Source organism: Gracilibacillus sp. Marseille-QA3620 (assembly GCF_054950035.1).
The window spans coordinates 260122-317792 of record NZ_CM143102.1; the positions used below are offsets into that span (position 1 = coordinate 260122).

At 41.8% G+C, this 57671-nt stretch carries 57 protein-coding genes and 1 riboswitch (1 of these 58 running past the window's edge); of the genes, 47 read left to right on the plus strand and 10 right to left on the minus strand.

Translation table 11 applies throughout. The features are described 5' to 3' along the window. Positions 1-291: 291 nt before the first annotated feature. Together ACY8DX_RS01470 and blaOXA are read left to right on the plus strand one after the other, a co-directional pair. Positions 292-1146: a malate synthase gene (locus ACY8DX_RS01470; protein WP_439802136.1), complete on the plus strand. Its 855-nt coding sequence runs from the start codon at positions 292-294 to the stop codon at positions 1144-1146. Between the two features lie 166 nt (positions 1147-1312). After that, the gene (gene blaOXA, locus ACY8DX_RS01475; protein WP_462406878.1) at positions 1313-2122 is read left to right on the plus strand and encodes a class D beta-lactamase; all 810 of its coding nucleotides are present in this window, start codon (positions 1313-1315) and stop codon (positions 2120-2122) included. 239 nt (positions 2123-2361) lie between these two features. On the opposite strand, the gene ACY8DX_RS01480 is transcribed toward blaOXA, so the two are convergent. After that, on the minus strand, positions 2362-3909 hold the full coding sequence (locus tag ACY8DX_RS01480; RefSeq protein ID WP_462406072.1) for a glycosyltransferase family 2 protein: 1548 nt from the start codon (positions 3907-3909) through the stop codon (positions 2362-2364). A gap of 485 nt (positions 3910-4394) precedes the next feature. Between ACY8DX_RS01480 and ACY8DX_RS01485 the strand changes: the two genes are divergently transcribed. The 12 genes from ACY8DX_RS01485 to ACY8DX_RS01540 all read left to right on the plus strand — a co-directional run bounded on the left by ACY8DX_RS01485 (position 4395) and on the right by ACY8DX_RS01540 (position 14726). Further along, entirely contained in the window at positions 4395-5342 is a 948-nt protein-coding gene (locus ACY8DX_RS01485; RefSeq protein WP_462406073.1) for an AraC family transcriptional regulator, read from the plus strand. Between the two features lie 26 nt (positions 5343-5368). Beyond that, positions 5369-6781, plus strand: coding sequence for an MFS transporter (locus tag ACY8DX_RS01490; RefSeq protein ID WP_462406074.1), 1413 nt, complete (start codon positions 5369-5371; stop codon positions 6779-6781). A 101-nt stretch (positions 6782-6882) separates the two neighbouring features. Beyond that, a complete protein-coding gene (locus ACY8DX_RS01495; protein ID WP_462406075.1) occupies positions 6883-8652 on the plus strand; it encodes a glycoside hydrolase family 3 protein in 1770 nt (589 codons plus the stop codon). Between the two features lie 128 nt (positions 8653-8780). Continuing rightward, positions 8781-9461, plus strand: a complete 681-nt coding sequence (locus ACY8DX_RS01500) for a GntR family transcriptional regulator (protein WP_462406076.1) — start codon at positions 8781-8783, stop codon at positions 9459-9461. A 353-nt stretch (positions 9462-9814) separates the two neighbouring features. After that, entirely contained in the window at positions 9815-10195 is a 381-nt protein-coding gene (locus ACY8DX_RS01505; RefSeq protein WP_049672418.1) for a VOC family protein, read from the plus strand. 111 nt (positions 10196-10306) lie between these two features. Next, a complete protein-coding gene (locus ACY8DX_RS01510) occupies positions 10307-11050 on the plus strand; it encodes a MerR family transcriptional regulator (RefSeq protein WP_462406077.1) in 744 nt (247 codons plus the stop codon). Positions 11051-11122: 72 nt separating this feature from the next. After that, the gene (locus tag ACY8DX_RS01515) at positions 11123-11593 is read left to right on the plus strand and encodes an ATP-binding cassette domain-containing protein (RefSeq protein WP_462406078.1); all 471 of its coding nucleotides are present in this window, start codon (positions 11123-11125) and stop codon (positions 11591-11593) included. Continuing rightward, positions 11581-11868 (plus strand): ATP-binding cassette domain-containing protein, encoded by a 288-nt coding sequence (locus tag ACY8DX_RS01520; RefSeq protein ID WP_462406079.1) that lies wholly within the window; start codon positions 11581-11583, stop codon positions 11866-11868. The genes ACY8DX_RS01515 and ACY8DX_RS01520 overlap by 13 nt, the downstream gene beginning before the upstream one ends. Continuing rightward, positions 11843-12586, plus strand: a complete 744-nt coding sequence (locus tag ACY8DX_RS01525) for an ABC transporter permease (protein ID WP_049672415.1) — start codon at positions 11843-11845, stop codon at positions 12584-12586. Before ACY8DX_RS01520 ends, ACY8DX_RS01525 begins: the two co-directional genes overlap by 26 nt. A gap of 102 nt (positions 12587-12688) precedes the next feature. Beyond that, the gene (locus ACY8DX_RS01530) at positions 12689-13321 is read left to right on the plus strand and encodes a DUF305 domain-containing protein (protein WP_462406080.1); all 633 of its coding nucleotides are present in this window, start codon (positions 12689-12691) and stop codon (positions 13319-13321) included. Between the two features lie 184 nt (positions 13322-13505). Next, positions 13506-13937, plus strand: coding sequence for an NUDIX domain-containing protein (locus tag ACY8DX_RS01535; protein ID WP_462406081.1), 432 nt, complete (start codon positions 13506-13508; stop codon positions 13935-13937). Between the two features lie 246 nt (positions 13938-14183). After that, entirely contained in the window at positions 14184-14726 is a 543-nt protein-coding gene (locus ACY8DX_RS01540) for a cysteine hydrolase family protein (protein WP_156185667.1), read from the plus strand. 171 nt (positions 14727-14897) lie between these two features. Here ACY8DX_RS01540 and ACY8DX_RS01545 read toward each other — a convergent pair whose 3' ends face one another. Continuing rightward, positions 14898-15476 (minus strand): hypothetical protein, encoded by a 579-nt coding sequence (locus tag ACY8DX_RS01545; RefSeq protein WP_049672412.1) that lies wholly within the window; start codon positions 15474-15476, stop codon positions 14898-14900. Between the two features lie 150 nt (positions 15477-15626). Between ACY8DX_RS01545 and ACY8DX_RS01550 the strand changes: the two genes are divergently transcribed. Next, positions 15627-15776 carry a hypothetical protein gene (locus ACY8DX_RS01550; protein WP_462406082.1) on the plus strand — a complete coding sequence of 50 codons (150 nt, stop codon included), beginning with the start codon at positions 15627-15629 and terminating at the stop codon, positions 15774-15776. Positions 15777-16328: 552 nt separating this feature from the next. Here ACY8DX_RS01550 and ACY8DX_RS01555 read toward each other — a convergent pair. Together ACY8DX_RS01555 and ACY8DX_RS01560 are read right to left on the minus strand one after the other, a co-directional pair. Then, the gene (locus ACY8DX_RS01555; RefSeq protein ID WP_462406083.1) at positions 16329-17156 is read right to left on the minus strand and encodes an MIP/aquaporin family protein; all 828 of its coding nucleotides are present in this window, start codon (positions 17154-17156) and stop codon (positions 16329-16331) included. Between the two features lie 37 nt (positions 17157-17193). Beyond that, positions 17194-17913, minus strand: coding sequence for a GntR family transcriptional regulator (locus ACY8DX_RS01560; RefSeq protein ID WP_049672409.1), 720 nt, complete (start codon positions 17911-17913; stop codon positions 17194-17196). 168 nt (positions 17914-18081) lie between these two features. Between ACY8DX_RS01560 and ACY8DX_RS01565 the strand changes: the two genes are divergently transcribed. The 5 genes from ACY8DX_RS01565 (at position 18082) to ACY8DX_RS01585 (ending at position 24016) form a co-directional block, all read left to right on the plus strand. Beyond that, complete coding sequence (locus ACY8DX_RS01565; protein WP_049672408.1) at positions 18082-19968, plus strand: beta-glucoside-specific PTS transporter subunit IIABC; 1887 nt, start codon at positions 18082-18084, stop codon at positions 19966-19968. Between the two features lie 13 nt (positions 19969-19981). Then, positions 19982-21421: a 6-phospho-beta-glucosidase BglA gene (bglA, locus tag ACY8DX_RS01570; protein WP_439803376.1), complete on the plus strand. Its 1440-nt coding sequence runs from the start codon at positions 19982-19984 to the stop codon at positions 21419-21421. A gap of 287 nt (positions 21422-21708) precedes the next feature. Further along, positions 21709-22896 (plus strand): MFS transporter, encoded by a 1188-nt coding sequence (locus tag ACY8DX_RS01575; RefSeq protein WP_462406084.1) that lies wholly within the window; start codon positions 21709-21711, stop codon positions 22894-22896. Positions 22897-22975: 79 nt separating this feature from the next. Then, positions 22976-23818 (plus strand): MerR family transcriptional regulator, encoded by an 843-nt coding sequence (locus tag ACY8DX_RS01580; protein ID WP_049672405.1) that lies wholly within the window; start codon positions 22976-22978, stop codon positions 23816-23818. Between the two features lie 12 nt (positions 23819-23830). After that, positions 23831-24016 carry a hypothetical protein gene (locus tag ACY8DX_RS01585; RefSeq protein ID WP_049672404.1) on the plus strand — a complete coding sequence of 62 codons (186 nt, stop codon included), beginning with the start codon at positions 23831-23833 and terminating at the stop codon, positions 24014-24016. Positions 24017-24055: 39 nt separating this feature from the next. On the opposite strand, the gene ACY8DX_RS01590 is transcribed toward ACY8DX_RS01585, so the two are convergent. Both ACY8DX_RS01590 and ACY8DX_RS01595 read right to left on the minus strand, forming a co-directional pair. Continuing rightward, positions 24056-25510, minus strand: a complete 1455-nt coding sequence (locus tag ACY8DX_RS01590; protein ID WP_049672403.1) for a catalase — start codon at positions 25508-25510, stop codon at positions 24056-24058. 146 nt (positions 25511-25656) lie between these two features. Further along, entirely contained in the window at positions 25657-26529 is an 873-nt protein-coding gene (locus ACY8DX_RS01595) for a TetR/AcrR family transcriptional regulator (RefSeq protein WP_049672402.1), read from the minus strand. Positions 26530-26687: 158 nt separating this feature from the next. On the opposite strand from ACY8DX_RS01595, the gene ACY8DX_RS01600 reads away from it, so the two are divergent. Then, positions 26688-28190 (plus strand): DHA2 family efflux MFS transporter permease subunit, encoded by a 1503-nt coding sequence (locus ACY8DX_RS01600; protein WP_049672401.1) that lies wholly within the window; start codon positions 26688-26690, stop codon positions 28188-28190. 721 nt (positions 28191-28911) lie between these two features. Here the strand turns inward: ACY8DX_RS01600 and ACY8DX_RS01605 are convergent. Genes ACY8DX_RS01605 through ACY8DX_RS01615 form a run of 3 tightly spaced genes read right to left on the minus strand, consistent with a single transcriptional unit; the run spans position 28912 to position 29978 of the window. After that, positions 28912-29199 carry a hypothetical protein gene (locus ACY8DX_RS01605; protein WP_049672400.1) on the minus strand — a complete coding sequence of 96 codons (288 nt, stop codon included), beginning with the start codon at positions 29197-29199 and terminating at the stop codon, positions 28912-28914. A gap of 10 nt (positions 29200-29209) precedes the next feature. Next, positions 29210-29599: an SHOCT-like domain-containing protein gene (locus ACY8DX_RS01610; RefSeq protein WP_049672399.1), complete on the minus strand. Its 390-nt coding sequence runs from the start codon at positions 29597-29599 to the stop codon at positions 29210-29212. 13 nt (positions 29600-29612) lie between these two features. Then, positions 29613-29978: a DUF2089 domain-containing protein gene (locus tag ACY8DX_RS01615; RefSeq protein ID WP_049672398.1), complete on the minus strand. Its 366-nt coding sequence runs from the start codon at positions 29976-29978 to the stop codon at positions 29613-29615. Between the two features lie 297 nt (positions 29979-30275). Between ACY8DX_RS01615 and ACY8DX_RS01620 the strand changes: the two genes are divergently transcribed. From ACY8DX_RS01620 to ACY8DX_RS01640, 5 genes are all read left to right on the plus strand, one after another. Next, positions 30276-30809, plus strand: coding sequence for an NADPH-dependent FMN reductase (locus ACY8DX_RS01620; protein ID WP_049672397.1), 534 nt, complete (start codon positions 30276-30278; stop codon positions 30807-30809). A 137-nt stretch (positions 30810-30946) separates the two neighbouring features. Further along, positions 30947-32335, plus strand: coding sequence for a transporter permease (locus ACY8DX_RS01625; RefSeq protein ID WP_462406085.1), 1389 nt, complete (start codon positions 30947-30949; stop codon positions 32333-32335). 131 nt (positions 32336-32466) lie between these two features. Continuing rightward, positions 32467-33057, plus strand: a complete 591-nt coding sequence (locus ACY8DX_RS01630) for a TetR/AcrR family transcriptional regulator (protein ID WP_049672395.1) — start codon at positions 32467-32469, stop codon at positions 33055-33057. Between the two features lie 91 nt (positions 33058-33148). Further along, complete coding sequence (locus ACY8DX_RS01635) at positions 33149-34270, plus strand: ABC transporter permease (protein ID WP_049672394.1); 1122 nt, start codon at positions 33149-33151, stop codon at positions 34268-34270. Next, positions 34270-34947: an ABC transporter ATP-binding protein gene (locus ACY8DX_RS01640; protein ID WP_049672393.1), complete on the plus strand. Its 678-nt coding sequence runs from the start codon at positions 34270-34272 to the stop codon at positions 34945-34947. Before ACY8DX_RS01635 ends, ACY8DX_RS01640 begins: the two co-directional genes overlap by 1 nt. Positions 34948-35669: 722 nt before the next feature. Here ACY8DX_RS01640 and ACY8DX_RS01645 read toward each other — a convergent pair. Further along, positions 35670-36290, minus strand: a complete 621-nt coding sequence (locus tag ACY8DX_RS01645) for an HAD family hydrolase (RefSeq protein WP_049672392.1) — start codon at positions 36288-36290, stop codon at positions 35670-35672. Positions 36291-36954: 664 nt separating this feature from the next. On the opposite strand from ACY8DX_RS01645, the gene ACY8DX_RS01650 reads away from it, so the two are divergent. From ACY8DX_RS01650 to ACY8DX_RS01750, 21 genes are all read left to right on the plus strand, one after another. Next, positions 36955-37710 carry an SAF domain-containing protein gene (locus tag ACY8DX_RS01650; protein ID WP_049672391.1) on the plus strand — a complete coding sequence of 252 codons (756 nt, stop codon included), beginning with the start codon at positions 36955-36957 and terminating at the stop codon, positions 37708-37710. Between the two features lie 36 nt (positions 37711-37746). Next, positions 37747-38904: an AAA family ATPase gene (locus tag ACY8DX_RS01655; RefSeq protein WP_462406086.1), complete on the plus strand. Its 1158-nt coding sequence runs from the start codon at positions 37747-37749 to the stop codon at positions 38902-38904. A 39-nt stretch (positions 38905-38943) separates the two neighbouring features. Further along, complete coding sequence (locus ACY8DX_RS01660; protein WP_462406879.1) at positions 38944-40323, plus strand: TadA family conjugal transfer-associated ATPase; 1380 nt, start codon at positions 38944-38946, stop codon at positions 40321-40323. Further along, positions 40289-41224, plus strand: a complete 936-nt coding sequence (locus tag ACY8DX_RS01665) for a type II secretion system F family protein (RefSeq protein ID WP_462406087.1) — start codon at positions 40289-40291, stop codon at positions 41222-41224. Before ACY8DX_RS01660 ends, ACY8DX_RS01665 begins: the two co-directional genes overlap by 35 nt. 3 nt (positions 41225-41227) lie before the next feature. Further along, on the plus strand, positions 41228-42163 hold the full coding sequence (locus ACY8DX_RS01670) for a type II secretion system F family protein (protein WP_462406088.1): 936 nt from the start codon (positions 41228-41230) through the stop codon (positions 42161-42163). Positions 42164-42216: 53 nt separating this feature from the next. After that, positions 42217-42432 carry a hypothetical protein gene (locus tag ACY8DX_RS01675; protein ID WP_462406089.1) on the plus strand — a complete coding sequence of 72 codons (216 nt, stop codon included), beginning with the start codon at positions 42217-42219 and terminating at the stop codon, positions 42430-42432. Between the two features lie 22 nt (positions 42433-42454). After that, on the plus strand, positions 42455-43849 hold the full coding sequence (locus tag ACY8DX_RS01680) for a vWA domain-containing protein (RefSeq protein WP_462406090.1): 1395 nt from the start codon (positions 42455-42457) through the stop codon (positions 43847-43849). A gap of 73 nt (positions 43850-43922) precedes the next feature. Then, positions 43923-45317, plus strand: a complete 1395-nt coding sequence (locus ACY8DX_RS01685) for a hypothetical protein (protein ID WP_462406091.1) — start codon at positions 43923-43925, stop codon at positions 45315-45317. 226 nt (positions 45318-45543) lie between these two features. Further along, a complete protein-coding gene (locus ACY8DX_RS01690; RefSeq protein ID WP_462406092.1) occupies positions 45544-46347 on the plus strand; it encodes a hypothetical protein in 804 nt (267 codons plus the stop codon). Between the two features lie 138 nt (positions 46348-46485). Further along, positions 46486-47205, plus strand: coding sequence for a hypothetical protein (locus ACY8DX_RS01695; RefSeq protein ID WP_462406093.1), 720 nt, complete (start codon positions 46486-46488; stop codon positions 47203-47205). Next, complete coding sequence (locus ACY8DX_RS01700) at positions 47205-47600, plus strand: TadE family protein (protein WP_049672382.1); 396 nt, start codon at positions 47205-47207, stop codon at positions 47598-47600. Before ACY8DX_RS01695 ends, ACY8DX_RS01700 begins: the two co-directional genes overlap by 1 nt. Then, on the plus strand, positions 47597-48346 hold the full coding sequence (locus ACY8DX_RS01705) for a Tad domain-containing protein (RefSeq protein WP_462406094.1): 750 nt from the start codon (positions 47597-47599) through the stop codon (positions 48344-48346). Before ACY8DX_RS01700 ends, ACY8DX_RS01705 begins: the two co-directional genes overlap by 4 nt. A 145-nt stretch (positions 48347-48491) precedes the next feature. After that, positions 48492-48701, plus strand: coding sequence for a hypothetical protein (locus tag ACY8DX_RS01710; RefSeq protein ID WP_462406095.1), 210 nt, complete (start codon positions 48492-48494; stop codon positions 48699-48701). A 516-nt stretch (positions 48702-49217) separates the two neighbouring features. Next, a complete protein-coding gene (locus ACY8DX_RS01715; RefSeq protein ID WP_462406096.1) occupies positions 49218-49895 on the plus strand; it encodes a hypothetical protein in 678 nt (225 codons plus the stop codon). Positions 49896-49917: 22 nt separating this feature from the next. Then, entirely contained in the window at positions 49918-50274 is a 357-nt protein-coding gene (locus tag ACY8DX_RS01720; RefSeq protein WP_462406097.1) for a hypothetical protein, read from the plus strand. Continuing rightward, positions 50235-50720 (plus strand): hypothetical protein, encoded by a 486-nt coding sequence (locus tag ACY8DX_RS01725; protein WP_462406098.1) that lies wholly within the window; start codon positions 50235-50237, stop codon positions 50718-50720. Before ACY8DX_RS01720 ends, ACY8DX_RS01725 begins: the two co-directional genes overlap by 40 nt. 191 nt (positions 50721-50911) lie before the next feature. Beyond that, complete coding sequence (locus ACY8DX_RS01730; RefSeq protein WP_462406099.1) at positions 50912-51865, plus strand: AAA family ATPase; 954 nt, start codon at positions 50912-50914, stop codon at positions 51863-51865. A 23-nt stretch (positions 51866-51888) separates the two neighbouring features. Then, positions 51889-53085 (plus strand): DUF58 domain-containing protein, encoded by a 1197-nt coding sequence (locus tag ACY8DX_RS01735; protein WP_462406100.1) that lies wholly within the window; start codon positions 51889-51891, stop codon positions 53083-53085. Beyond that, entirely contained in the window at positions 53061-55289 is a 2229-nt protein-coding gene (locus tag ACY8DX_RS01740) for a DUF4129 domain-containing transglutaminase family protein (RefSeq protein ID WP_462406101.1), read from the plus strand. The genes ACY8DX_RS01735 and ACY8DX_RS01740 overlap by 25 nt, the downstream gene beginning before the upstream one ends. 41 nt (positions 55290-55330) lie before the next feature. Next, positions 55331-55434, plus strand: a riboswitch (purine riboswitch). 241 nt (positions 55435-55675) lie between these two features. After that, positions 55676-57229, plus strand: coding sequence for a glutamine-hydrolyzing GMP synthase (guaA, locus tag ACY8DX_RS01745; protein WP_462406102.1), 1554 nt, complete (start codon positions 55676-55678; stop codon positions 57227-57229). A gap of 392 nt (positions 57230-57621) precedes the next feature. Then, positions 57622-57671, plus strand: the 5' end (the start) of a protein-coding gene (locus ACY8DX_RS01750) for a GNAT family N-acetyltransferase (protein WP_462406103.1). Its footprint extends 220 nt past the window's final position; 50 of the gene's 270 nt are visible here — the first part of the coding sequence; the start codon lies at positions 57622-57624; its stop codon lies off the right edge, out of view.

The window sequence follows — 57671 nt, forward strand, 5'->3', positions numbered from 1 at the left end:
ATTATTTGTTATATAGTATGATTTATTTTATGTTTTTGTAGATAATAAAATTTAATTTTAACTCAAAATAAAATATTATGTCAATAATAAATTTGCTTATTTAGTAAAAAATGTTATAATAGTCTTACAGTTGTTTATTATCCGTATTTCAAATTCCGTTGAACCGTGTGAAGATAGAATTTGGATACGTTTTTTTATATCCTTTTATAAACGGAAGAAAGAAGTCAAACAATTGTGTGAGCTTTAAAATTCTCGGTAACCAAGTTTTTATTCTCAAGGAGGACTTGAATAATGAATCTGATCAATAAGAAAGTTACACACAAGCGTTTTGGCATGGGAAGTATCGTTAAGCATAATGATTCTAGCATTGAAATAAATTTCGAATCAGAAAATAAACTATTTGTTTTCCCTGATGTATTTGGAAAGCACTTAAAAATACATGATAAGAGTGATGCGGAGTCACTCGAGAAAATTATACAAAAGAAAGAAGATGAACGAAGAGAGGAAGAATGGAAAAAGGAAGAGGAAAAAAAGCTGCAGCAAAAAAAACAAGAGCTTCGAATAGAACACGAAAAACTAATGAAAAATCATAAGCTCCATCCTGAATCACAAATGGTTTTTTGGTGTGATAAAGAAGAGAGAAATCTTGCCTTTTCAGAGTGGAGAGTCTTTTCAGGGGTCATAAAAAGTGGCAGTAACAAGGGGAATCCGAACAAGCCGGTCCGCCTGCACCAAAATAGTGCGGTCCTGTTAACGGCAATCGACCCCGGCATGCCTGAAAAAGACAGACGTATTTTAGGCGTCTATATGGTAAATGAAAAATTTATCGGCAAGCTTTGTAAGGATGGGACTATTCCTGCTCATTCCAAATACAGAATCCAGCTTACCGAAGAGGAGTCAGATCAGCTTCGCTTCTGGGAGTATTATGTTAATCAAAAATCTCCGGATAAAATGACATGGAATACAGGGAAATACCGTTATTTCGATAATTTATGGATGGCTCAAATCTTGCTTGATATCATTTCATTGAAAAGGGATCCAAATGAGCGAGAGCTGGCACAACAATTTTTTGACCATTATTGTAAAATGAATCAGATAGCTGAGCAGGAGATACCAAAGCGGAATGGCGTATTAATGCGTGCTTAGAAAACTAAATGAATGGAGAGAAGCTTCTCATGAGTTCAAGTAACTTGTGGGAGGCTTCTTTTTTTTGACCTCGTACAGTTGGCTATTTTACAAAAAAAGGATTGTCTGCTGCTTTATCGAATAGTACATAAAGGACCAAAACTACACTTCGAGAGGTGAATGAATGATGAAAAAGAGAAAGGGTCTGTACGTCATATTGATATTGATTAGTGTTGTTTTTCTGTCATTTGCGAATGGTCAACCGCTTAGTGAAGCAGGTGCAGCTAAAGGGAATTCAAAGGTAAAGGATTTTAAGGTGGAAGAATATTTTAAGGATATTAACGGGACATTCGTATTGCGGGATTTGAGAAATGAGAAGACCTTTGTGTATAACAAGAGCCGAGCTAATGAGCGATTTGCTCCTCAGTCTACCTTCAAGGTGCCAAATTCATTGATTGGGCTCCAGGTTGGAGCGGTAGAGGATGAATATGATATTAAGTATTGGGATGGAATCGAAAGGGAAATTCCGGTCTGGAATCAGGATCATGTGCTTGGGTCTGCCATGAGGAATTCTGTCGTGTGGTATTATCAGGCGATGGCGCGTGATATAGGGATGGATCGAATGGATGAATGGGTGCATAAGATATCTTATGGAAACGAAGATATCAGCGGAGGAATTGATCAGTTCTGGTTAAGCAGCTCGCTTAAGATTTCGCCAGTAGAGCAGGTTGAATTCCTAGAAAGCCTTTATAGAGAGGAACTTCCCTTTGACCAGGATGTCATGAAGACTGTTAAACGCATGATGATTCAGGATGAAGGGGATGACTATATCCTTTACGGGAAAACAGGACAAGGGTCCGGCATAGGCTGGTATGTAGGTTTTATTAAGAACGATAAGAGGGCATACAGCTTTGCGGCAAATATTGATGGCACGAGTGCAGATGCTAAGGGGATTACATTGGAAATCTTAGAGAAGTATGGATTGATGGGTGAGTGAGTGAGCCTGCTAAAGATCATATAACCATGGATGGGCCTTATGTCAGCATGAAATAGCCGGCAATGAAGCTGTGATAGTGAGTGATACTAGAGAGATTGAGAAGAGAGATGAATGGACAGTTACCAGTTATAAATAAAAGGCAGAAATGTTGTTAAATACAATATTTCTGCCTTTTGACATCTCTAGTTACATAATTCAAAAGGGATTAGTGGAACAGCCCTCTTGGGTGTATCATTCAGTTATTTATCCTTTAATGAAAGTCCTAAATTATTTGCGATAGTGATGTAGAATTCTATCGTTTTATTTTTGTAGTTGATTTTTGTTTTGTTAATCTTCTTAATATTTGATAGTCTATAGTCCGCATACTTCAGGAACAAAGTGAAGGAGGAGTTCTGTAACTGTTCGATAACTGGAATATCAACTTCAAAGTAAGCGATTGAGTTAGAGCCAGGAACAAATTTCAATTCACATTCCAGGTCATTATCAATTCGGTTTCTATCCCGGATGAGGACGGAATTGATTTGCTTTATATTTCTGCTAAAGATTTCTATATGTTGGATAAATTTTTTATCCGCATAATAAGAGTCTAGCGCTCTTACATACATAGGAATCTCGAGTAGCTTGTGTTTACCGGTTAAGAATGGTACTTCATAATAGGCGATATCATCTTGAATGATGTATTTATTGTACTTATCTCTTTTCATCCAGGTGAACAGTTTGGTGAATTCCTCTGTCCGTCCGTCAACATATAGCTCCATTGCGAGCTTGTATGTCGGATGCTCGATGTGGTCGAGAAAGTTATAGGATAAGTCTTGTGTTGTTTGATACGCCTGTTCAAGCAGTTCAAAGAACTTTTCCTTTTCCGTGGAATTGACGAATGCCATGCTGTCAAAGGTACGCAGGAAATCATATTCATAAATCCGATTGAGTAGTACTTTCTCTTGATGAACAGGAAGGTGTTGGTCTTTGATGTGTTGAATTACTTTTAAGTCAGAAGCTCTTTTATCAAGAACACTGGTTACTTTTGTGAGAGATTGATTATTGTCGTCCAAACGATTTACATAATAGATCGGTTCCATTGTTGTTGAAACGGATGGACTGTTTAATAGAACATCGAAGAAGAATAACTTATCTTCAGCGAACTTCATTTCAGGAAACCCGATATGGTGGTCATGTAGAAGAGAGGTTCTCATCATTCTAGCATGTGGTCCCATATGATAGAAGAAATATGGGATGTCAAAAGGAGACACGCGTCTTCTTTCTTTATTGGATTGCCATTCTCCAATAATGCTTTCGCCATGTGTACTAACTTTTATCGTTTTGCCGACAGCATAGGTGTCTCCTGTTTCTTCTAGGATGTCACTAAGTGCCTTCAAACCATTTGGATGAAACCAATCATCTGCATCTATGAATGAGATGTATTTTCCAGTTGCAAGTTCAATGCCAATATTCCTCGGAATGCCTGGAGTTCCGGTATTTTGGTTGAGGATAACCAAGGATATATTTGGGTGACTTTTTGTGAAATTCCGAATTATTGAAGCGGTATTATCCGTAGAACCATCATCTACAATGATAAGTTCAATCTTTTCAAAATCGAGGCTTTGATTAATAATAGATTCAATCATTTTGCTTATAGATTTTTCGGCATTGTAGGCGGCACATACAACCGTAATCAGTTTTCGTTTTGAAAACAGTTTGTTCTTCAGTGATTGTGGATTATTAATAATGTTTAGTTCTCTAGTTAATAGAAGCTCCATTGCTGAGTGTCTGTAGTTAAATGTTTTCATAGCGGCACCCCTAAATAGGATTTCTTACTTATTTAGCATAAAAGATTGAAAGGTTAATATCAAGTTAATGGAATAAAAGGGTAATTTAGGAATCTGCTTTCTGTTAAAATTTAGAGGATTCCTCTTGCTAGTGTAACTATATAAAGATATTTATTTATCCGATCATAACTACAATCTTGCTGTGCATTTATAGATGAAGATTTCAGGGAGGGGATAATAGCAGGTATTCTGTAATTGTTTAAATGGTATCCCTAATCAAGTACTGCAATCTATAGTTTCAATGAAAAAGGCTTCTGAAAAGGACACCATCTTTTCAGAAGCCTTTTTGCTATGTAACCCAGATAAAGTCAAGCACAATTTAAGTCAAAAAAAAAGGAAAAGAAAGCACTTTCGTAAAATGCTTTTTTTCTTTTGGTATACTAGTATGGTAATAGGTGTTCGAGGTATTTCCTTCAGAATGCTGACTTCCGGGAGTGTGAATAGTAGTGAATCGATGGGCAACAGACTGTTATCAACCTAAAGTATTAGATGAATCAATCATGGCTTTTTACCGTCTTCAAGGATTAAATCAAGCTATGTCAGAGAATCGATTTGATACCCACAGTACATATGAGATTTATGTTTTTGAAGAAGGGCATTGTAACTATTTTATTCAAGATGCTATATACGATTTACAGCCAGGGGATATTGTTTTGTTGGATGGATTGACTTTACATAAGGCCAATACACCCTCTCCTGAAACCTATGTGAGGAGTATGGTTCATTTCTCACCGGCTTGGTGGGAAAAGATTATGTCTAGATTGGGGATGCCAAACCTTCTGTCTCCCTTCCAAAAAATGAACACTTGCATACTTAGGACAGGATTTGATGATTCAGGTCAGTATGTGTCCAAGAAAATCAGGTGGCTCGCAGTACAACTGGAAGAAATTCATCGGGAATTTGAATGTACAGGCCAGGTAAATGTCTTATTAAAGGCTGAAATAGAGCTTGAATTTCTTCAGCTCCTCATGAAGATTTATAAAATGAGTGCAAGTCAATATTTCCGAGTTGAGCCAAAAAACATCGAAAAGAAACGGCAGGCGGATAATATTGCCTCATGGATCAATCAACACTATTGTGAAAAAATCAGCTTAGAACGAATCGCGAAAGAGTTAAATCTCAGTAAATACTATATTTCTCATCTTTTTAAAGAGGTGACGGGTTATACGGTCATGCAATATGTGATGGATTGCAGGTTGATTCAAGTAAAGTACTTGCTAGAAATGCAGCCCAATCTGCCGCTTGAGGATATATACATATCCACTGGCTTTGAAAGTGCCGCTCATTTTAGCCGCTTCTTTAAAGAAAGAATGGGAATGACGCCAACTAGTTACCGGAAAATGAAGTCTGGGTCAAAATTTGTCCAATTATGCTCAACATTGAGCAAAGTATAATGAAATGATTTTAGGAGGTTTTCAGCATGAGTATGAGAGAGCCAGCAATGCTGCAGGAGAATCAAATTGAATCGAATGTAGCTCGGCCATTCGGCTTTAGAGATAAATTAGGTTATTTATTAGGTGATTTTGGAAACGATTTCTTTTTTATCCTTACAAGCACTTTTTTAATGGTTTTCTACACAGATATTTTCCATATCAGTGCTGCAACAGTCGGTGTGCTATTTATGATTGCCCGCCTATGGGATGCATTTGCTGATGTCGCTTGGGGTCGTTTTATTGATACACGACCAGCAACGAAGCATGGAAAGTTTAAGCCTTGGATTTTGCGCATGTCATTCCCGCTGGTTATTACAGGGGTATTGATGTTCACGACAATACCGGGCATGTCTAACGGCTTCTATCTAGCATGGGCTTTCGTGACATATATTGTTTGGGGGACTTTATACAGTACGGTTAATATTCCTTATGGATCAATGGCTTCTGTTATTTCAGCTGATCCGGTTGAACGCACAACACTTTCTACTTGGCGCACAATCGGTGCATCATTGGCAGGTCTTCTTATCGGTGTTTTAGGACCAATGATTGTATTCGTGGATAACAAAATCAGTGCAGACCGTATGTTCATGACAGCAATTGTCTTTGGGGTATTGGCGATTTCTTGTTATATCGGCTGCTATAAACTGACTACAGAGCGTATCGCAGTACCAGTAAAAGAAATTGAAAAAGGTGCCTTCCTTCGTTCAATCAAAAGCTTAGTGACAAATAAACCATTCTTATGGATTTTGGCAGCATCACTGATGATCATGGTCACACAATTCATTACTCAAGCAGTTAATACGTATTTGTTTAAAGACTATTTCAGTAATGCATCTGCTTTAAGCTTAGTTTCACTTATCCAAATGGCGGCCATGTTCCTTACGGTTCCATTGGTAAAACCGTTGGTAGCAAGATTCGGGAAAAAGGAAGTGTCCGTTGTTGGGGTAGGAGCTGCAGCTGCTGTCTTTACCCTGTTGTATTTCCTAAAAGGTCTAACCGTAATGCCATTTATCCTTACAATGGCACTTGGTATGGTTGGTATGGGCTTCTATAGCTTCGTAAACTGGGCATTCATCTCAGATGTTATTGACTATCATGAATACAAAACATCCTTACGTGAAGATGCAACCGTTTACTCAATCGTCTCTATGTCGCGAAAAGTAGGCCAGGCATTGGCCGGCGGAATTGGCGGTTTTGCGATTGCGGCTGTTGGCTATGATGCGACAGTTGGAACGCAGCCACAGGAAGTGCTAAATGGCATTCACATGTTAGGTACATTGGTACCAGGAATTCTATATGGACTAGTTGCACTTATCTTATTCCTGTATCCACTAAATAAAAAAAGAACACTTCAGCTTGCTGCGGATTTAGCCGCAAAAAGGGAATTTACGAAAAAATGATCCAAACATTTGGGACCGGTGAAGATGTGGGAAAGGCTTAATGTCTTATCACATACAAACCGGTCTAATGTACATAATGATGATAGATGGAGGAAGTAAGAATGGTGAATTTAAAAGCAAAACCATTTCATTTAACAGATGAAGCGATTAAATGGGTAGAAGATATGATTGCAGAGATGACGATTGAAGAAAAAATCGGTCAGTTATTCGTCAATATGGGAGCAAGCCGTGATGAAGAGTATTTAAAAGGCGTGTTAAATGACTATCATATCGGTGCAGTTCGTTACAATCCAGCTACAGCTGAACAAGTATATGACCAAAATAAAATCCTGCAGGAAAATAGTAAAATCCCTCTATTAATTGCGGCAAATACGGAGAGCGGTGGAAATGGGGCTTGCATAGACGGTACGTATGTGGCTAGTCAAGTGAAAATTGGCGCAACAAATGATCCCAAATATGCATATGAAATGGGGAGAATTTCAGGAGAAGAGGCAGCTGCTATAGGCTGTAACTGGAGCTTTGCGCCAGTTGTTGATATCGATATGAACTGGAGAAACCCAGTAATCTCTACTCGTTGTTATTCCAATAAGGCAGAGCAAGTCTTGGAATACTCTCTAGAATACATGAGAGGTATTATGGAGAGCGGTATAGCCCCAGCTGCTAAGCACTTCCCTGGAGATGGCGTAGATGAAAGAGACCATCACTTATCATTTGCTCCTAATACTTTAACAGTAGAAGAGTGGGATAACACATTCGGGAAAGTTTATGGAGGATTAATTGAAGCGGGATTACCATCTATCATGTCAGGACACATCGCTTTACCGGAGTATGTCCGTCACTTTAAACCAGATGCGACTGTCGAAGAGTTAGCTATGCCGTCAAGCTTGAATGGCATCGTATTACAAAACCTATTGAGAGATAAATTGAACTTCAATGGAGTAATCGTAACAGATGCTTCTCACATGGTAGCGATGACATCTGCTATGAAGCGCAGTGAAATGCTTCCTGCAGCGATTGCGGCTGGCTGTGACTTGTTCTTATTCTTTAATGACCCAGAGGAAGACTTCCATTGGATGATGGACGGATATAAAAAAGGAATCATTACGGATGAAAGACTCGAAGAGGCTTTAACACGTATCTTAGGATTGAAGGCTTCTTTAGGGCTGCATACAAAAGCGAAGACAGAAATATTACCGCCAAAAGAAGAAGCAATGGCGAAAATCGGAACAGAATCAAATAAGGCTGTTGCACCAGAAATTTCCGATAAAGCGATCACATTAGTGAAGAATAAGCAGGAATTGCTGCCAATCAGTCCAGAAAAGAATAAGCGAGTATTGCTTGTTGAAGTAAAAGGACCAGAATCTGCTTATGGAAAGATTATGGCTGCTATGTCAGGCGGTAAGAAGAAGCCAATTGAATTAATGAAGGAATTACTTGAAAAAGCAGGTTTTGAGGTTGAAATCTATGAATCTGCCATTGATAAAATCTTGAAGCTTCCGCCGCAGGAAATGTTAGGGGCCGTCATGAACGTATACGCTCAAAAACGTCCAATTGCTGACTTAACAAATCAGTATGATTTAGTCATAAACATAGCAGATGTACCACCAAGCACAGACCAACGTATCCAATGGAATCCTTCAAAAGGAACTCCAGACATCCCGTTCTATGTTAATGAAGTGCCAACAATCTTTATATCCCTGCAATGTCCATTCCACTTAGCAGATGTACCGCAAGTTAAGACGTATATTAATGCTTATGATAATCACGAGCATACGTTATCGGCAATCGTTGATAAATTATTAGGACGTTCAGAATTCAAAGGTGTAAGTCCTGTAGATGCATTTTGTGGATTTATCGACACGCTCATGTAATGTAAAGGCAGCCGTCTAATCTATATGTGCTGGTCCTTAAACACATAAGGAAGTTAGAAGATCTTTCTTCCTTATGTATGTTTAATGAAAATACATAGTCGATTCTCTCTAATAGGAGTGAGACCAATATGTTAAAAACGGTATTAAGATTACCTGGTGAGAATAATAGTCATTATTCCTATCGTGCAATTAAGGAAGGTATTTTATCGCTGGAGTTACACCCGGGTGAACTATTAAGAGTTGGAGAACTATCTGAGACACTTAAAGTCTCAAGTACGCCTATCAAAAATGCCCTGTGGAAATTACAGCAAGAACATCTCATTGAACTAATCCCTCAAGTAGGTACATATGTTACAAAAATCAATCTAGAGCTAGCTGAGGAAGCGGCTAGCATGTGGTTTGATTTAGAAAAGAAATTTTTAGAAATGGCCTGCAGCCATTTTCCGGCTGATTATCTTCAACAGCTTAAAACAAATGTTCATCTTCAAAACATATTAGTAAATCAGAAATCGGGCTTGCGGAATGAAAAAGAATTGACAAACAGGTTTTTTGAATTAGATGACCAGTTTCATATGATTATTTTTTGCAGCCATGAAAGAAAGAACACCTGGAAAGCCATTTCGCAAATGGCTTCAAACTATCATCGAATAATCACACTAATTCAGAGTGAGGATTATGTAAAAAGAATGGTAGCCGAACATAATGATATACTCTCCATTCTTGAAAATAAGGAAGTGGAACGAGTAGAGCCGGTTCTTAGAAATCATATTTTCAAGCCAATAGAGAATTGGAGAAAACTTCAAGGGTAATGGATGTGGAAAACTTCCTTCTTTCGTATAAGCTGTTGTGAACTTTTCACGAAACGCATCCAAATTCATTCATCCATATATACATAAAGACAAGCAGTCGGACATCTGCTTTTAATGCTAAGTAGATGGCCGGCTGTGTGCATATGGCATTCATTTTATAGCTTGATGATAGTAATAAACGGATTCACCTCCTCAACTCCCCAATCCTTGAAATTTTTTTATGGTCATTTGTGATGTTCGCTAGTCAAATGGGTAAAAGGTGCTCTTCTTAAGAAAGAAGCGAAAGTTAGTCGGTTTGGATGGCCAGATTTAGGAGAGGATAGGAGGGTACTTTTAAGTTGGAGGTAATCAAAATGATTAATAAAATTGGGAAAATAACCATTTATGTAGAAGACCAAGCTGCAGCGAAGAGATTCTGGACAGAAAAGATGGGGTTTGTGGTTAAATTTGAGCAGCAAATGGGACCGAATATGGCCTGGATTGAAGTGGGTCCGAGTGAGAGTGAGTTTACGACGTTTGTTCTTTATGATAAGAATGCGATGAAAAGGCAAAACCCATCTACGAATGTCGGGCATCCGTCCATTTTACTCAGTACGACTGATATTGAAAAAGCCTATGCGGAGATGAAAGAGAAGGGTGTAGAAGTCACAGAAATCATGAAAATGCCGTACGGATCGATGTTTACATTCAGAGATCCGGAGGGGAATAGCTATTTATTGCGGGAGGACAAGTAAGAACCAGTTCAAGTGAGCTGGTTTTTTTGTATGAAAAAACATAACCCTCCACTAAACCACCAGACTTTTATTCAATGCTATCATGGTGATAGAGTGCAGGAGGTTATGGCGATGAAAACCTATAGAACAGCAGAAGTGGCGAAAATCATCGGGATTCATCCTAATACGGTACGTTTATATGAGAAGTGGGGACTCTTGCCGAAGGTGGAACGAGAGGCGAATGGATACCGGGTGTTTACGGATTTCCATCTTTCACAAATCCGGCTTGCCAGGGTTGCGTTTCAGATTGAGGTCCTGCAGAATGGTTTGCGCAAAAGGGTTGTCCAAATTGTAAAGGAATCTGCACAAGGACATTTCGACCGTTCTATTGAGCTTACAAATGACTATTTAGTACAGCTTCGGAGGGAACGGAAGCAGTCGGAGGATGCCATTCAAGTCGTGAAGGAGCTGCTGGCTGGGTCTGCAGCAGCAAATACGAGGACATTTAAGAGAAAAGAGGTTTCCGAGCAACTGCATATTTCAATGGATTCCCTCAGGAATTGGGAGATGAATGGTCTTCTAGCGGTGAAGAGAAAGGAGAAAGGGTATCGTGTTTATTCGGAAGAGGATATTAAGAGACTGAAAGTCATCCGTACGCTTCGCTGTGCGAATTATTCTCTTGAAGCCATCCTGCGTATGCTGCAGGAATTATCCTCAAATCCAGAGGCTGATATCAAGGAGGTCCTGAATACACCAAGGCCAGATACGGATATCATTGCTGTTTGTGATAAGCTGATTGAGTCGCTGGATGCAGCTGAAGGAAATGCTCTTCGCATGCAGGAGATGCTGAAAAAGATGAGAGAAAGATTCCGATAAACCCTCCACCTTAACACCGGTCTTTTGACTGGTGTTATTTTTACATAGGCAAAAGAAGAAGGAGGGAAAGAGATGGAGAGTGTCATTATCGTTGAGAAGCTATCTAAATCATATGGGAGTTGCGTTGCGGTGGATACAATCAGTTTCGCAGTGGAACGGGGCACAGTCTTCGGTCTGCTGGGGGCGAATGGAGCGGGAAAAAGCTCGATGATTGAATGTATAACAGGGACGAAAAAACCGGATGACGGCTCAGTATCTATCCTTGGGATGGACCCAGTCCGCAGTCGGAAGCAGCTTTTTGAACGGGTGGGTGTTCAGTTTCAGGAGACCGGCTATCAAGAGCAAATTAAAGTAAATGAGCTATGTGAAGAGATATCCTCCCTATACCAAGAACCAGCAGATTATCATGACCTGCTAAGTAAATTTGGGATTGCGGATAAAGGGTCAAGTTTTGTTAAGGAGCTATCTGGCGGCCAGCGTCAGCGTCTATTTATCGTCCTGGCATTGACCCTGAGCCTGAGGTCGTTTTCTTGGATGAATTGACAACAGGATTGGATGCGAGGGCCCGGCGAGCTGTGTGGAAGATTCTTGCCAAACTGAAATCGAAAGGGTTGACGATTTTTCTAACCTCACATTTCATGGATGAGGTGGAGGTGCTGTGCGATCGCATTTGTATCTTAAAGAGTGGCAAATCCGTTTTTGAGGGAACGGTTGCGGAGGCGATTGAAGGCAGTCCATATGAGAAATTGGAGGATGCGTATCTTTGGTATACGGGAGAGGAGAAGGATGAGGATGAAGATGTTTCAGACCATGCTTAAAACTGAACTAAAGCTGTCTCTGCGGGGGATGGATATGTTCATTTTCGCTATTTGCGTGCCCTTGGTTGTCTTGATGATTCTTGGCATTATTTATGGGGACAAGCCAGCCTTTGATGGAGCGGGGTACACATTTCTTGAACAATCATTTGGCGGCCTTGTGACCATCGCCATCGCGGCTGGAGGCGTGATGGGGCTGCCGCTTGTCGTGTCAGATTATCGAAGCAAGGGAATCCTGAAGCGCTTCAAGGTGACACCGGTCAGTCCAGTGATGATCTTGATTGTGCAAGTCAGCATTTATACACTTTATGCGATTTTGTCCTTCATCTTACTATATGTCTGTGCGGTATTATTCTTCGATTTTCAGCTAACAGGTTCGGTTCTGTACTTTTTTGGCGGCTATTTGCTCGTCATCCTTTCGATGTTCAGCATTGGCATGATGGTCGGGGGAATTGCTCCTAATACGAAGATGGCGAGCGTGATGGCAAGTCTCTTATATTTCCCAATGCTGATTTTCTCAGGGGCTACCTTGCCATATGAAGTCATGCCAAAATCTTTGCAGAGGTTTGCGGACATTCTGCCGCTTACACAGGGGATTAAGCTTTTGAAGGCCGCCGTCATCGGGCTTCCGATTGAGAATGCGATGATGCCAATTGCTGTCATGGCAGTCATTTCGCTAGTTTGTATAGGTGTATCACTTATATTTTTTAAGTGGGAATAATCATCATGCATTCACGTTTGTTACAACCGCATTAAGTACCTGGAATAAAAGATTACCCTCCCTTCGCATACTAAGAAGAGCCGGCTATAGGAGGGAAACTTAATGAGAAGAAGTATTCGAACAGCCTGTCTTGGCATTTTTGTATGGGCTTTGTGCATGAATGGTGTACAAGCAGACGTACAGCTGACTCAAAATGAAAAAGCCTATTATGAAAATGACCAAAGTATATTAGGTGTCATGAAAAAGGAAATGGAGGAGGCGCCGGAAACAGGGAATCCTAGTCTTGATTTCATCTATGAGATGATTCCGCATCATGAAGCGGCGGTATCCATGTCTGAGAATGTCCTGACATATGGCCAAAATGACAAGGTCAAGCAGCTAGCTAAAAACATTATAAAAGAGCAATTGGCTGGTATTGAGAAAATGGAGGCACTGGAAAAGCAGCTAAAGTTGAATCCTAAGGTCAATAAACTGGCCGAGAAATCCTATTTGAAAGCTTATCAGGGCATTTATCAAAAAATGATAACGGCTATGGAAGATGCTAAACCGACAGGAAATATCGATAAAGATTTTCTTGAAGAAATGATTCCCCATCACGAAGGCGCTATTAAGATGGGAGCTAATATCCTGAAATATACGCAAAATAAAGAACTTAAATCCATTGTGCAACATATTATCGTGACGCAGAAAAAACAAGCAAGAGAAATGAAGGCTCTTTTAAAATCGATTCAATAACTAGATGTAGATTTCACAAAACCACTTCTAGCCGAACAAATAGAAGTGGTTTTCTCTTGGAAGGATGTTGGCTGATCATATTTTTGGGGAATATGGCTCAAACCCATTTTCAAGTAATGAATCTTCCTTGTATAGTAAAGGATGATTGATATAACTACTGTACTTGCTTCGAGGAGGACCCGTTATGCTGAATGAACCCATCCGTATTAGATGTGGAATGATTATAGAGAAAGTGGATAAAATCCTGCTGCAAAGAAGTCCAGGTGAAAATCATTGGAGTTTACCTGGGGGAATCATGCAAATCGGTGAGAAATATGTAGATGCTGCCATCCGCGGGGTATTGGAGGAGACATCTTTAATGGTGGAAGAGACGGAATTCTTCGGTATTCTATCAGGAAGAGATTGCTTCATTACGAATAAGTTCGGTGATCAGGCATTTCATTTGCAGGTTGTATTTATGGCCAAAGAATATACAGGGAAAGTTAAAATCATGGATGAATGCAACCGGGAGCATCGATTCTACAAGCGCACGACACTTCCGAGAAATCTCAACCCGCAGCAAAAATTGTTCATCAATAGCTGGAAAGAGAAGACACCATTACCGATTATTAATTAAATCGTAATCGTGGAGCAGGAGAATAAAATGGACCCAATCTTGAAAAAACAAGTAATGGGTCTATTTTCATTTTAGATGATATGAACCTACTAAAGGGAGGCCGCAAGTTGATTGATTACTGACCATATATTTAAATGTGGTGAGTAAGTAAGAGGATGTGGTCGGTTCTCATTAGGATATTTATTGCAAGAGTAAGCGGCAAAATGGATATGCTACTAGAAAAGTAAGAAAAGGTGGGGATATCTTGTGGATAATCTTCATACAGCATTGCTTATCATTGATTTGCAAATCGGTTCTTTCTCAATGGGAAAATCTATACATAAAAGTGAAGCATTATTACAGAACGTCCAATTCCTTATTTCAAGTGCCCGTATGGAGGGAATCCCCATCTTTTTTACAATACATAATGGTAAAAAGGGAACCCCTATCGAACAAGGAAAGTCGGGATGGAATCTACATCCAGACATTCAGCTATTGGAAGAAGACGTTATTATTGAAAAAGATTATCCTGATGCCTTTCAGCAAACAAATTTTCAGGAGGAACTTACTAAAAGAGGTGTCAAACGCATTATTATTGCAGGGATTCAATCGGAGGTATGTGTGGATGCCACTTGTCGGAGTGCAAGCAGCAAAGGATATGAAGTTATTCTTATAGAAGATGCTCACAGCACTTACGATACAACTATTTTGAAGGCACCTCAAATTATCAATCACCATAATCAAATTCAGTCACAATGGTTTGCTGTTATAAAGAAAGCAAAGGAAGCCTTTCCCTATAAGAGTAGATGAATAGTCTTGGTAGACGAATCATCTAGATAAAGCCGAGAGATTACCGTATTATCCAAAATAATTTATGCAGGGAAGAAGAGACACATTGGGAGTAGTGGCTTCAATAAAACATATGCTGATTAAATGTAAAGGGGGAACGTGCCAGTAATGACATGTTCCCCTTTTTCACTCTTACACCTTAACGTTCTCCTCATTAATGTGCTGAATGATTTCATCTAAGTCCTTGATCATGACATTTAGATCCTCTTGATGCCTCAAAGCCGCAAAGCGGAGGGAGGAGACAAACAGAGGATATAGATATGTATTGGTGACAATCTCCAAACACTCATATAGGTTTGAGGCATCCTCAGGCGCAATGACAGCGACCGTTGTGATTAAATAATCAAATTCATTATCGGTTGCATAATGGAGCTCAAAGATCTTATAGCCGGCATCAAGCTCTGCCTGTTCTGCTATTTTCTCCATTTCCTCCAGTAAGTAATCAATGTCTACGCTCAAGTACAGGGCTGCTTGTGGAAGGAAGTTGTATTCCGCAACAATGACCAAATAGTCCTCCCCATTCTCATCCTGCCATTTCGGATAGAGGAGCGGGAATACACCGGGAAAAGGGAAGTCAGTCATTTCCCCAAACTTAAAAACGGTATCCTTGAATTTCCTTCCATATGATATTAGATCCTCATAGCTGATTTCCTTCGCAAGCTCCTTGCTGATTGTATTCTCTTTCCCAACTTTTACGAATGGTTTCTTCAATATGCGGCCTCTCTTTCTATGGAAGTATGATCTTGCTCTTATCTCTTCATTATTCGGGAGTTTGGACGGATTCTCAATGACTATCTTTCTACAAATTACGACTTATTTTGTCTGTTTGTGTCTTAATTTGACGGTGAGCCATTATGCTTCATGAAACATGAGCAAAAAAACAACTGTCAAGATGGGGGAGATGATGAAGAGGATATTCAGAGTTTGTGTGATGCTGGTAAAGAGCGTTTTTTGAGCAGACGATTTATGAATGTAAAAGAAGGCGAAGAGGCCAAGAAAGACCGGGATTAATCCGATTATGCTGAAGCGGGGTGTCGGTTCAGCTAAAAGATGGGTGAGATAGAAGTAGACAAAAACGGCATTAATAAGGATGAGAAAGGATGAAAGCCATCTATTTTCCTTTACCATTAAAGAACAGCTCCTTTATAAATTTTATTTAGGATAGCTGAAAGATATGTTCTTCTAATGAAAAGTATACGCTCTTTTAAATGCAAAAAAAAGGAAATCCTTTCGGTGAAAAATGAGGCTTGTACAAAACGAAATAAATATTCCTTAAAAACGAATGATTGTCACTTATTCTTCCTATTCAACAGCAGTTGGAAATACAAGTCCGTTCCATTCCGCGAAATGCACTCGCTTTCCTCTACTTCCCGCAGGAGTCGAGTGCATTTCGCTCCATTCCACTAGTCACTAATAGTAGAAAGTCACAATCAACTCGTGCATGGAAAATAACAAATAAAGACCCGAAGAATTAGACGATAGATTCATTCATTTATCGTCTAATCCTTCGGGTTTATCATTGGCTAAAATACTTATGTCCCAGCCTCACAGAGTATTTCGTTTTCACATGGCTCTGACTCGTTCTGTTTGTGGCCTGTCCGCTTTTTTTATATTGGACAAATAGCATCCAATTAAGACCGCTGACGTAACCATGACGGTTAGAAGGAGGTGAGGCATCATGACTCCCTTGAAAAGGAGGTTGTATAGAAATCCGCCCATGCTTCCGCCGAGGAGCGGACCGATGATGGGGATCCACGCATATGTCCATTGGGATGGTCCTTTGCCTGGTATCGGCAGGAGTGCATGGACGATGCGCGGCCCAAGATCGCGTGCCGGGTTCATGGCAGCTCCAGTTGTTCCGCCGACAGAGAGTCCGAGCGTGAGAATCAGGAAGCCGACTGTCAGCGGGTAGAGTCCGTCTGTAAACTTATTCGCGCCGAGTGAGAGGACGCCGAACATTAGGACGAAGGTTGCGAGAATTTCGCTAATTAAGTTGGAGAAGGTGTGCTGAATGGCGGGGCTCGTCACAAATGAGCCGAGAATCACCGTTTGGTTCTTGGTTTCCTTCCAGTGAGGAAGATAGTGCAAATAGACGCCAGCCGCACCGATCATCATGCCTGCCAATTGTGCCGCAATGTAAGCGGGAACTTGCTCCCACGGGAATGTTCCCGAGAAGGCAAAGACAAGTGTGAAGACGGGGTTCAAATGAGCACCGCTTATATGCTGAACCGAGAATATGGCCAAAGCGACAGCTAAGCCCCAGGCAATCTGAATGGCGAGCCAACCCATATTATATGAAAAAGATTTCTTTAAATTGGCGCCTGCACATACGCTGCCGCCAATGAACAGCAGGATGGCTGAACCGATGACTTCTCCCCAAAAGGCCTCCATGATGCATCTCCTTCTTTCTACTGTTAATCATCTAATATCATTGGAAATTGTATAGATCCCCATTTCCTTGTACGAAGAACTGGCTTTGTTCATAATTATAGGTCACCTTCGAGAAATCGAAGGGCTGCCCGTTCGTTAAGTAAAAGATGCTTTCCGTACTAAGCTTAGGTGAACCAGTCGGCAGCCCTAAATAGCCGGCCTCCTCCTCAGTTAGCTTTCCAATATTCATGAACATATCTGAGAAGCCAATCTTGAGTCCGAGGGCTTCCTTGATATAGTTGAAAATCGATTCAGTGGCTATTTCATTATTTAAGTAGGGAACAATCGATTTATTATAGTAGGATTCCTCAAAGCATAAGGTTTGCCCATTAATGTAACGAATACGCGTAACATGATAAACCTCCGCGCCAATCTCCATATTCAGGTTTTTGGCGATTTCCTCGGTTGCTTTACGGATATCGAGCTGCAAGACCTTTGAGGTGATCTGGTAGTCCTCAAGATCCTTCTTGAAACCTTGGTCTGATAAAAGACTGATATAGCCCTTCCTTTTATTTCGTCGGACATAAATGCCGCTGCCCCTAACTTGAAAGACAGCCCCCTTCTTTTCTAATAAATCAAGGGATTTCATGATGGTGCTTTTGCTGACGCCAAATTGAGCCATCAATGTTTCAAGTACAGGCAATTTGTCTCCTTGCTGAAGATTATTGCTCTCAATATATTTCTCTATTTTTAACGCGATTTGCTGATATTTTAACATGATTATTTCCCCGCTTATTCTTTTGTTTTTTTATTCTATATTATATCACGATTCGAGAAAAATAATTCAACAATAAAAATATTATTTGTGTATTGATAAATTATTACGTACTAATTATAATGTGAATATACAAACAAATGAAAGCGATAACATAGAGGAGGGTACAAATTGTCAGGTAAAGTTAGAGATTACAGCAAATTAGCTAAGGATATTTTGGAGGCTGTCGGGGGCGAAGGCAATGTCATCAGTGCTGCTCGATGTGCAACAAGATTAAGGCTCGTACTCAAGAAAACAACGGATGAAATGAAGCAGAAAGTGGCAGCGATGCCTGGGGTTATCACAGTCGTGGAAAAGGGCGGCCAGTTCCAGGTTGTCATCGGCCAGCATGTGGGAACCGTATTCGAGCATTTCTCTGAATTAGTCAATCTAGAATCATCAGATGAAGAGAACGGAAATAAGGGAACGGTACTGAATCGGGTCATCGCGACGATGTCCGCTGTATTTGCCCCATTTATTTACATATTAGCTGCAGCAGGTATTCTGCAAGGAACGTTAATTTTATTGAAGCTAGCTTTTCCGGCATTTGAGTCGACAGGCACATTCCAAGTATTTGATTTCATCTCTTGGGCGCCGTTCACCTTCTTGCCAATTTTCATAGCAATAACAGCAGCTAGACATTTTAAGACAAATCTGTATATAGCTATTGCTTGTACTGCTGCATTAGTCAGTCCAACATGGGCGTCTATGGCTGCTCAAATTGCCGCAGGAGAGAATATCACATTTATGGGTTTAGCTTTATCTGAAACAACGTATACATCATCTGTGCTGCCGCCGCTTTTCTTAGTGTGGATGTTATCTTATGTTGAACGTTTCTTAAATAAACGTATGAACGATGTTATTAAGCCATTATTTGTTCCATTTTTATGCATGGTTATCATGGTCCCGCTCGCACTTCTAGTTATTGGGCCAATCACAACAATGGGAGCGAACGGAATTGCGATCGGCTACAACTACTTGGCTGAGAATGCTCCTGCCTTAGCTGGTTTGATTATCGGTGGATTCTGGCAAGTGATTGTTATCTTTGGAGTTCACTGGGGTGTCACGCCAATGGTATTGGCGAACTTCGATATGTATGGCATGGATTCCTTCCAGGCTTATCAAACGATTGCGGTTATTGCCCAAGTCGGAGCCGTATTAGGTGTTGTATTGAAGGCGAAAAGCATAGAAACGAAGAAGGTTGGGATCTCTGCTGGTGTAACAGGCCTGTTCGGTATCACTGAACCAGCAATCTATGGTGTAACCTTGAAATTCAAAAAACCATTCATTTTCGGTTGTATCTCGGGTGCGATTGGTGCGATTGCAGCGAGCTTCTTCAATCCATACTATTTCGCTTATGCAGGTCTTCCTGGACCGCTTACGATCGTTAACGGTATCAGCCCGGATTATCCAATGTCTGTATGGGGGATTTTAGTGGGTGTTGCAATTGCAATTGTCCTTCCGATTGCGTTGATTCAAGTATTTGGTTTTGGTGAAGAAGAACAGGAAGTAACAGAAACAACAACTGACGCGGAAGCAAAAGAAGTATCCCGTCCAGCAGGCGTGCATGAAACAGTTGGAGCACCTGTTAGTGGAAAGGTCATCCCGCTTGCGGAAGTGCCAGATCCGGTATTCAGTTCTGGAGCGATGGGTCATGGGGTTGCAATTGAACCAACAGAAAATAAATTATATGCGCCATTTGACGGTAAAGTGGTGATGGTTGCACCTTCTAAACACGCGATTGGCATGCAATCAGATACAGGCATCGAGCTGCTCGTTCATATCGGTTTGGAAACGGTTGGATTGAATGGAGAGCCATTCGATTTGAAGGTGAAAGAAGGAGACCGGATCAGCAGAGGTGATTTGCTAGTCGAATTCGATAAGGATTTGATTGTTAACAAAGGCTTGCAAACGATTACACCAGTTATTGTGACTAATTCACATATTTATCAAGATATTGTTGTAGAAGATATCCAAGAAAGTAAATTAAATGATAAATTATTCACGCTAGTAGGTTGAGGAGGAACGATCAATGACAACATTACCAAAAGATTTCCTATGGGGCGGCGCTTTGGCCGCCCACCAATTCGAAGGAGGCTGGAATGCAGGCGGAAAAGGACCAAGCGTCGTTGACGTCATGACAGCTGGTGCTCATGGGGTAGCACGAAAGATTACGGACAAGATTGAAGAAGGCGAGTTCTACCCGAACCATGAAGCGATTGACTTCTATCACCACTACAAAGAGGATATTGCGCTATTTGCGGAAATGGGACTTAAATGCCTGCGCACTTCCATTGGCTGGAGCCGTATTTTCCCAAAAGGGGATGAAGCTGAGCCAAATGAAGAAGGCTTGAAATTCTATGATGATGTATTCGATGAATTATTGAAGCATGGAATTGAACCGGTTATCACCTTATCTCACTTTGAAATGCCGCTTCACCTCGCACGTGAATACGGCGGTTTCCGCAATAGAAAAGTCGTCGATTTCTTTGCGAAATTTGCAGAGGTTTGTTTTGATCGTTACAAAGACAAAGTGAAATACTGGATGACATTCAATGAAATCAATAACCAAATGGATGTGAACAATCCGATTTTCCTTTGGACAAATTCCGGCGTTCTTGTCGGTGAAGGTGAAAATGCGAAAGAAGTTATGTACCAAACAGCCCATAATGAATTGGTGGCAAGTGCGCTTGCTGTCGCAAAAGGAAAAGAAATTAATCCTGATTTCCAAATCGGAGCGATGGTTTCCCATGTGCCAATCTACCCGTACTCATGCAACCCGGAAGATATCATGCACGCTGAAGAGGAAATGCGCCAGCGCTACTTCTTCCCGGATGTACAAGTACGCGGATATTATCCTAGCTATGCGCTCAAAGAGTTTGAACGTGAAGGCTATAAGATTCAAATGGAAGAGGGCGACGATGAAATCCTGCGTAAAGGTACAGTCGATTACCTTGGCTTCAGCTACTACATGTCCACAACTGTTAAGAGCGATGTGAAGAATGATAATACAGGTGATATCGTAAACGGAGGCCTTGCGAGCGGTGTGGAAAACCCGTATATCAAGGCAAGTGATTGGGGCTGGGCAATCGACCCGACAGGACTCAGATATACCTTGAACCGCTTCTACGATCGTTACCAAATACCGCTCTTCATCGTAGAAAACGGCTTCGGAGCAATTGATACACTTGAGGCAGACGGCACTATCCATGACCCGGAGAGAATCCAATATTTGAAATCACATATTGAGGCTCTTGAGAAAGCGGTCAATTATGATGGTGTAGACCTTATTGGCTATACACCATGGGGCATCATTGATATCGTTTCCTTCACAACAGGCGAAATGAAAAAGCGCTACGGTATGATTTACGTAGACCGTGACAACGAAGGAAAAGGCTCCATGAAGCGTTACAAAAAGGATTCCTTCAACTGGTATAAAAAAGTCATCGAAACAAATGGCGAAGAACTGTAAATAGAGGAATGGAAGACCCGGAGCAGATTAACTGTCCGGGTTTTTTCAATATGTCCCGCCTGGATTAGCTAAGGGGTGGTAAAAGCCAGGCAAAGCCCACCCTTTATCCATGACAAAGGGGGCTGTAGGGGGTCAATAGGTACTTCTAAAGCACAGCATTATCCACCGTAATAATGATTGCGCTTACGCAAAATCGAACATCACAAAACTAGTTTGCCTCTATTGACTCTCCCCTAGGGTTAGACTTTATAGTTGATTATAGCAGTTCGAAAAAGAGGAGAGAAAACATGCAGAAAAAGAACTATACATTAGCTCTTTTATTAATGAACTTATTTATTGCCTTTTTAGGCATTGGTCTCGTCATTCCAGTTACGCCGACCATTATGAATGAGCTGAACCTATCGGGCTCCGTAGTGGGCTATATGGTTGCCACTTTTGCGGTTATGCAGCTGATTGTGTCACCGATTGCAGGGAAGTGGGCTGATGTTTTTGGCCGGAAGCGGATGATTGTAATTGGGCTTTTGATTTTTAGCTTTTCAGAATTGCTTTTCGGGCTAGGGCAGCATGTAAGTGCCCTATTCTTATCCAGGATTCTTGGAGGGATTAGTGCATCCTTTATCATGCCGGCCATCACGGCCTACATTGCGGATATCACCACATTGAGATCACGCCCGAAAGCATTAGGATATATGTCAGCAGCCATTTCAACAGGCTTTATTATCGGACCGGGAATCGGGGGCTTTTTAGCTGAGATTGGTACACGGGTGCCATTTTTCTTTGCAGCAGGATTTGCTCTTTTAGCGGCGATTCTATCGATTATTACGCTTAAGGAGCCTGAACGAAATCCAGAGAATATAGAACTACCTGCAACTGGGAAACATAAAGGATGGAGACGGGTTTTTGTCCCAATCTATTTCATCGCATTCATGATTATTTTGATCTCATCCTTTGGCTTGGCCGCATTTGAATCCTTGTTCTCCTTATTTGCCGATCATAAATTTGGCTTTACCCCAAAGGATATTGCCATTATGATCACAGGAGGAGCCTTGATTGGGGCTGTCTTCCAGGTGGGGCTTTTTGACCGCCTGACAAGATGGTTCGGGGAGATTCGTTTGATTCGCTACAGCTTGGTACTCTCCACTATCCTGGTTTATGTACTGACAATTGTTGAATCCTACTCCATGATCCTACTAGTTACTTGGACGGTATTCATCGGGTTTGATTTAATGCGTCCGGCATTAACGACGTATTTATCGAAGATTGCTGGAAGTGAGCAGGGCTTTGTTGGCGGTATGAACTCCATGTTCACCAGCATCGGGAATGTATTCGGACCAATCATCGGCGGAATCCTTTTCGATGTTGACTTGAACTATCCATTCTATTTCGCCATTATAGTCTTAGCAATCGGGATTGGTATGACGCTGGCATGGAAGATGCCAGACAGTGCGAAAACAAAAGAAGCCGTTCATTCATGAAAAGTACATGCATAAGGGGAAGAGCTCCTCATATGCATGTACTTTTTCTATTATAATAAGGGAAAGGATGTGATTTTATTTGAAGGAAACATTGTATACAATTGGGGAAATGGCAAAGCTGGCGAATGTCTCCATTAAAGCACTTCGCTATTATGATAAGATTGACCTCTTAAAGCCCATTCATGTCGACCCCAACACTAATTACCGCTATTATAAGGATTCGCAGCTATCCCAGTTGGATCTGATTAAATCCTTGAAATATATTGGAACACCGCTTGAAGAAATGAAAAGGGCTCAAGAGATGAATCCTTGGCTTTTACTTGAGTTCATTTCCGACCAGGAAAAGCTGATTCAAAAGAAGCTCGATGATCTCTTGAAGATCCAGCAGAATATCGCTATTGTGAAGAAACGTATGCAAAGGCATCTTCAAACACCTGCCCTTGGGGAAGTGTTCGTATGGGAGGAAGAGGAAACAACTATTATCTGCGCTGCTGCAAAGGATTTGAAGCCGAATGATATCTCGAATGCCTCCTATAGTCAGCTGAAGAAGACAGTAGAGCCAATCAGCGGATTTTTAAACACGGGATTTGGGGCTGTGTTTCCGTATAAGAATTATACGGATATCGAGAGTATTTATTATGAAAGCATCTTCGCGCCGGTGCTGAATAATCAGATGAATATTCCCTTGCAGCCTGGAATGGAGATAGCGAAGATAGAGGCAGGTACATATGTGTATATTGCGGATGTGTATACCCCGGAGAAATATATGCGCAATTATCAGAAGCTGATGGAATTTGTCGAAACAAATGAGCTGATAGTCATTGGTGATGTTTATGAAATCTTCGGGGCGATGCATTATTCACCGAACCATCAAGAGGAATTTATTATTGAACTAAAGGTACGGGTTGCGAAATCGGAATAAGAGGGTAGTCTCATGAAGGTATATAAGCTGCGGAGGCCATTTAAAGGATATCGAAGAGGGGCCGAATTTTACTTGATCGCTCAGTCTGAATTTATTGGGGTGAAAGAATTCACTCTGCGAACAAAGGATTTGACCAAGACGATAACGGTGAATGAGCGTGAATTTCTAAATTTTTTTACCTATATTAGACCAAAGTGAAAACCACCTGGCCAAGATCAGTCGCCAGGTGGTTTCTTTTTATCCTTTGTATTCTACGCCTAAGCCTGTTGCAATCGCCATAGCCAAGTCGCTGTCTGCTTCCCCGAAGTTGTGTAGAACGCGATCTAGGATGTCCATACGTTTTTCTTTTACTGGCGTTAAATCATGCACCAGGTTCTTGATTAGGGCTTCTTTTGTCTCAGGGCTGTAGGAGCGGTAGATGCGTCCTGCCTGAGCAAATGGACAAGTCTTTTCAATTGCATGGCGCAAGGTTTCGCTGCCGGCTAAAGGTTGAGGAGCCTCTGCATATTCTTTTTGTTCCTTCGGAGTATCCTTATTGCTGTTCGGTTCAAAGTTAATAGGCTCTGTTTGCTGTCTATATGGCATTTCACTGTCACGCTGATTGTTGCTGACAGGAACGTGCGGTGCATTGATTGGCAAGTGCAAGTAGTTTGGTCCGATACGGTGACGTTGGGAGTCAGAGTAGGCGAATAAACGACCTTGCAAGAGCTTATCCTCAGAAGGCAGCATGCCTGGCACAAGTACCCCAGGGTTAAAGCCGACGGATTCGGTTTCAGCAAATACGTTTTCGACATTTTTATTTAAGGTCATTTCCCCGAATTTCACAAATGGGAAATCCTCTTCAGGCCAGTCCTTTGTGGCATCCAACGGGAAGTAATCATAATTGTCGATGTCCTTTGGTTCAAGGAATTGTGCATATACATCCCATACTGGATATTCCCCGTTATCAATAGCGGTATAAATATCACGGGTTGCATGGTTAAAGTCATGAGCCTGGATTCGTTCTGCATCCTCTATGCTTAGGTTGATGATTCCTTGTCTAGGGACAAAGCGGATTTTCACATAGGTTGTCTTGCCTTCAGCGTTAATCCATTTATAGGCATGGACACTTGAACCTCTCATAGTTCGATAAGAGGCTGGAATACCCTCATCTGTGAACAGATGAATCAGCATATTAGTTGCTTCAGGAGTCAAAGACATGAAGTCCCAATAACGCACGGGATCCTGTATATTGGTCCGAGGGTCAGGTTTTAAGGAATGAATGACATCCGGGAACTTAATAGCATCTCGAATGAAGAATACCGGCAAGTTGTTTCCGACGAAGTCATAGTTCCCTTCCTCCGTATAGAACTTGACTGCAAATCCCCTTGGGTCACGCAGGGTCTCAGGGGAGTGAAGTCCATGGATTACGGTTGAGAAACGGGCGAACACGGGAGTTTCCTGGCCAACATTTTGCAAGAAATGCGCACTCGTATAGTGCTTCATGCTATTTGTCACGGTAAAGACGCCGTGTGCACCGAATCCGCGTGCATGGACAACGCGTTCAGGAACACGTTCACGGTTGAAGTGGGCTAATTTCTCCACTAGTTGATAGTCCTCCAAAAGGATGGGACCATTGGCTCCCGCTGTACGTGAATTCTGGTTATCCGCAATCGGGGCACCTTGGTTCGTTGTTAATTTCTTTTTACTCATGCTGCTGAACCTCCTCCTTTTATAGTTCATTAGTCCTATTCCCGAAATGATTGTGAAAATAAACACAATGTTGACGAAAAAATAAAAGGGGGGATTTTCAAAGAAAAAACGCTGCAAATGAAATTTGACAGCGTTTTCCTTCCTTATTATATACCCTTTAAAAAATACCAAACCATATTCGTGAAGTTGGCAACCTGCATCTCTAGCGGTGTCTGTGAAAAGGCAAGCTGCAATGGCTTGAGCAAAGGCTGAATGACACATTTTCGAATGCGCTCCTGCTTGAGCTCTGACACGATGGCAGAGAAGAGATCCTGCTGTTCCTCCGTGAATCCGTCCTGCTTCTCGAGATAAGCAGCTGTCTCTAATATCGACTTAAGTGTCATATCCCTCCGGTCAATATTGCTTCTGAGGAAGTGGAGGGAGGATTGGTTAATTAATGATTTATCTCCATCAATCATGCTTGGGTAGATCAGCTCGATATAGGAGAGAAGGACATCAACGATTCGCTCAACGGAGTGGGGCATATGAGAGATTCGCACGGTAAACATGACGTATTGCATCATACCGAAGAACAAGACGGCACATTCCAGTGCATATTCGCGGATGTCTTCTCCGTATAAATCAACAAAGCGGTGAGAAAGCCACTCCATTTCATGGAAGCGGTGGTGCAGGACCAGCTTCTTGTGCTCGGGCTCATTGGAGCTCATGATGGCCTCAAACACGGCATGTAAATTTCTTTCCTCATTCAGCTTCATTAGGATAGAGATTTGCTCAATGAAGATTTGCCGGTCATTCGGGTCCCTGCCCATCTGCATCTCCATGCGCAGCTGGCTTGCGTCATAACGCAGTCCCTCGAGAATCTCTGCAATACAATCATTTTTCGATGAGAAGTAATTGTAGAAGGTTCCTTTAGATATATTGGCTAATTCAATAATTTCTTGTATGGATGTTTGTTGAATCCCTTTTTCAACAAATAATTTTAAAGCGACGTCTGCAACATGTCTTTTTCGTTTATTCATAGGCCCTCCGATAGTCAATCTATGGTTTAATTATAAAATTCTTCTTCTTTAATCTCAATAATTTGAACCATAAGTACAATATACTTGATGTTTTTGAACGACTTGTATAAAATCATCTAGTATATAAATTTCAAAAAAGAAGAAGAGGGACCAGATATATGAATACAGCTTTGCAATCAAAGAAACCTCCATATATGATGATTGTGATTTTATTTGTTGGTGCTTTCGTTTCGTTTTTAAATAACTCTTTATTAAATGTTGCACTGCCATCCATTATGGTGGACTTGAAGATAGATAATTACTCTACCGTTCAATGGCTGGCAACAGGGTATATGCTTGTGAGCGGGGTATTAATTCCTGCCTCAGCCTTCTTAATTACCCGGTTTTCTAACCGCAGCCTTTTCATCACATCGATGTTAATCTTTACACTCGGCACAGCGATGGCCGCCTTTGCACCGAACTTTGCCGTTCTATTGTCAGGGCGGATGGTTCAAGCGGCCGGTGCATCTGTCATGGGGCCGCTCCTCATGAATGTTATGCTGATCAGCTTCCCTCGGGAAAAACGCGGTACAGCGATGGGAATCTTCGGCCTTGTTATGATTACGGCGCCAGCAATTGGCCCGACATTATCCGGATATATCGTTGAATACTTTGACTGGCGCATTCTCTTTATGATGATCTTGCCTCTTGCCGTATTGAGCTTATTATTGTCTGTTTGGAAGCTTGAGAATGTGATGGAAACGGATAAGACAGCTACGATTGATTATTTATCCGTTGTCCTATCCACCCTTGGATTTGGCGGACTATTATACGGAGTTAGCTCCGCAAGCTCTGACGGATGGACAGACCCAGTGATTTTAACCACTTTAATCGTAGGCGGTATTGCTTTAATCGCCTTTATCGTTCGCCAATTGAAGATGGAGAAGCCTTTATTGGATTTACGTGCCTATAAATACCCGATGTTCGCCTTGGCCTCTGTTATCGCCATCGTGAATGCAGTCGCCATGTTCTCAGGCATGATTTTAACGCCTGCCTATGTCCAAAATGTCCGCGGCATATCACCGCTCGATTCTGGCTTGATGATGCTCCCGGGAGCAATCGTTATGGGGATTATGTCTCCTATCACTGGTAAACTATTCGATAAATTCGGTCCGCGTGTCCTCGCATTGACTGGTCTTGTGATAACGGGAATATCCACCTATCTGTTATCCGAGCTGCAGATTGATTCATCGTACCCATACATCATTTTAATCTATACCTTGCGCATGTTCGGGATGTCTATGGTTATGATGCCAATAATCACAAATGGCCTAAACCAATTACCTACACGCTTGAACCCGCACGGAACAGCAATTAACAATACAGCCCAACAAGTATCCGGTTCAATCGGAACAGCTGTACTTGTCACCATTATGAACTCTGTGACGAAAACAGAAGCTGAAAGCATGATGACGGGAATCGATCCGACCACTGTCACCGAACAATCGATGGCATTGCTCGGCCAGCAAGCCCTTCTTTCCGGCATTCAATACTCATTCCTTGTCACATTAGGAATCAATATTGTTGCCATCGTTCTTGCTCTATTCCTAAAACGAGTTGATGTAAGCAGCCGTGAGGCCATCAGCAAAATTGAAGAAGCTGGGAAGGAAAAAGTCAGCTAATAAATAGATTCAGAGCTATCTCTGCATGTGAGATGGCTCTTTTTTGCGGATATAAATAAGCATAATGAAAGGGTAAGAGGGGAGTTTCAAGATGTATGAGATATTCCGCCTCCTGAGTATACCGCCAATCAAAATAGGCGTAATTAGGGTGGTTTTTAAGGTTTTTATTTGAAAACCACTCAAAATATGTTCAAAAAACCTTTCAGTTTGTCTATTTTGAAGATGGGAGCGTTCAGTGGTGTTGATTCTTATAGGAGATTTACAGAATTCCGAGTTTTAAGGGCGAACACAACCTGTTTTAGGGCAAAAACGTAGGTCTTATGGGCGGAAGTCCAGTGTTTAAGGGCGAAACGATCCCCTTTAAGGGCGAACGGCCGGATTTAAGGGCGATAATAATTGGGCATGGGCGACGCTGGTGTGATAAGGGCGATATTTTTCAAGTAAGGGCGGACACTTAAAGTTTAGGGAGAAACATAGTTCAAAGGAAGCTTACTTGGATGATTCGCCCACTGCTACAAGGAGCTGGTAAAATGGAAATAAGCGGAAGGGCATTTGCCAGAATGACAGTTAACTTGTAAAACTTGTTCGTTTTGGTTGCTTGAGTATGTGGGTGTACAAGAATGAACTATTAACCAGAAGTCGTGATAATTTGAACAGCAGCTATAACCCCATCTAAATTTGGAAGGGGTTACTTCAACATGCAGCTAATCAAAGGGCTTATTTATAGTCTAACTTTAACTTCAGTGCCGTCTTGAGCTTTGATGTCTACTAGCAAGAGCCCTTTATTCTTTTTTAGTTCCTTAACGATGGATTTTAGAATTTTTTTATCGATTGATGGCAAGGCAAAATTCGAGTGCGCCTTTTTTCTATCAAGGCTTGGCTCTGTCCATTTGTTAATCTTTTTCTGTAAGAATGTTGAAGACGCGATTGAGATAACGAGATTAAAGACCACATAGGGAATGGGAATAGAAAACTTGATGTCTTTCGTTTTCACTTTTACATGTATCATAAGCGAACCATCAATCGATGATGACTGAAACGGTATCCCCATTTGCCGATTTAACGTCAATGATAGGGCCATCTAACTCATGTTCAATCGCTTCAGTGATAAGGTTTATATCGAGGTCTTTAACGTATTTTTCCGATTGAGGAATACTTGCTGCGATGCTATGTCCAGCTGTTAGTAGCACCTTGATTAGTTTGATGGGTAAATTGACTGTGACGTTATCATTTTGAGCTGAAACAACATGAATTTTTAATGTCTTGTCTAAGTATCTAGCCGGCTTCTCAACAAGCTTATTGGCGGTTTCTTCTTTGTCCTTTAATACTTGAATTAGTTCAGAGCCTTTTTCTGCATCAATCTTTCCCTCTTGAACCATTGTTAACACTCGTGTAATTTCCTCTTTCATGATCGATTCCTCCCTATTCCTCTTTTAAAAGCTTAATAGCTTCTTCTGGTGTGATTTCACCATTCTCTAACATGGTCACAACTTTTTTCTCATCAGTTTCATTTTTCTTTTTCTGCTCATATCCAAGGGTTGAAATGATATCTGTCAGTTTACCGCGAACGGTTGGATACGATATCCCCAGTTCCTTTTCGACCTCTTTAATATTTCCTCTGCAGGTTAGAAATACTTCTACAAAATGAAGCTGATCCTTTGATAAGGAGGCCAGTTTGGATAATTCAAATTCGTTTTCTATCGTCGTGTGACAGTGGGAGCAGTGCAGCTTGGTGATATTCAATGTTTTACTGCAAACAGGGCAATCTGTGATTACTGGATAAGCCATATTGTACTTCCTTTCAGTTATTTGATTTGATTATATAACAAAGAATAGAATATATAAATGATAAAATTTAATTATATTCACTAATTAAATCAATAATATTAATTTGTAAATTAACATTATTGATTTCCCCACAAGTGAAATGCTAGTGCTTATAGCTTTGTTGATATGATAGACCGGAAGCAGAAGCTTTGACATCCCGTTCACTCCTATGATAAATTATCTCTAAATCAAGATGTTTAAATTAAAGATATTCATTTTAATCAATCGATTGATTAAGGTGATAGAAGGAGAAGAAAAATGAAAATCGGCATTATTTTAGGAAGTACGAGAGATGGACGGGTCAGCCCGCAAGTGGGAGCATGGGTGAAGGAAATCGCAGATAAACGCGGAGATGCTACATATGAAATCATTGATATTGCAGATTACAAGCTTCCTTTATTAGGAGAAGCGAATGGGGACGCATCTGGTGCGGCAGCATGGGCTGAAGCGGTCAATAGCTGTGATGGGTTTGTCTTCATCGTTCAGGAGTATAATCACTCCATTACTGGAGCATTAAAAAATGCACTTGATTACTTACGTGTAGAATGGAATAACAAAGCAGCCGGAATTGTGAGCTATGGTTCTGTTGGCGGAGCGCGTGCGGCAGAGCATTTGCGCGGCATTCTTGGTGAGCTGCTTGTAGCTGATGTACGTGTACATCCTGCGTTATCTCTGTTCACGGATTTTGAAAACTTCACAGAGTTCAAACCGGCAGAAGTTCAGGTGAACTCTGTCAATGAAATGCTAGACCAATTGATTCCTTGGTCCACTGCATTGAAAACGATTCGCTAATCTGACAGAGGCAGAATGTGCAAGGCGCGCATTCTGCTTTTTTATACCCTCATGCAAAAAGAACCAAAATAGGCTTTCTTCATATTGTAGAAGTAAGCATTTGGTTAAATGCCTATTAAAGCAGAGGAGGCATTTGCATGGGGGTAGAATTGACCCTGATCCATTGGATTTATGTGTTGTTCATTGGCGGGATTATATGGTTGATGGCGATGCGGCGGGATACGTCACTGCTATGTATTGTCGGAATACTGATGATTGCCGTTCTCTCGACGGAGAGCTTGACCGATTCAGTGAGCGGTGTGTTTAATAGTTTTATTTATGCGATTGGGGAGCTTCTGCCGACGATTCTAATTATTTGCATCATCGTATCCTTGAGCCGGGTGTTGACGGATACGGGTATCAATGATGTGATGGTCTACCCATTTACGAAGATGATGAAGACGCCAGCTCTGTCATTTTGGACGATTGGGATTATCATGATGATTTCCTCTTGGTTTTTCTGGCCGTCCCCAGGAGTGGCGCTTCTAGGAGCCGTCCTGCTTCCAGCGGCGGTACGTGTGGGGCTTCCGGGGCTAGGTGTGGCGATGGCCATGAATTTATTCGGTCATGGCATTGCACTGTCTGGAGATTATGTCATCCAAGCGGCACCGAAACTGACAGCAGATGCAGCTGGTCTTCCGGTCAGTGCCGTAATGGAAGCGAGTATTCCGCTTGTCATCACGATGGGACTTGTGACGACAGTAACGGCTTTTTATTTCTTGAGGAGAGATATGAGAAGGGGGAAACTGACAGCTGAGATTCCTGCCGCTGCAGAACCGGAGAGTGAGAAGGCGGAGCTTCTGTCCTCAAAGCAGAAGAAATGGTTTGCGGTACTCGTTCCCCTCCTCTTTATCATCGATGTGGCCTTGATGGCGGTCTTTGATCTTCAGGGGGGAGATGCGACCTCGCTAATAGGAGGGACAGCGATTGTCATCTTGATTGTGCTCACATTGTTTGCGCATAAATCGAAGGGACTTGAAGAGACGACCGCTTATTTGATTAAAGGGTTTCAATTCGGCTTTAAGGTGTTCGGTCCGGTCATTCCGATTGCGGCTTTTTTCTATTTAGGGGATGCTGGTTTCATAGCTATTCTTGGGGATGAATTGCCGAAGGGCTCCGCCGGGATTGTCAATGACCTTGGAACGGCGCTTGCCGGAGCAATTCCACTGACAAAGGAAATCGCAGCTGTGACGATAACGGCTGTTGGTGCTATTACGGGGCTGGATGGTTCGGGCTTCTCTGGGATATCGCTGGTCGGTTCGGTTGCTCAGCTGTTTGAGCATTCACTTGATTCTGGAGCGGCCACCTTGACAGCACTTGGTCAAATCGCGGCCATCTGGGTTGGCGGCGGGACCTTGGTGCCATGGGCGCTAATTCCAGCAGCGGCCATTTGTAACGTGAGTCCGTTTGAGCTTGCTCGCCGCAACTTAGTGCCAGTTGTCATTGGGCTTGTGGTAACAACGATTGTGGCTATGTTCCTTATTTGATTTTTCATGCAGTGGATGAGGCATCCACTGCTTTATTTCAGGAGGAAGCGGATTAGGGGTTTGTTTTCTCCAAGGGGTTGAGGGTACAATGGATATAAAGAAATCCTCCTAGAAGCAGAGGTGAAAGCAGGATGGCGAGAGTGAGAAAATTTTCCTCGAGTGAAATATTCACCGAGACGAAGAACTTACTGTTGAGCAATGGCTATAACGGTTTTACGATTCGGCTGCTTGCAGATGCGCTTAATGTATCAAGGGCGGCAATTTATAAATATTATCCGAATAAGGACGAGCTTATCATGGATTTCATGATTCATGAGATGTCGATCTTAATTAGAGATTTAAAGGCGATTGACAAGACGGCCCGTTTTGAGGTCCAATTGGATAATTTGTTAACGTGCATCTTCAAGAAGAAGGATCTGCATGAGATTCTCAGCATTGCCGCCATCATTAGTGACAGCGGAAATGGACAGGTCGCAAGAAAGAAGGAACATTTAGAGGAATTGCATAGGTCGATGTATCAGCCAATGGAGCGGATGATTGCGCTCGGCAAGGCTGAGGGTGTCCTATCAGCCCATTTGCCGGATGCGTTGATTCTAGGGTTCATCTTCCAGAGCATTGCGATTCCGAATCATATGAATTTGCCAGAGAAGGATTTTAGGAAGTTTATCTTTGACATGATATGTACAGGCATCTATAAGCCTTCTAAAGTGACAATTGTGTAACTTTGGTCTATACTAAGGTTAAACAATTGGTCACTTTATTTTTTTGTCAAAAGTGACACATGTGTAACTTTGGGTAAGGGGGAATTTGGTCATGTTTTTAGCATTAAAGGAATTACGGCATGCGAAATTGCGCTTCACAATGATTGGCGCGATTATCATGCTGATTGCCTGGCTCGTGTTTATCCTTTCCGGCCTTGGTAATGGACTATCAACTTTAAGTGCGGCAACGTTGAAAAATATGAATGCCGATTATGTTGTCTATGAGAAAGGAGCAGGAGCTTCGTTTAATAAATCGCTCCTATCGGCCTCTTTAGAAGAGGATGTAGCAAAGCAGGATCATGTAGAGGGAACAGCCCTCTTTGGTGCGGCAACAGCCTCTATTTCTCAGGAGGAAACGGATGAATCTGAGGACAAAACGGATGTTGCCATCTTAGGGATTGACCCAGGCTCCTTCATTGAACCAGAGGTAATTGAAGGCAGCGGGCTTGATTCCTCCATTGAAAACGGCGTGCTCGCCAATGAGACACTGAAGGATAAAGGCTATCAAATTGGGGATGAGGTAGTCATTGACAGCTCTACTGAAACTGTCAAGATTATTGGATTCGTGGAAAACGAAACGTTTAACCATTTACCGGTTTTGTTCGGAACGCTGGAGCAATGGAGAGCCTATCAGTTTGCGGCACCTGGCTCAAACAATGGCATTGGGGATGTAGTCAATGCGATTGCCGTTCAAGGTGAGGATGTAGATCCTGCGGTTATTGATAAGCATATCGATGGTGTAGAAACTGTAACAAAGGCAAAGGCAGTGCAAGGAATGCCAGGATACACAGCCGAAAACGGAACAATCATGATGATGCTCGCATTCTTAGTGGTTATTTCAGCATTTGTCATTGCGGTCTTCTTCTATGTGTTAACCATTCAAAAGACCAACCAATTTGGCGTGATGAAAGCCATTGGAGCAAGCAATGGTTTTATTGCTAAGACGATTGTGTCCCAAGTATTTGTGCTTTCCTTTATCAGCATTTTAATTGGGATTGGATTAACATACTTAACGGCGATGGCATTCCCAGAAGGCATGCCGTTTACATTGGATGGGAAGATGGTTATCATCTACGCGATTCTCCTATTGGTTATTAGTGTCTTAAGTTCGCTGATTTCCGTCCGCCGAATCACGAAGATTGATCCGCTTACCGCATTAGGGAGGGTTGAATAATGGCTGGTTTAGACTTAAAAGATGTAACAAAAACATATAAGGAAGGCAGTACGACGATTACTGCCTTAGACCATGCCTCCATTGAGGTGAAGGAAGGGGAGTTCGCTGCTGTTATCGGTCCATCCGGTTCAGGAAAAAGTACACTTCTTTCTATAGCAGGAGCACTTCTGCAGCCAACATCAGGCGAGGTATGGGTGAATGGTGAGAATATTGCTAAGATGTCCAGCAAAGATCTTTCCAGCCTCCGCCTGAAGGAGATTGGATTTATCCTGCAGACCTCCAACCTTCTTCCTTATCTGACGGTTTTGGACCAATTAATCGTCGTAAAGAAAATGGATGGCAAGGTTTCAGCGGAAGACCGCCAATTCGCTAAGCAGCTCTTATCTGAACTAGGGCTTGGCGATAAACTGAAAAAGTATCCGAATGAGCTGTCAGGAGGAGAGCGGCAGCGTGTGGCAATTGCGCGTGCCTTCATTAATAACTCAAAGGTTATCTTGGCAGATGAACCGACCGCAAGCCTTGATTCTAATCGAGCTCATGAGGTTGTTCAGCTGATAGCCAAAGAGGTTAAAAGCCGTAATAAAGCAGCTGTCATGGTAACGCATGACGAGCGGATGCTCGAGTATTGTGATAAAGTATATCGGATGGAAGATGGAGTATTAACACTTCAACCATGATGATAGTGGATAGGAGGCGCCTTGGGCGTCTCTTTTTTTTGGGCAGCATGGAGGGAAATATAGCAGTGCTTAATAATCCCTACAAATTCTCGTTATACTTTCTATATTTTTCTTTGGTTCTTGTAAATCTATTATTAATGAATGAGGATATCTCTTTTTAATTTTTTCGTTCCTTTATTTGACGTGTCACTTCCACTATATAAAACAAAAAATACTTTCTTATTCTTTAAATTGCATTTATGCAGTATTGAATTTGCGGGGGGCAGGCTAATCTTGCGTTCCAAATAGGCGAACCAATATACACTTCATTATACTTGTCTATATCAAGCCCTATTGGTTTTATCCTTGTTCGTAAACCTAGGAAAGATATAAACCCTCCAACAAACATCGATAGAACAAAATTCTTTGGTAACGCTCTGCGCTTAGTTTCTACTTTATATACATCAAAGCCATCTTTTTTCAATTCTGATGCAATTAAATCACCATTACCGGTTAATGAATAATATAAAAATCATTTTTTCATCGATGAATATGACTCCTCGTATTTATACTTTTTATAAGGCTATGTTTAAACGTTAGTGTTGATTTTCACTGCAGATAGGACGCTCTCCGCAAAGTCGCATCTTTAGAAAAATCAACATTCAATTATAACAGGCCCTACATATAAAAAGGAGCGTTCAATTGTCTTTAGGAGATTCCTTTGGCTACCGCCCGAAATAGTATCACAGAACAAAGTCAGCCATTTTTTCAATGTAATTCGCTGAAAGTGGTTTTAATTCCGCGTTATTATACGCATAAAAGCCAATTCCATTTACCCCTGCAGCTTCAAAATCATTAATTGAATCACCGATTAAAATGGTTTCTATTTTGAGGTAGCCATTATCTTTCATGACCTGCTTGACCAAGTCATTCTTATGAGTCGGCGACCCATGAATCGATTTGAAATAATGGGCGATGTTTAATTGCTCGCATAAATACTTCAATTCATTCTCGTCTGCTCCCGATACGATATGGAAGTTAAATTTCGTTTGATTATCCTGAATGAACTGCACAACTTCTGAAATTAGATGTTCTGGGTTATTCAATTCTTCCTTCGCTATTTCAGAGAATTTATCGGCATAACGCATGATATCTTTTTCTTCATATGGAATACCTAAAACCTCTTCAAAGAAATATTTGATTTTCACATAGCGGGACAATCCCCCATTTAAATTGTGAAAATCTAATAAGATTTTTATCGCCTCAGAATCATACCCTTCGAAAATCTTCCGGAATGCCTCTGATTTAATCGGCATTGAATCGATAATAACCCCGTCAAAATCAAATAATATATTTTTGATCATTATGATATCTCCTTATAAATTACCTGAAATCTTAATTTTTTTATATTACCATAATGTCTATTTGAAAAAAAGGTTCTGACAGATTCCAATCGTGTTCGTTGATTCAATAGGTGATGTACGGAGATTCACCATCAATTATCTAGAAGTTAGAGGAATCCAAAATTCATGCAAAGTAACGAAACTTAGGTGAGGGGCTGCAATTTGGTTTTTGGAGAAATATGTATAATTATGGGGAATTGTTACGTATTGTATTAGAAATGAATGGGGTCAATTGAGCTATGAATAAAGAGAATCACATTGATATGGATGAGAATGAATGACTTTATTTGTAGAAGCCTCCAGATAAACCGTATGAAAAGCTCTCCATCAATTATCTGAAAAATCCGTCTTTTTAGGTCTTTTTACTTAATGATAGATAAATAAATAATCCTATATTAGACATCATAAAAAAATTCTTTGGTGGTCAAAAGTGAGTAATTTATCACAAGAAGTTGAAGTTTATTTTAAAAAATTCATATATATAAGAAAAATGAGTAAATATTACCGAATTTATTCATTTCCGGGATATGGATTGCAATTTATGCCAAATGTTTGAATAATTTGATATATATAAACGATTTCTGGGTGATTTTGCACATTAAGTGAAAGGGGATGAAGGAAAGGCATGCTTGAATCAAAAAGAAGAGCCATTATTTTTTTACTATTATCTTTATTACTTGCTATTATAGCTGGATTTCTTGTTCTGCAGAAGGTTAAGGCTCTGAATAATGATTTGGGAACCGTAGTGAATGTTTATGCTGCCAAATCGGATATAGCGTCAAGGCAAGATATTACACCTGACTTGATTACAACGAAAGAGATCCCAAAGAAGTATTTGGAGAATTATCATATTACCAATATCAGTGACCTGGAGAATAAGGTTGCTGTAGTCCCTCTATCTGCTGGGGATGTCATTTCAAAGAATGTTTTAAAGCAATCCTCCGTCGTCATGGAGGAACATAATCGGTTAATTTCTGTCATGTCTGATGAGAGAGTCTTTTTTGACGAATCTCTTGAGGCGTTAGACAGGGTCGATATTATCGTATCAGAGAAATTTGGGGACAAACCGAAAACAACGATTTTTATGAAGGATGTAAAGGTAGCTCGGATTGCGAAAAAGAGTGATAAATTTGCCGGCGTGCAATTGGAAGTTCCGCTAGAACAAGCACCTCAATTAATACATATGCAAAATTATGCGGATAGCGTGCGAATCGTAAAATCGAATGTCGGACAGCCGGCCGAAGAGCTTGAAGAAGCTGGGAAAGAGGATAAGGAAGTGAAACAAGCGGAAACCGAAAAAGCGTCAGCTAAAGAAGAAAAGGAAGAGACAAAGGACAAGAAAGATGACTCGAATGAAGCAAAAGATAAGAAGGATGAGTAAGGGCTCATTTAAATAGAGATGACGGGGGAAAGCCAAATGAAACAAGATGTATCATTACTCATTGTCGGAGATGAAGATAATACTCTCTATGCTGGTATCGAAGGATTTCTTTCCAGCTATCCTAAATGGGACTTAGTATCGGCCAGCCGCATGATTGAGCATTTGGAGAAAGATGAACATACCGATATAGCCATTGTGTTATACAGGCAAGAGGCGGCCATCATAGAGGTCATTCAAACGATTAAAAAAACGAGTCCAACAACCGCAGTTGTCTTTTTGCACCATGTGCAGGATTTCCAGTTAGCTCGGGAGATATTGCGGGCTGGAGCGATTGATTATCTTGTCATACCAGATGAAAAGGAACTGCTCTCAGATAGAATTGAGTTTCTTGGCAATATGGTGAAAGTACGCAACAAGCAAGGAGGGGCAGGTTCCTCGGTGTTCTCGAAAGGGCGAGGAGAGGTCATCGCTTTTTATAGCGGGAAGGGCGGAAGCGGCACAACCTTAATAAGTTCCACTTTTGCTCAAACCCTAAAGCTAGATTCAACAGCGGAAGTCATTCTCATCGATTTAAACCTCCAATATGGAGGGGTAGAAACATATCTGGGAATCGAGGCTAACCGTTCATTGGTTGATCTAAAGCCAGTCATTCATGAGATTAGCGACAGTCATATCCGGAATGTAACCGAAAAGGAGCGTTTCTCAAAATTAGAGGTATTGCTCAGTCCGAGGGATGCTGAAATCGCGGAGGCAATCGATGAAGATTATATTAAGCGTCTCATCCGCGCCTGTAAGAGAAGTTTTGACTTCGTCATTCTGGATGTTCCTAGCCATATTGACATTACCTCCTTTGCGGCGATAGAAGAGGCAGATAAAATCTTCTATTGCATAACGCCGGATACACCTTCCATCCGAGTTTTCAAAGGCGTGGAGGAATTATTGAAGCGCTTAGGCATTCATTTAGACGAACGCCTTGAGGTGGTGGTCAATCAGGCTGGCAAGGATGTGGAACTTACCGGTAAAGACCTTAGCCGCTTTATTCAATACCCATTTGCGGTTGAAATTAAAAAAGATATTAAAGGAGTTCTTCATTCCATCAATAAAAGTGAGCCAATCCGCAAAGAAGCCAAGGAGAAACGATTGTCCTTGGTCGCTAAGGATATCCAAAAATGGGTCAGCAGCCTGTTGAAGTAGCCAATTGCCCTATTGACTAGTTGGAAGGGAGAGTGAATGATGGCGCTATTCAGTAAAAAGAGGGATGTTCCGCAAGATTTTCCGGTCAGCGGCTATAGTACCTCGCAAACAAACCCTTATATTGATGAATTGGTAGAACACTATAAAACGAGATTATTAACAGAGACCAATCTAGAAACATTAACCTCTTTATCAGAGGGAGAGAAAAGACTGACGATTGAGCGCCTTATCAGCACCTTCATGTCAGAGGAGAAGGTCGTTATCCCTAGACATGACAGGGAGTTGATGCTTACACGGCTAATAGATGAGTCCGTTGGATTTGGTCCCCTTGAGCCTTTATTAAATGATGAGAGCATTACAGAAATCCTTGTGAATGGGCCGGAAGAAGTCTTTGTTGAGAGAAACGGAAGACTTGAACGCTCAGACGTTGAATTCCGTGATGAATCGCATGTCAGGCATATTATTGACCGGGTTGTAGCCCCGCTTGGCCGCCGGATTGATGAGAGCTCACCAATGGTGGATGCCCGGCTCCCAGACGGCAGCCGTGTCAATGCTGTTATTCCCCCAATCAGCTTGAATGGAACCTTAATATCTATCCGTAAATTTCGTAAAACACCATTCGAAATGCGCGATTTGCTTGAGTTCGGTTCATTGGATGAGTCGATGATATCCTTTTTGGAATCCATTGTAGAGGCAAAATTGAACGTGTTGATCTCCGGCGGAACAGGGAGCGGGAAAACAACATTCCTAAATGCCGTTGCGAAATCGATTCCTGTACATGAGCGGGTCATCACGATAGAGGACTCGGCAGAATTAAGGTTAAACAGAGGTTCCGTTGTCGGACTGGAAGCAAGACCTGCGAATGTGGAGGGGAGCGGGGAAATCTCCATTCGGCAATTGGTCAAGAATGCGCTCAGGATGAGGCCTGACCGAATTATAGTCGGTGAGGTCCGCGGCGCGGAAGCCTTTGATATGCTGCAGGCCATGAACACCGGTCATGAAGGGTCCCTGACAACTGTTCATGCGAACTCCCCGGCAGATGCGCTTAGCAGGGTTGAGGGAATGGTCATCATGGCAGGCATGGATTTGCCTTCCCATATTGTCCGGGAATACATTGTGGGGGCGCTGGATTATATTGTTCAAGCTGAACGCCTGTCTGATGGGAAACGGAAGATCATGAATATATCAGAAGTGTCCGTGGATGAGGATAACAAAATTCAGATTAGAGATATCTTTACATTTAAGCGGACGGGCATGGGAGCCAATGGTGAAGTGCTAGGCTATCATACGGCAACCGGGCTTATTCCTAAAGCCCTGGAACGGATTCGTATCTTTGGTATTAAACTGGATGAACGCCTATTTACGCCAAAGGAGGAGTATTTGTATGAACGAAATGATTTACATTCCCCTACTCTCTAGTCTGGCGGTACTGGCATTAATTGCGTGCATTTATTCCTATTTGGGTTATCGAGCGCAAAAACGCGAATGGAAGCAGAAGATATCTTCATGGTATCCGGAGAAGAAACGAACGAGCTTTTTCAGTGGACTAGGAGATAAATTTGATAAGACTGACCGTGCGAAGGAGCTTGGCGTGAAATTGCACAATGCGAACCTTCCGCTTGCCCCGTCAGAATATCTTGCCTTTCACATATTGGGTTTCCTAGCTCTGTCAGTCCTATTTACGAATATGTTTAAAATTCCTTTTCCCTTGAATGCCCTGATTCCTTTGGGTCTATCCTATTTTGCGCATTATGCGTTGTTTATGGTGCGGAAGAATAAATATGAAGAACGGTTTAATGACCAACTAGCGGACATTTGCCGTTTGCTTGGCAATGCGGCACGGTCAGGGATGACCTTGAATCAAGGGATTGATTTAGTGGCAAGGGAAACACCGGCGCCGGCAGGAGATGAATTTAAACGCATTTCACAGGAATTAAGGCTTGGGGTGCCGCTTGAATATGCGCTTCGCTCTATTCAGAAACAAAATAAATCCAGAGAATTTCAGCTCTTTATTGCCACACTTCTTATTCAGAAAAAAACCGGCGGCAATTTAGCGGCCATTCTTGAATCAATGTCCAACACATTAGAGGATCGAAAAATCCTGAATCAATCAATCAAAACGATGACAGCTGAACAAAAGTACATCTCGTATATCGTTCCAGCTATGCCAATCTTTCTTGTGTTAATCATGAATGCCTCAATGGATGGATTTGTCGACCCGTTATGGACGGGCCCGGGAATCGTATTGCTCTGTTTATTTATTGCAGGTGTGGTGCTCTCTTTCTTTCTGATTCGAAAAATTACAAATATAAAGGTGTAGTCTATGGATGCTCTCATCATTTTATGCGTTTTATTATTCTGGTTGTTTTTCTCTTTAACCATTCGGCATTATAACCGCTACCTGGATGAAAAAAGAGGCTTGATTGGCCATATAGCTGAGACCGTTCAAGATGGCTATTTAGGAACAAGCCGAAAACGGAAAAAGAATTCCAAATTGACGGAAAAGATTTTCGCCTATTCCGACGATTTTGCGGATTTGGGCAAGCGTATTAACTTCTTCAGTGAAAATAAAGAAATAGAGGATTTGCTAAGGAGAGCAGGCCGACCTTATAATTTTTCGCTCGACCGATTTCAAGGATTCAAAATATGGCTTGCGGTCACCTTATTTTTCGCGTCATTGATTTTCTTAATTCTCGGATTTCCGCTGGCGCAGTTTGGTCCTATTCTACTGCCTGTTTTTGGTTTTTTGGCACCTGTATTCTGGCTCAAGCAGGCTGCTAAAAAGCGGCAGGAGGAATTACGGCAAGATCTGCCCGACTTCCTTGATACAGTCAGCACGAGCCTGCAGGCCGGGGTCAGTTTAGACCAGACGCTGCGTGAGGTGATCCGTTATTTCGACGGCCCGCTCCATGAAGAGTTTTCCCGGTTTAACCATGAAATTGAGTTGGGCGTTCCGCGTGAAATGGCCTACAGAGGTTTGTTAGAAAGAAATGATAACAAGGAATTCCAAGGACTGATTAAGTCACTCATCCAAGGCTTGAAGCTAGGAGTCCCGATTGCGACTACCTTTAAGGTGCAGGCCGAGGATATGAGGCAATTCCGTGAGGAGAAGATAAAAGAACTGGCAGCTAAAGCCTCACCAAAGGTCACGCTGGTCACGACCTTTGTCGTTGCACCTGTCTCCTTATTGATAATTGCGGGGCTGATGATCTTGAACATGATTTATGGTGATAACAGTCTAGGAAGCTTATTTCAATAACCCCCTCCCAAAAGGGAGTTATATAAATCATAAATTAATAGGAGGAATTTATTATGAACTATCTTACGGAAATGTATGTTAAAGCTTCTACAAAGGTTGGCGGTCTGTTAAAGAATGAAAGAGGTTCGCAAACACTAGAGTGGATAGGGATTGCGGCTGTCATCGTCATTTTGGTTGGATTGGTTTCTACGGCGTTTAGCGGGTCTGGTCTTGGGACTACTATTGCGAGCAAATTTAAATCACTATTGGATAAAATGATTGCTGAATAATATCTATTTAGGGGTGTGCAACTTGAAGAAGTGGCTTGCAATTATTAGTATTCTATTGCTGTTGTCGGGATGTTCTGAAGAGGAATCAAAACAAAAATCGTCATCCTCTGAAGCATCTCCGTCAGAAAAAGTGAATGGAAATGAAGAAAGTATAAATGAGGAAAATAATACAAACCAAGACACGGACCCAAATAATTGGCTTGAGAAATTTTCAGATGCACCAGCTATTGAGATGAGCCCTGAATATCTAGCGAATCAGCTCCAAGGTCCATATGCTGAGTATGATTTCTTGGAAGAGCCAGAGAAGTTTGATAAATTTTTTGAGGATATGGAGGGAATACCGGCAGATGCAACAGAGGAAGAGCTAAATCAAGTTTTTAACTATTTAGTCAGTCAAGTATCTGTTGATCTCACAGACCCTCAAACGGTGATTGATAGTTGGAAGTCGACTTCGTATGGAAACCCAGAACTGGAAGATTCGCGTTATCATTTCAAAGAAAACTACAATATTGAGATTCTCATAGATTCAAGCGGCAGTATGGCGAATCAAGCAAATGGTAAGACGCGGATGGAGGCAGCGAAGGAAGCGATTAATAAATTCTTAAAAGCTGCTCCTAAGAATGCCAAGGTTGCGCTCCGAGTATATGGGCATAAGGGGACCGGGTCAGATGCAGACAAAGAACTTTCCTGTAAAAGCAGCGAAATGGCCTATTCATTTAGCTCGTACAATGAGGTGGAATTTACAAAGGCATTAAATTCTTTTCAACCAGCCGGCTGGACGCCGTTAGCACAATCTATGATACAAGCTAAAGAAGATATGCAAGAATTTAACGGAGAAGCGCACACGAATATGGTGTACGTCGTGAGTGACGGCATTGAAACCTGTGGTGGGGACCCTGTGGAAGCAGCTAAAACTTTTGCGGATTCCAATATTCAGCCTATTATCAATGTGATTGGATTTGATGTAGATGGAGCTGCCCAAAAGCAGCTGAAGGAATTAGCAGAGAAGGCTAATGGCACCTATACAAATGTATATAATAGTGAGCAGTTATCAGCTGAATTTGATAAAGCAAAGGGTATGCTGGAGAAGTGGGAGAATTGGAAGAAAAATGCCGACCTCAAGGCAGAGGTAGAAAGCGATGAGAGAGATTTGGATACAGGAAAACTAGAAAACGAATATGTACTTACATTTATGAAGCAAGAGAATAATATGTCTTTTCTTATTAGCGAATTGAGAGAGTTAGATATGATTACCTCTGACCAAAAGAAATATCTAGATAATAAGAGAATCGAATTGGTCAAGAAGGTAAATGAATCAAGAAAAACGATAATAAATGATTTAGAAAACTTAAACACTGAGACACTAGAGGAAACAAAGAAGCAAATCCAGGAGAAATACAATCAAAACACAAATTAAATAGGGATAGAATAGACACCTAGATTATCAGCCGTTTCCTAGAATGAATGGGGAGGTTTGGTTGAAGAGGAAAGTGTTTAAAAAACTGCCCGTTTTATTGGCCATTATGTTTGTATTGTTCCAATCCTTCCTTGTTCCGCTAGCAGGTGCAAGCTGGTCAGGAACTTCCTGGAAAGGTGATGCGTGGAAGGGTGACTCCTGGAGCGGTGATGCTTGGAATACGGAAGGTTTCTCGTGGGAAGGAGAAGCTTGGGATCCTGGGAAGGGCTGGATTCAGGATGGCTGGGAGCAAGATGGCTGGACGCAAGAAGGCTATACAAAAGATGGTTGGACAGGCGATGGAATAAGCGCAATTGACCCGGCAACCGGCCAGCCATGGACTGGGGATAAGGTGAATGGAATTGATGCCGCAACCGGACAGCCATGGACTGGGGATAAGGTGAATGGAATTGATCCCGCAACCGGACAGCCGTGGACTGGGGATAAGGTGAATGGAATTGATCCCGCAACCGGGCAGCCGTGGACAGGGAATGGAATAAACGGAATTAATCCCGCAACTGGTCAACCATGGATTGGGAATGGAAACAATGGAATTAATCCGGCAACTGGACAGCCATGGGCAGGACAAAACGGGAGAGGAATTAACCCAGCAACAGGATTGCCATGGATAGGTAATGAATTGTCGGGTACTGGTTTGATAATTGCTAAATCGGGCTCGTCTAATGCTTCTGGTAATGGAGAGGATATTTCTCTATACGATATATTAAAATTTACTAATAATAATGTCCTTTCAACAAAGGTTAATTTGCCGATGCAAATTATGAATAACGAATTTAGCTTTAAAAAGCCTAATGATGTTTATGGACTTATACTAGGCGGATTTAAGTTAGGAATGGGTGACAGCAGTAAAACGCTTAATGGCATTTCTGAAGCCTACGATGTATCTTCAGCGGGGTATGAGACTTTTAATGGAATTAAAACTTTGATGAATTCTGGTTTTAATGCCACGACTTCTCCCGGTCAATATGAAAGCCTTGCAAGAACAGCATCAAGACTTAGCCAGACAACAAGCCAGGTTAACCCTGCTTTAAAACTATTATCTAAAGCTAGTTTAGCTACTGCAGCCATTGGTACAGGTTTTTCAGTTGTTGATACAGTAAAAAATACCAATGCTGCAGTAGAAACATTTAAGAATAATAACAGTAGTGGTGCAGATAAAACAGTTGCCGTTGCTAGTATTGGAGAATCTGTGGGAGAGGCATTTATGAATGCGGGAGCTGGAGCAATGGCGATACCAGGCTTGCAAGTTGCAGGAACATGGATGATTACTATTGGTGCTGGTACGTTTTTACTTTCTAAGGGAACAAAGTATGTCGCTTCCAATTGGGGGTCTATCAAAAACGGCATCGGAAAAGCCAAGAAGAAGGTTGGGTCAATCTTTAAATCTATTAAAGGCGCTTTTTCTTAAGGTATATGATTTATAAGGGGGGGAGATAAATTGGACTCCCCCTCTAAATTAGGGAGATGTTGTATTAAGCAAGTTAAAACCTGTAAGCATGGTTAGTTAAATGGGGCAGTTAAAAAATATATAAAGATAGATATGGTTCATAAGTGGAATGAAATTCTACAACCAGTAGTATGGGAATGCAGCATTGGAAATGGGGATTATGATGGATAAAATAGCTATAGAAAAAATGGCGAAAAAATATAAAAAATTCTTTGAGAGATTTGCAGTTATGCCGTTCGTGTTTAAGGATGGGATGAACGAATGGGTGTTGGTAGAGTACAAGAAATATAAAGACTATGATAACCGAACAGGATTAGCGATGTTTCCAGAGGTACAACTTCCTTCAGAAAAGAAAAGGGAGATTATGTTTTATTTTGCCTCTGTCTTTGGTGGATTGATGAGAATGCGGGAAAATGTGCTCCCGCGTATCCAGGTGACTGAAGAAGTAATAGATACATTTAACAAAGCAAATCGTTTACTTGAAGATTGGGCCAATGATGAAAAGAAACGGGAAATGGCTGTAGAATTCAAAGTGTTTACTGAATTCATTTTATGGTGCCAAAATGAAAAGAATGAAAAATATCAAATTATTAATCGGATGGAAGAAAAGCTCTTTGAAAACTATAACTTTACAAGGGAGGATAGAGATGTTCTTTTTGAGGTCATCCCACATTTCGATGTCATAATATTTCTGCAAACAAAACGCCAAGAGGAGCAATTGGACCATACACGTAAGCTGTTGGAAGCATTAAAAAAAGAAAAAGGAAATCTTAGTAGGGAGAATGTTTCTTATTTAGAGCGACTGTTAGATACCTATTGCAATAAAGGGGCTGTAAAAACCTTGAAGAATGCACTTGATAAAATGCCCTCTTGGAGAGAAGTACCGGCAAGGGCGGAAAGCTATGAAGGGTTATTAAAATCTTCTATAAAGGAGTATGCCAAGAGAGAGCAAATAGATGTGGAAAACCATATGCGCATTCTCAGGAATTAAGGGGATAGAAGACAGCATAGATAAATTAGGAACCGAAATTATGTGGAATTTAATTTTTCGAGGAACATTGGACTTAATAAAACCGATTAGGAAATGAAGTGGTGATAACCAATTATTCTAGCAGATTGGGTGATCTTAATGGAAAAACCGATACGTGAAGCATTCACATTATTATCGAGCAGGATTGAGCATATTTTGCTTTTAGGGGTCACAATTTTGGTTCCTTTTTTAGCTATGCATGCTATTATAGCAAATTATATTATGGCCATAACTCCTACATTCTTTGGAACAACTATTATAGCGGATATATATAATTCTTTTTTGACTATATTCCTGCTTCTTTTTTTACAGATTCCGTTCATTCGTTATATGTTCAATGAATATCAAGGTAATGAAGGAAGTTTGCGGAATGCATACTACTATTTCTTTGTTAATGGTTTTGAATTTTTTATGTTTGCTGTAGTGGCTAGTTTAATAGCGACCTTAGGGTTGGTTTTATTTTTTATTCCTGGTCTCATTATCATTACTCTCCTTTACCCAATTCCGTTCATTGCAACGATGGAAAATAAGAGTGTTTGGAAAAGTGTTAAGTCAGGACTCAGATTAGGCAGGAAACACTTCTTTAAATTATTTATACTTGTATTTCTGTTTGCTTTTATTGAGCTGTTTATTTCCTCGGGTATAACTCTCTTAATTTATTCACTCACTACCTCCTTTGCGGCACAGTTATTAGCCCACATGTTCTTGAACCTTCTCTTCTTCCCTATAATTACGTTAATCATTAGCGGATACATCATTAAGTGGAGAGAAGAGATTTATACAATTGAAAAGAGAGAAACCGAAGAGGGGTGGACTTAATGGACTTCAAGCGAGCAGTCAGTGAGGAGGAAGGTTCAGCCACATTAGAATTTCTAGGAATGGTCCCTCTTGTCTTCATGGTTATGATGATTGCCTGGCAGTTTGTTGTAGGTGTGCATGGAGTAATTGTTGCTCAGTCAGCTGTGAATGAGGCAGCCAAGGTTTATTCCATAACTGGTGAATGGACAGAGGCTAGAGCAGCGGCGCAATCGACTGTGAATCATATTAGTTATCTTCAATTAAAGAGTGCAGATACAGCGATGACAGGCGATTCCCAGTTCAATGCAAAGGTATCGGTTGACATTAATCTTGTGTTCCTGCCGGATATGCTATTCCCAAATGGCAAACCATCCATCCCATTCACAAGTGAGGCAAGCGGGAAGGTGATTGAATGAGAAAGTCACTTCTTCGCAATGAGAGAGGGAATATCACCCTCTTTCTTCTAGGCATGATTAGCGTCATGTTTATTTTATTTATGGTCATTATCAATTTCGCGAAAGTATATGCTGTTAAGGAGAAATCCTTTACAACATCCCAGCAGGCAAGCCTTGCTGCCACGGCTGAATTCTATGAGAGGATTTGGGATGTCGTTGCAGAGTTTGATGACATTGACGAGGAAAACCTCCCTCCGCCGTCGGACGATGATGATGATGAGAACCCGCCTGATGTCAATCCGATAACGAAGATCAAAATTAAAGTGAAGGTCGGTTTAAAGGAGGATGAACTCCGCGCTCGATATGGAAGTGAGAAAAGTGAAAATGAAATCCATATTGATGCAATTGATGAAGTGTTGACAGAGGAATTAACCTCTGGTCTTGGGAAGCGGAGCCTCAAGAGAGTATTGTTGGAGCAATACGAAAGCCAAATCAAGCCGGCTGTAATAGACAAAGCAAGGAATGTCATCCTTGCAAATGGAGGGAAGCTCGACCAAGCCCAAATCGCCTTATTTCATGAGAACCGCATTTACATAAAAGCGGCAAATGAATTCGAAGGTCAAGGCAAATTCCTGGATGGATTTAAGGAAAAAGTGTTTCAAACTGGAGCGGGGCCGGAAATAGGCTTTATCTCGGAATTGGGCCACAATGATGAAACAGTCTTCTTATCAAATGATAGAGGTGGAGAAGTTATTTGGGGCGATTAAGGGAGTACCGATGCTATTGGTAAGCCTTTTATTTTGTATTCCTCGTGGTTGGCTGTTCGAACAAAGTTAAGATTGGAGCTTTTTAGTGAGATAGTGAGGAGACATCGTCTTATTGAGGTAAGCAATATTTAAGGGGGAGACAAGGATGAGTCAGAAAGAGAAGAAGTGGAGGAAGATCTACAAGTATTTCATGATTTTTTTCTATGCAATCCTATTACCGGTGGCCATTGCTGATTTTTTCATAAGTGGTGAAGTGGCATATGGCATATTGGTAGCCGCAATTGCCCTTCCTGGAATCCGGGCTAATCACCTGAGGAGTATAAGAGAAAAAGAGGGGAATTTCATCGGGCAGTAACGAAATGAAAAATGGAACAGCGTATCATCCAGAATTAACACCTTCCTTATAAAAACAGGAGGTAGAAGGTCTTGAGGCAACAGCTTTTAAGAAAAGTTTGTGTGCTATTTGCCATTGTTTTTGTCCTTTGTCAGTCTTTTATGCCTCCAATGACCATGGCAAGTATGTCTTGGACAGGGAATAGTTGGAACGGTGAAACTTGGGAAGGGGGGACATGGAACGGAGAAAAATGGCATAGTGAGAGTTGGGACTAAGGGACTGGTGATCGTCAGGAATTCTCCAATAAGGGCAGTGATAATGGTCGGATAAACGGTCCTTCCCCCAGGAAACAGATTACTACTGCCGCCATATAATAACCCTTATCTTCCTTTTCAACCCTCTTTAGGTGCTGGGAATAATAATCTTGTTCCCCTGGATGAATCTAAAGTACATGAGACTAAGGGTAGTAGTGGAGAAATAGACATAGACCTATGGGATGTAGCGTCCTATATCGGCAATGATGTAATTAATGGGCAGGTGGATTTTGCTGTTGGTATCCTTGAACAAGGAGACAATATCGATTTTAAAAGCACCTTTGGAGGACCAAATTTCTTTTCAACGCTTATTTTAAATGGAGCTAAACTCCCTCTTGGCGATAGGACGCCACCTTGGTTTGATCTAGTTGAAGACGTCCATAGTGGCACAGGAATGGCCATTGATTTATATGAGGGATATTCTGGCCTATCCAGTGCTGCAGGTACAGTAGGAGACGTTGTTCGCACTGGGACAGAAATGCTCCCTAATGTAGTGAATACTGCAAGGCCTGTAACAGGAGCATTAACCAAATTTAATATTGCAACAAGTGCTGTGAGTACAGGTTTTTCTCTTGTTAACACCATTAAATCAGCCGGTGATACATGGGATGTGATGAAAAGTGAAGCTGCTACAACAGATAAGGTTGCTGCTGGTGCGACTACGGCTTCTGATTTTGGCGAACTTGTCTTTAATGTTGGCATGACTACAGCAGCTTTTCCAGGTGCTCAGGCGGCTGGTTTGACTATAGCAGTTGCCGGGGGAGCAATTTGGCTGGCAGGAAAAGGTGTGAAATGGGCTGCTAATAACTGGTCAAGCATTTCGGAATCAACTGTTGGAAAGGCAGTAAAAAGTGCCTGGAAAGGGATAACGAAACCTTTTAAATGGTTGACTGGATCTTAATTGTATTAATGGGGATGATTACATGAAGGAGTTTTTTGACCAATATAGAAGACCGGGAGAGGAGTATCAATCCCCTGGATATGCCTTTAAAAATGATGGAGAAATGTATCATATGGGCATATACGTAAAGGATGGAGAGGGAGTCGGATATGCCCTTTATGCTGATAATCCTTTGAGCGAGGAAGAAAAACTAAATGTCAAAAAATATATCGGAGGGATGCTTGTATCCTTTACGAGGGTTAAGCGGACATTTGAGAAGCAGGCCAAAGTTAAGACTTCTTATATGAAGGGAGCAAAAAAGGCTATTCGCAAATGGGCTGTGACCAAGGAAGAAAAGGGGTGGCAGCTCGCTATGAGGAGTATTTCGATGTCATCCTGACCGCACGCCAGCGTTTTCTAGATGACTGTGATAAAGTGAGTACACTGCAGCAGCAAATATTTAATCGAGGATATTTTGAGATAGCAGATAAAGAATATTTAGACTCTCTACTCTTAGATATTGATGCCACATTATATATATTAATTAAAAGGCAATATGATGATTTTGAAGAGAATAAAGCTTTGTTAAAGTATATCGAGAACAAGCGTAACCGGTTGGGATTCTTTACATATCGTCTTTTGAAAAATAATTTATCTATGTCAACTTTAGATGAAATGTATGAAAATATACTGGAATCTTTACATACATTTGATTCGGAATATAGTCATCTCCCTGCAATTTTGATGAATATTGAATATGATGGGTTAAGGAACAAGTTTGCCAGCATTTTGATTAAGCGTGATATGGAAATTGTGAGACAGGCGAAAGAAAAGTTAAGAAACTAAAAAACTAATTTTACAAAAAGGCAAATCACTACCACCATAAGGCGGGAATGGTTTGTCTTTATCTTATTTCCCTCTAATTAGTTATTTATCGATATCCTCGTATATTTTTAACAAATATTTGTAGTATTACCATTGACTGTTAAGTGAGAATATTATAACAATAAGGTATAAAGTAGAGGGGGCCTTATTGTATGCAGGAAAAAATGAACCCGACAATTCAGAAGATTATTCAGAATGTAGAGAATGTGATTATCGGAAAGACAGAGGTAGCTAAACTGAGCCTTGTGGCACTTTTGGCCAAGGGGCATTTGCTATTGGAGGATGTGCCGGGTGTTGGGAAGACGATGCTTGTGAAGGCATTGGCGAAGTCCATTCAGGCTGATTATAAACGTATTCAATTCACCCCAGACCTCCTTCCGTCCGATGTGACGGGAATATCCATCTATAATCCAAAGGAGCATGAGTTTATGTTCCGTCCAGGTCCAATCATGGGCAATATTATCCTCGCAGATGAGATCAATCGTACTTCCCCTAAGACACAGTCAGCTCTATTAGAGGCAATGGAGGAACATCGCGTGACCGTTGATGGTGTCACCCATCGGCTAGATTCTCCTTTCTTTGTTATGGCAACCCAGAATCCAATTGAATACGAGGGCACCTATTCCTTGCCGGAAGCTCAGCTTGACCGCTTTTTGATTAAAACGAGAATGGGTTATCCTGATAGGGGGGATGAGGTGGTTATCCTGATGAATGCGCGGATGCAGGCTTCTACAGACAGCTTGGAGCCGGTCATTTCATTGAAGGAGATGGCAGACCTGCAGGAGGAGGTACAGAGCGTCTTTGTTGATGAATCGATTGCCAGGTATATTGTCGACCTGATGACAAAAACCCGTAATGATAAACGTGTGTATTTAGGAGTAAGTCCACGTGGTTCCATCGCCTTGATGAGAGCCTCTCAAGCTTGGGCATTTATACATGGACGTAATTATTGCCTTCCAGATGATGTACAGCATCTCATTCCGTATGTATGCAGTCATCGGATTATCATGAAATCTGAAGCTCTTTATGAAGGAATTGATGCAGGGGCCGTCCTTAATGAGATTATGGCAAAGACACCTGTACCCGTACAAAGGCAAGTGAATTAACGATGAAGAAGCTCCGTTTACGATTGGAGAAATGGTCGAAGCTGATTATGCTCGTGTTTTTGCTGGCATTGACCTTTTCTTATGCGATGTTCCAAGGAGGGTTTGTCAGTTGGTTCCTCTTTTACAGCTTCCTCCCCTTTGGTGTGTATGCCTTAGTCATTCTTCTTTATCCATTAAATGATTTTCATGTTGAACGGATAGCAGGGGATGGTGCGCTTCGTGCGGGTGATTCGTTAGAGATGCGGATTCTCCTCAAACGACAGTATGCGGTGCCAATCTTGTACATAAGCGTGGAAGAGTTACTTCCGAGAAATCTTGATATTTCATCTGGCAGTGCAAAGAAGAATGCACTGGTTTTTATCGGTTTCAAGAGAGAGTATGAGCTTTCTTATACATTAAAGAATCTGGCGCGCGGGGAGCATGAGTTCTCCGATATCGTTCTGCGTACTGGTGACCTGCTTGGAATAGTAGAGAAGGAGCGGGTAGTGAAAGCGCAAGAGACAGTCCTCGTTCTGCCTAGAACTGTCCAGCTTTCAATCCGCCAGTTTAAGAGCGAATATGAGCATGGGCAGCGTACCAATCTGTATAAGCATAGGCAAGAGACGTCGATGGTGTCAGGTATTCGGGATTATGAGCCTGGCGATCGCATGGTCACGATTGATTGGAAATCGAGTGCAAAGGGAGTGGGCCTCAAATCAAAGAATTATGAGGAGAATCATAGCAGTGATAGTTTCCTGATGATCAATAGCATTAGTGAGTACCATGTATTCGAGGAGATGGTCACCTTTACCGCATCCTTGGCAGAGGCTGTGCTTGAGAAGGGAATGCGTGTTGGAATCTGGGCCAGGGGGGACCATGATCAATTGATTGAGGTAAAAGAGGGCAAAGTGCATCGTGAGTATATTCTGCATTTCCTGGCACGTCTGCAGGTATTGGAGATAGAGGAGTCTGCTTACGCTCCTCCGAACCGGTCGATTCCTGAGCATGCTTCATTAATCTTCATTACCTCAGAACTGAATATGTCAATGGTGCAAGCCTATACACGTCTATCCGATGGGAAGCGCCCCTTGACTATTTTGTTCTTTCAGCAGGTTGCGAAGAGGGGAATGGAGAAGTCTGAAGAGGATGCATATTATTATGCGGCGAATCATGGGGTAAATATATCTATCGTTCGCGACAAGAGTGAGTGGAATGTATGGAAGGAGCTGGAGAGACGATGATCAATCAAATGCATGCTGGTATACGCCTTCTTTTATTCTTCTTTACATTCCTGCTTTTCTTGGAATGGCTTAGGCCGGTTGAAGAGGTAACTGACACATCCAATATGGGTTATTTCATCGTCTATGCAGCCCTCCTCGTTGTACTTTATGCCTTTAAAGTATCATGGAAGTGGACTGTACCGGTCTCGTTCTTTTATATGAGCATTTGCTTATATATGCTCCATTACCGGGCTCTTACAATGATGGAGGATGAGAGCTGGCTTCGGCTGCTCTTTGTTGATCTGGCAGATGGAATCCGGGATTCATTCACAGCAGATTTGGATGGTCTGACACCTGGATTCCGAACGTTCCTTTTCCTTCTGATTATATGGATGCTCTGCTATCTCCTTCATTATTGGGTAATGGTAAAGCAGCGCCTCTTTTTGTTCCTGTTCCTGACCTTCTTGTACGTGACGGTGCTTGATACCTTCACACCCTATGATGGGGATGGGGCAATTGTTCGGCTTGTCATTTGTGGTTTTGCCGTGCTCGGTGCATTGGCGCTGATTCGTCTCTTTACCCAGCATGGCCTCCCTTATTCAATAAAGAAAATGGGTATCTGGGTTTCTGCGCTTGCGGGCATGATTACCTTAGGTGTATTGGTTGGCTTTGCAGCGCCGAAGCCGCAGGCTATTTGGCCGGACCCGGTTGCTTTCATTAAATCAACCTCAGAAAAGTATGGGTCTGACCGTAAGCGGATTGGGTATGGAGTGAATGATCAGAAGCTCGGCGGGGACTTCATTGGCGATAATTCAGTCGTGTTTACCGCAAAGTCGCCAGTTCGAACCAATTGGAAGGTTGAGCATAAGACCGTCTATACGGGTAAGGGCTGGTTAAGCAGCAGAAGTAATACTGCAGAGGCCATATATTATGATGATGAGAATATTGGTTTGTATGATTATATTGGAGAACTGGAGAATAACGAGTCAATAGCCGAACTTGATGTTGAAATTGACCATGGACATATTCCTTATCCAGATCCGATGTATATCCAAAGCATTTCCGTGAATGGAGATGAAGACCCGCAGGAATTACTCTATTCTGAGGGAACATCGCGCATAACGCCATATGAAGAGGAAGGTGTTGAGGGGGAGCGGATTGAAGAGATCAGTATTGCCTTCATGAGTCCGACCTTCTATTTGGATGCCTTGAGAGCGAATGGGAGGGAGGATTATGACGAGTCGTATTTAGGTGAATATACACAATTGCCTTCTTCGCTGCCGGAGAGAGTAAGGGATTTGGCTTTTGAGATTGTCTCTGAGAATGCAGAGTCAGATTCTGTTTATGACCAAGTCAAAGCAATTGAGGAATATTTACGGGGAGAGAAGTTTACGTACAGTCAGGCTGGAGTCGCTTATCCAGCTGAAGGTCAAGACTATGTTGACCAATTTCTGTTTGAGACAAATATCGGCTATTGTGATAATTTCTCAACTTCGATGGTTGTCCTGCTCCGTTCATTAGGAATTCCGACGCGCTGGGTAAAAGGGTATACAGCCGGGTTATCAACCTATGATAGTGCTGTGGGAGGCACAGTGTATGAAGTGACAAATAATAATGCTCATTCATGGCCGGAAGTCTTCTTCCCGAACACGGGCTGGGTGCCGTTTGAGCCGACGAAAGGCTTTAATCCGGAAGCGCGTTTCCTGGAGACATTTGAACAACAGGAACAAGAACAAAATGAGACAGAAGAAACAGAGCGGCAAGAAGAAGAGAGAACGACTGTCCCTGAGCGTTCGGATGAAGGCGGCAGCACAGACAAATCCTTTGACCTGGCTTCAATGGTTGATTTCTTGAAGGAATCGTGGAAAGCCGTTGCGGGCAGTGTGCTTGCATTAGGAATTTTGACTGCAATTATCTATCGCTTTAGGGGCAAATGGCTTCCGCGTCTTTGGGTATTCTATTATAAAAGGTCAAAATCAGACGAGAGATTCTCGAAAGCCTATCTGCGCTTGCTTACTGAATTGGCCCGCTTCGGCATTAAGCGGCATGAGGGACAGACCTTGCGCGAGTATGCGCGATATGTGGACCAATTCTTTGGGACCGTTGAGATGAAGATACTGACAGCGGAATACGAGCGTATTCTTTATTCGGGGGCAGGTTCTATGGCAGAATGGCAGGAGTATGAAAAAACGTGGGAAAAGATGATTTTGAAAACAATTGCTTGACCTCTCTTTTCACTCACTGTTACAATTATGCGAGGTTAATATTACACAGCATCCAAACCCTTCATATAATTTCGGAAATAAGGTTCGAAAGTTCATACCAAATCACCGGATAAATGATTTGACTATGAGGGAAGAATATAAATGACTACTAGAATTCTGCAGGCGCATTATGGGGATTCTAGTTTTTCTTTATTCAACTTGCTCGGTCTAGAGCATGATTGAATGCGAGAGCGGCTTTGATGAGGATATATGGGAATTCGTTTCTGCACCGGCTAATGCCTGATGCTTTTGTTAGGACGAATGGGAGGATTAAGGGATGGATCATCCCCTTAGGATGATTAATTGCTTACATTAACCGATCTAAACTATCTAATGAGGTGAAAGCAATGGTAGAAACAACAGATCTTCCAATTCAGGAAATGGTTGTCGTCCTTGATTTTGGAAGCCAGTATAATCAGTTAATCACGCGGAGAATTCGTGAATTCGGTGTGTATAGTGAACTGCACCCGCACACTATCACCGTTGATGAGATCAAGAAATTGAATCCGAAAGGAATTATTTTCTCCGGAGGGCCAAACAGCGTTTATGATAAAACGGCTCTCTCTTGTGATGAACGCATCTTTGATTTGGGCATTCCAGTCATGGGTATTTGCTACGGCATGCAATTGATGACACAGCACTTCGGCGGGAAGGTAGAGCGTGCCAGCAAGCGTGAGTACGGCAAATCTGACATCCATGTCAACCATGAATCCGTCTTGTTCAAAGGTCTTCCAGAAGATCAAACAGTATGGATGAGCCATGGTGACCATGTTGTAACAGCACCAGAAGGATTCGCGGTCGATGCAACGAACCCATCATGTCCGATTGCGGCAATGAGCGATGACAGCCGCCAGCTATATGCGGTCCAATTCCATCCGGAAGTACGCCACTCTGAATACGGAAATGACTTGCTTAAAAACTTCGTATTTGGCGCATGTGGCTGTAAAGGCGACTGGTCTATGGCCAACTTCATCGAAATGGAAATGGAGAAAATCCGCCAAACGGTTGGGGACAAGCAAGTTCTTTGCGCACTCAGCGGCGGTGTAGATTCCTCCGTTGTAGCTGTGTTGATCCATAAAGCCATCGGTGACCAATTGACATGTATCTTCGTTGATCATGGTCTTCTACGTAAAGGCGAAGCAGAAGGCGTTATGAAAACCTTCAGCGAAGGCTTTAACATGAACGTTATCAAAGTAGACGCGAAAGAACGCTTCATGTCTAAGCTTGCTGGTGTCAGCGACCCAGAACAAAAACGTAAAATCATCGGTAACGAATTTATCTATGTATTCGATGATGAAGCAACTAAATTAGAAGGTATTGATTACTTAGCTCAAGGTACACTCTATACAGATATCATTGAGAGTGGTACAGCAACTGCGCAAACAATCAAATCCCACCACAATGTCGGCGGGCTTCCTGAAGACATGCAATTCCAATTGATCGAACCATTGAACACACTCTTCAAAGACGAGGTTCGTGCACTAGGAACAGAAATGGGCATTCCAGATGAAATCGTTTGGAGACAGCCGTTCCCAGGCCCAGGTCTTGGAATCCGCGTTCTTGGCGAAGTAACAGAAGAAAAGCTTGAAATCGTCAGAGAATCTGATGCCATCCTTCGCGAAGAAATTCGCCTTGCTGGACTTGACCGCGACATTTGGCAATACTTCACCGTGCTTCCTGACATCCGCAGCGTCGGCGTCATGGGCGATGCACGCACATATGATTACACAATCGGAATTCGTGCCGTCACTTCCATCGATGGAATGACATCTGACTGGGCACGTATCCCATGGGACGTGCTTGAGAAAATCTCTACACGTATCGTAAACGAAGTCGACCACATCAACCGCGTGGTGTATGATATTACATCTAAGCCGCCTGCGACGATTGAATGGGAATAATCAAATAAACGCTGGAAACCTTGATATATCGTGCTTTCTGAACGCTGTTTTTGCTCAAATGATAGCAAGATGATAGCAATCAGGAGACCTGATATAGAAAAAAACCCAGATATTATAGTAAAGTCCGCGGTAGTTCATACTATCTGCGGGCTTTTTAGTGTAGTTGGATTTTACATAATATACTGCTCTGATATGTTGTATCCTTTAAAACCAGTGAGAATAATCAGAAGTTGAAAATCACTATACCAGAAATATGGTGATGTTCTAAAATCGGTTGAAGTATAAATTATACTTTATACAATATAGGTATCGGGTGCTTAATGGCCAAAGTCATACAAGGAAAGCGGTGAATTTGACTGGGAATCGGAATTTGATTTTTAGGGGGAATCTTCATGGCGCTTGCAGATTATATTTTCCATAAACCAACTATTGAAACAGATAG

Excerpts from the sequence above, each read along its gene's own strand:
- ACY8DX_RS01470 (WP_439802136.1), top strand. The coding sequence starts at position 292 with ATGAATCTGATCAATAAGAAAGTTACACACAAGCGTTTTGGCATGGGA.
- blaOXA (WP_462406878.1), top strand. The coding sequence starts at position 1,313 with ATGAAAAAGAGAAAGGGTCTGTACGTCATATTGATATTGATTAGTGTT.
- ACY8DX_RS01480 (WP_462406072.1), bottom strand. The coding sequence starts at position 3,909 with ATGAAAACATTTAACTACAGACACTCAGCAATGGAGCTTCTATTAACT.
- ACY8DX_RS01490 (WP_462406074.1), top strand. The coding sequence starts at position 5,369 with ATGAGTATGAGAGAGCCAGCAATGCTGCAGGAGAATCAAATTGAATCG.
- ACY8DX_RS01495 (WP_462406075.1), top strand. The coding sequence starts at position 6,883 with ATGGTGAATTTAAAAGCAAAACCATTTCATTTAACAGATGAAGCGATT.
- ACY8DX_RS01500 (WP_462406076.1), top strand. The coding sequence starts at position 8,781 with ATGTTAAAAACGGTATTAAGATTACCTGGTGAGAATAATAGTCATTAT.
- ACY8DX_RS01505 (WP_049672418.1), top strand. The coding sequence starts at position 9,815 with ATGATTAATAAAATTGGGAAAATAACCATTTATGTAGAAGACCAAGCT.
- ACY8DX_RS01510 (WP_462406077.1), top strand. The coding sequence starts at position 10,307 with ATGAAAACCTATAGAACAGCAGAAGTGGCGAAAATCATCGGGATTCAT.
- ACY8DX_RS01515 (WP_462406078.1), top strand. The coding sequence starts at position 11,123 with ATGGAGAGTGTCATTATCGTTGAGAAGCTATCTAAATCATATGGGAGT.
- ACY8DX_RS01525 (WP_049672415.1), top strand. The coding sequence starts at position 11,843 with ATGAAGATGTTTCAGACCATGCTTAAAACTGAACTAAAGCTGTCTCTG.
- ACY8DX_RS01530 (WP_462406080.1), top strand. The coding sequence starts at position 12,689 with ATGAGAAGAAGTATTCGAACAGCCTGTCTTGGCATTTTTGTATGGGCT.
- ACY8DX_RS01535 (WP_462406081.1), top strand. The coding sequence starts at position 13,506 with ATGCTGAATGAACCCATCCGTATTAGATGTGGAATGATTATAGAGAAA.
- ACY8DX_RS01550 (WP_462406082.1), top strand. The coding sequence starts at position 15,627 with ATGAAACATGAGCAAAAAAACAACTGTCAAGATGGGGGAGATGATGAA.
- ACY8DX_RS01555 (WP_462406083.1), bottom strand. The coding sequence starts at position 17,156 with ATGGAGGCCTTTTGGGGAGAAGTCATCGGTTCAGCCATCCTGCTGTTC.
- ACY8DX_RS01560 (WP_049672409.1), bottom strand. The coding sequence starts at position 17,913 with ATGTTAAAATATCAGCAAATCGCGTTAAAAATAGAGAAATATATTGAG.
- bglA (WP_439803376.1), top strand. The coding sequence starts at position 19,982 with ATGACAACATTACCAAAAGATTTCCTATGGGGCGGCGCTTTGGCCGCC.
- ACY8DX_RS01575 (WP_462406084.1), top strand. The coding sequence starts at position 21,709 with ATGCAGAAAAAGAACTATACATTAGCTCTTTTATTAATGAACTTATTT.
- ACY8DX_RS01585 (WP_049672404.1), top strand. The coding sequence starts at position 23,831 with ATGAAGGTATATAAGCTGCGGAGGCCATTTAAAGGATATCGAAGAGGG.
- ACY8DX_RS01590 (WP_049672403.1), bottom strand. The coding sequence starts at position 25,510 with ATGAGTAAAAAGAAATTAACAACGAACCAAGGTGCCCCGATTGCGGAT.
- ACY8DX_RS01595 (WP_049672402.1), bottom strand. The coding sequence starts at position 26,529 with ATGAATAAACGAAAAAGACATGTTGCAGACGTCGCTTTAAAATTATTT.
- ACY8DX_RS01600 (WP_049672401.1), top strand. The coding sequence starts at position 26,688 with ATGAATACAGCTTTGCAATCAAAGAAACCTCCATATATGATGATTGTG.
- ACY8DX_RS01605 (WP_049672400.1), bottom strand. The coding sequence starts at position 29,199 with ATGATACATGTAAAAGTGAAAACGAAAGACATCAAGTTTTCTATTCCC.
- ACY8DX_RS01610 (WP_049672399.1), bottom strand. The coding sequence starts at position 29,599 with ATGAAAGAGGAAATTACACGAGTGTTAACAATGGTTCAAGAGGGAAAG.
- ACY8DX_RS01615 (WP_049672398.1), bottom strand. The coding sequence starts at position 29,978 with ATGGCTTATCCAGTAATCACAGATTGCCCTGTTTGCAGTAAAACATTG.
- ACY8DX_RS01620 (WP_049672397.1), top strand. The coding sequence starts at position 30,276 with ATGAAAATCGGCATTATTTTAGGAAGTACGAGAGATGGACGGGTCAGC.
- ACY8DX_RS01625 (WP_462406085.1), top strand. The coding sequence starts at position 30,947 with ATGGGGGTAGAATTGACCCTGATCCATTGGATTTATGTGTTGTTCATT.
- ACY8DX_RS01630 (WP_049672395.1), top strand. The coding sequence starts at position 32,467 with ATGGCGAGAGTGAGAAAATTTTCCTCGAGTGAAATATTCACCGAGACG.
- ACY8DX_RS01635 (WP_049672394.1), top strand. The coding sequence starts at position 33,149 with ATGTTTTTAGCATTAAAGGAATTACGGCATGCGAAATTGCGCTTCACA.
- ACY8DX_RS01640 (WP_049672393.1), top strand. The coding sequence starts at position 34,270 with ATGGCTGGTTTAGACTTAAAAGATGTAACAAAAACATATAAGGAAGGC.
- ACY8DX_RS01645 (WP_049672392.1), bottom strand. The coding sequence starts at position 36,290 with ATGATCAAAAATATATTATTTGATTTTGACGGGGTTATTATCGATTCA.
- ACY8DX_RS01650 (WP_049672391.1), top strand. The coding sequence starts at position 36,955 with ATGCTTGAATCAAAAAGAAGAGCCATTATTTTTTTACTATTATCTTTA.
- ACY8DX_RS01655 (WP_462406086.1), top strand. The coding sequence starts at position 37,747 with ATGAAACAAGATGTATCATTACTCATTGTCGGAGATGAAGATAATACT.
- ACY8DX_RS01660 (WP_462406879.1), top strand. The coding sequence starts at position 38,944 with ATGGCGCTATTCAGTAAAAAGAGGGATGTTCCGCAAGATTTTCCGGTC.
- ACY8DX_RS01665 (WP_462406087.1), top strand. The coding sequence starts at position 40,289 with ATGAACGAAATGATTTACATTCCCCTACTCTCTAGTCTGGCGGTACTG.
- ACY8DX_RS01670 (WP_462406088.1), top strand. The coding sequence starts at position 41,228 with ATGGATGCTCTCATCATTTTATGCGTTTTATTATTCTGGTTGTTTTTC.
- ACY8DX_RS01675 (WP_462406089.1), top strand. The coding sequence starts at position 42,217 with ATGAACTATCTTACGGAAATGTATGTTAAAGCTTCTACAAAGGTTGGC.
- ACY8DX_RS01690 (WP_462406092.1), top strand. The coding sequence starts at position 45,544 with ATGGCGAAAAAATATAAAAAATTCTTTGAGAGATTTGCAGTTATGCCG.
- ACY8DX_RS01695 (WP_462406093.1), top strand. The coding sequence starts at position 46,486 with ATGGAAAAACCGATACGTGAAGCATTCACATTATTATCGAGCAGGATT.
- ACY8DX_RS01700 (WP_049672382.1), top strand. The coding sequence starts at position 47,205 with ATGGACTTCAAGCGAGCAGTCAGTGAGGAGGAAGGTTCAGCCACATTA.
- ACY8DX_RS01705 (WP_462406094.1), top strand. The coding sequence starts at position 47,597 with ATGAGAAAGTCACTTCTTCGCAATGAGAGAGGGAATATCACCCTCTTT.
- ACY8DX_RS01710 (WP_462406095.1), top strand. The coding sequence starts at position 48,492 with ATGAGTCAGAAAGAGAAGAAGTGGAGGAAGATCTACAAGTATTTCATG.
- ACY8DX_RS01720 (WP_462406097.1), top strand. The coding sequence starts at position 49,918 with ATGAAGGAGTTTTTTGACCAATATAGAAGACCGGGAGAGGAGTATCAA.
- ACY8DX_RS01730 (WP_462406099.1), top strand. The coding sequence starts at position 50,912 with ATGCAGGAAAAAATGAACCCGACAATTCAGAAGATTATTCAGAATGTA.
- ACY8DX_RS01740 (WP_462406101.1), top strand. The coding sequence starts at position 53,061 with ATGGAAGGAGCTGGAGAGACGATGATCAATCAAATGCATGCTGGTATA.
- guaA (WP_462406102.1), top strand. The coding sequence starts at position 55,676 with ATGGTAGAAACAACAGATCTTCCAATTCAGGAAATGGTTGTCGTCCTT.